Origin of the sequence: Paraburkholderia haematera (genome assembly GCF_905220975.1) — a bacterium.
GTDB lineage: Bacteria > Pseudomonadota > Gammaproteobacteria > Burkholderiales > Burkholderiaceae > Paraburkholderia > Paraburkholderia haematera.
Map to the genome: position 1 here is coordinate 229,679 of NZ_CAJNBK010000008.1, position 41,240 is coordinate 270,918.

The 41,240-nt window shown below is 61.7% G+C and carries 38 protein-coding genes and 1 pseudogene (1 of these 39 cut by a window edge); 14 read left to right on the forward strand and 25 right to left on the reverse strand.

The window, feature by feature from the left end; genetic code table 11:
* Nucleotides 1-791, reverse strand: the 5' portion of a protein-coding gene (locus KHO23_RS17140; protein ID WP_211612402.1) for a DMT family transporter. The gene continues 115 nt to the left of window position 1, outside the view; only the first 791 of its 906 coding nucleotides appear in the window; the start codon lies at nt 789-791; the stop codon falls past the left edge of the window.
* 344 nt (nt 792-1,135) lie between these two features.
* Here KHO23_RS17140 and KHO23_RS17145 point away from each other — a divergent pair, with 344 nt between their 5' ends.
* Nucleotides 1,136-2,173, forward strand: a complete 1,038-nt coding sequence (locus KHO23_RS17145; RefSeq protein ID WP_211612450.1) for a VTT domain-containing protein — start codon at nt 1,136-1,138, stop codon at nt 2,171-2,173.
* 87 nt (nt 2,174-2,260) lie between these two features.
* On the opposite strand, the gene KHO23_RS17150 is transcribed toward KHO23_RS17145, so the two are convergent.
* A complete protein-coding gene (locus KHO23_RS17150; protein ID WP_211612403.1) occupies nt 2,261-3,130 on the reverse strand; it encodes a CHAD domain-containing protein in 870 nt (289 codons plus the stop codon).
* 415 nt (nt 3,131-3,545) lie between these two features.
* On the opposite strand from KHO23_RS17150, the gene KHO23_RS17155 reads away from it, so the two are divergent.
* The gene (locus KHO23_RS17155) at nt 3,546-5,132 is read left to right on the forward strand and encodes an inorganic phosphate transporter (protein ID WP_211612404.1); all 1,587 of its coding nucleotides are present in this window, start codon (nt 3,546-3,548) and stop codon (nt 5,130-5,132) included.
* A gap of 117 nt (nt 5,133-5,249) precedes the next feature.
* Here KHO23_RS17155 and ppk2 read toward each other — a convergent pair whose 3' ends face one another.
* Nucleotides 5,250-6,176 (reverse strand): polyphosphate kinase 2, encoded by a 927-nt coding sequence (ppk2, locus tag KHO23_RS17160; protein WP_211612405.1) that lies wholly within the window; start codon nt 6,174-6,176, stop codon nt 5,250-5,252.
* A gap of 192 nt (nt 6,177-6,368) precedes the next feature.
* Nucleotides 6,369-6,806 (reverse strand): VOC family protein, encoded by a 438-nt coding sequence (locus KHO23_RS17165; protein WP_211612406.1) that lies wholly within the window; start codon nt 6,804-6,806, stop codon nt 6,369-6,371.
* A gap of 133 nt (nt 6,807-6,939) precedes the next feature.
* Between KHO23_RS17165 and KHO23_RS17170 the strand changes: the two genes are divergently transcribed.
* A complete protein-coding gene (locus KHO23_RS17170) occupies nt 6,940-7,986 on the forward strand; it encodes a S1C family serine protease (protein WP_211612407.1) in 1,047 nt (348 codons plus the stop codon).
* A gap of 159 nt (nt 7,987-8,145) precedes the next feature.
* Here the strand turns inward: KHO23_RS17170 and ggt are convergent, their stop codons facing one another.
* From ggt to KHO23_RS17200, 6 genes are all read right to left on the reverse strand, one after another.
* Nucleotides 8,146-9,879, reverse strand: a complete 1,734-nt coding sequence (gene ggt / locus KHO23_RS17175) for a gamma-glutamyltransferase (RefSeq protein ID WP_211612408.1) — start codon at nt 9,877-9,879, stop codon at nt 8,146-8,148.
* 217 nt (nt 9,880-10,096) lie between these two features.
* A complete protein-coding gene (locus KHO23_RS17180) occupies nt 10,097-11,500 on the reverse strand; it encodes an MFS transporter (protein WP_211612451.1) in 1,404 nt (467 codons plus the stop codon).
* A gap of 280 nt (nt 11,501-11,780) precedes the next feature.
* Nucleotides 11,781-12,545, reverse strand: coding sequence for a phosphocholine cytidylyltransferase family protein (locus KHO23_RS17185; protein WP_211612409.1), 765 nt, complete (start codon nt 12,543-12,545; stop codon nt 11,781-11,783).
* 28 nt (nt 12,546-12,573) lie between these two features.
* Nucleotides 12,574-13,593 carry a flippase-like domain-containing protein gene (locus KHO23_RS17190; protein ID WP_211612410.1) on the reverse strand — a complete coding sequence of 340 codons (1,020 nt, stop codon included), beginning with the start codon at nt 13,591-13,593 and terminating at the stop codon, nt 12,574-12,576.
* Nucleotides 13,590-14,420 carry a HalD/BesD family halogenase gene (locus KHO23_RS17195; protein ID WP_211612411.1) on the reverse strand — a complete coding sequence of 277 codons (831 nt, stop codon included), beginning with the start codon at nt 14,418-14,420 and terminating at the stop codon, nt 13,590-13,592. Before KHO23_RS17195 ends, KHO23_RS17190 begins: the two co-directional genes overlap by 4 nt.
* An 8-nt stretch (nt 14,421-14,428) precedes the next feature.
* Nucleotides 14,429-15,112 carry a CDP-alcohol phosphatidyltransferase family protein gene (locus KHO23_RS17200; RefSeq protein ID WP_211612412.1) on the reverse strand — a complete coding sequence of 228 codons (684 nt, stop codon included), beginning with the start codon at nt 15,110-15,112 and terminating at the stop codon, nt 14,429-14,431.
* A 239-nt stretch (nt 15,113-15,351) separates the two neighbouring features.
* On the opposite strand from KHO23_RS17200, the gene KHO23_RS17205 reads away from it, so the two are divergent.
* On the forward strand, nt 15,352-15,789 hold the full coding sequence (locus KHO23_RS17205; protein WP_211612452.1) for a hypothetical protein: 438 nt from the start codon (nt 15,352-15,354) through the stop codon (nt 15,787-15,789).
* 284 nt (nt 15,790-16,073) lie between these two features.
* Here KHO23_RS17205 and KHO23_RS17210 read toward each other — a convergent pair whose 3' ends face one another.
* Nucleotides 16,074-18,029 (reverse strand): PhoX family protein, encoded by a 1,956-nt coding sequence (locus KHO23_RS17210; protein ID WP_211612413.1) that lies wholly within the window; start codon nt 18,027-18,029, stop codon nt 16,074-16,076.
* A 190-nt stretch (nt 18,030-18,219) separates the two neighbouring features.
* The gene (locus tag KHO23_RS17215; RefSeq protein WP_211612414.1) at nt 18,220-18,792 is read right to left on the reverse strand and encodes a hypothetical protein; all 573 of its coding nucleotides are present in this window, start codon (nt 18,790-18,792) and stop codon (nt 18,220-18,222) included.
* Between the two features lie 629 nt (nt 18,793-19,421).
* Here KHO23_RS17215 and KHO23_RS17220 point away from each other — a divergent pair.
* The 3 genes from KHO23_RS17220 (at nt 19,422) to KHO23_RS17230 (ending at nt 21,936) form a co-directional block, all read left to right on the forward strand.
* Nucleotides 19,422-20,573: a porin gene (locus tag KHO23_RS17220; RefSeq protein ID WP_211612415.1), complete on the forward strand. Its 1,152-nt coding sequence runs from the start codon at nt 19,422-19,424 to the stop codon at nt 20,571-20,573.
* 144 nt (nt 20,574-20,717) lie between these two features.
* Nucleotides 20,718-21,233, forward strand: coding sequence for a hypothetical protein (locus KHO23_RS17225; RefSeq protein WP_236066885.1), 516 nt, complete (start codon nt 20,718-20,720; stop codon nt 21,231-21,233).
* A gap of 154 nt (nt 21,234-21,387) precedes the next feature.
* On the forward strand, nt 21,388-21,936 hold the full coding sequence (locus KHO23_RS17230; protein WP_211612417.1) for a metal-dependent hydrolase: 549 nt from the start codon (nt 21,388-21,390) through the stop codon (nt 21,934-21,936).
* Between the two features lie 314 nt (nt 21,937-22,250).
* On the opposite strand, the gene KHO23_RS17235 is transcribed toward KHO23_RS17230, so the two are convergent.
* From KHO23_RS17235 to KHO23_RS17245, 3 genes are all read right to left on the reverse strand, one after another.
* Entirely contained in the window at nt 22,251-23,075 is an 825-nt protein-coding gene (locus KHO23_RS17235) for an AraC family transcriptional regulator (protein ID WP_211612418.1), read from the reverse strand.
* Between the two features lie 84 nt (nt 23,076-23,159).
* The gene (gene epsC, locus KHO23_RS17240; RefSeq protein ID WP_211612419.1) at nt 23,160-24,086 is read right to left on the reverse strand and encodes a serine O-acetyltransferase EpsC; all 927 of its coding nucleotides are present in this window, start codon (nt 24,084-24,086) and stop codon (nt 23,160-23,162) included.
* A 125-nt stretch (nt 24,087-24,211) separates the two neighbouring features.
* The gene (locus tag KHO23_RS17245) at nt 24,212-24,445 is read right to left on the reverse strand and encodes a hypothetical protein (protein ID WP_211612420.1); all 234 of its coding nucleotides are present in this window, start codon (nt 24,443-24,445) and stop codon (nt 24,212-24,214) included.
* A gap of 367 nt (nt 24,446-24,812) precedes the next feature.
* On the opposite strand from KHO23_RS17245, the gene KHO23_RS17250 reads away from it, so the two are divergent.
* The gene (locus tag KHO23_RS17250) at nt 24,813-25,265 is read left to right on the forward strand and encodes a DUF3005 domain-containing protein (RefSeq protein ID WP_211612453.1); all 453 of its coding nucleotides are present in this window, start codon (nt 24,813-24,815) and stop codon (nt 25,263-25,265) included.
* 207 nt (nt 25,266-25,472) lie between these two features.
* A complete protein-coding gene (locus tag KHO23_RS17255) occupies nt 25,473-26,078 on the forward strand; it encodes a short chain dehydrogenase (RefSeq protein ID WP_211612421.1) in 606 nt (201 codons plus the stop codon).
* A gap of 13 nt (nt 26,079-26,091) precedes the next feature.
* On the opposite strand, the gene araD is transcribed toward KHO23_RS17255, so the two are convergent.
* The 7 genes from araD to KHO23_RS17290 form a co-directional block, all read right to left on the reverse strand.
* Nucleotides 26,092-27,831 (reverse strand): L-arabinonate dehydratase, encoded by a 1,740-nt coding sequence (araD, locus tag KHO23_RS17260; RefSeq protein WP_211612422.1) that lies wholly within the window; start codon nt 27,829-27,831, stop codon nt 26,092-26,094.
* Nucleotides 27,832-27,892: 61 nt separating this feature from the next.
* On the reverse strand, nt 27,893-28,822 hold the full coding sequence (locus KHO23_RS17265) for an ABC transporter permease (protein WP_211612423.1): 930 nt from the start codon (nt 28,820-28,822) through the stop codon (nt 27,893-27,895).
* Nucleotides 28,822-29,709 (reverse strand): ABC transporter permease, encoded by an 888-nt coding sequence (locus tag KHO23_RS17270; protein WP_211612424.1) that lies wholly within the window; start codon nt 29,707-29,709, stop codon nt 28,822-28,824. The genes KHO23_RS17265 and KHO23_RS17270 overlap by 1 nt, the downstream gene beginning before the upstream one ends.
* Nucleotides 29,706-30,785, reverse strand: coding sequence for an ABC transporter ATP-binding protein (locus tag KHO23_RS17275; protein ID WP_211612425.1), 1,080 nt, complete (start codon nt 30,783-30,785; stop codon nt 29,706-29,708). Before KHO23_RS17275 ends, KHO23_RS17270 begins: the two co-directional genes overlap by 4 nt.
* A gap of 142 nt (nt 30,786-30,927) precedes the next feature.
* Nucleotides 30,928-32,097, reverse strand: a complete 1,170-nt coding sequence (locus tag KHO23_RS17280) for an extracellular solute-binding protein (RefSeq protein ID WP_211612426.1) — start codon at nt 32,095-32,097, stop codon at nt 30,928-30,930.
* A 294-nt stretch (nt 32,098-32,391) separates the two neighbouring features.
* Nucleotides 32,392-33,342: an SMP-30/gluconolactonase/LRE family protein gene (locus KHO23_RS17285; protein WP_211612427.1), complete on the reverse strand. Its 951-nt coding sequence runs from the start codon at nt 33,340-33,342 to the stop codon at nt 32,392-32,394.
* Between the two features lie 108 nt (nt 33,343-33,450).
* On the reverse strand, nt 33,451-34,392 hold the full coding sequence (locus tag KHO23_RS17290) for a dihydrodipicolinate synthase family protein (protein ID WP_211612428.1): 942 nt from the start codon (nt 34,390-34,392) through the stop codon (nt 33,451-33,453).
* A 547-nt stretch (nt 34,393-34,939) separates the two neighbouring features.
* Here KHO23_RS17290 and KHO23_RS17295 point away from each other — a divergent pair.
* Nucleotides 34,940-35,644 (forward strand): helix-turn-helix transcriptional regulator, encoded by a 705-nt coding sequence (locus KHO23_RS17295; RefSeq protein ID WP_211612429.1) that lies wholly within the window; start codon nt 34,940-34,942, stop codon nt 35,642-35,644.
* Here the strand turns inward: KHO23_RS17295 and KHO23_RS17300 are convergent.
* Nucleotides 35,628-35,945, reverse strand: coding sequence for a helix-turn-helix domain-containing protein (locus KHO23_RS17300; RefSeq protein ID WP_211612430.1), 318 nt, complete (start codon nt 35,943-35,945; stop codon nt 35,628-35,630). The genes KHO23_RS17295 and KHO23_RS17300 overlap by 17 nt on opposite strands.
* Nucleotides 35,946-36,100: 155 nt before the next feature.
* Between KHO23_RS17300 and KHO23_RS17305 the strand changes: the two genes are divergently transcribed.
* Nucleotides 36,101-36,694, forward strand: a complete 594-nt coding sequence (locus KHO23_RS17305) for an acyl-homoserine-lactone synthase (RefSeq protein WP_211612431.1) — start codon at nt 36,101-36,103, stop codon at nt 36,692-36,694.
* Between the two features lie 166 nt (nt 36,695-36,860).
* Here the strand turns inward: KHO23_RS17305 and KHO23_RS17310 are convergent, their stop codons facing one another.
* The gene (locus KHO23_RS17310) at nt 36,861-37,550 is read right to left on the reverse strand and encodes a FadR/GntR family transcriptional regulator (protein ID WP_211612432.1); all 690 of its coding nucleotides are present in this window, start codon (nt 37,548-37,550) and stop codon (nt 36,861-36,863) included.
* A 302-nt stretch (nt 37,551-37,852) separates the two neighbouring features.
* On the opposite strand from KHO23_RS17310, the gene KHO23_RS17315 reads away from it, so the two are divergent.
* The 3 genes from KHO23_RS17315 to KHO23_RS17325 all read left to right on the forward strand — a co-directional run bounded on the left by KHO23_RS17315 (nt 37,853) and on the right by KHO23_RS17325 (nt 40,810).
* Nucleotides 37,853-38,323: a universal stress protein gene (locus tag KHO23_RS17315; protein WP_211612433.1), complete on the forward strand. Its 471-nt coding sequence runs from the start codon at nt 37,853-37,855 to the stop codon at nt 38,321-38,323.
* Nucleotides 38,324-38,707: 384 nt separating this feature from the next.
* On the forward strand, nt 38,708-39,364 hold the full coding sequence (locus KHO23_RS17320; protein ID WP_211612434.1) for a helix-turn-helix domain-containing protein: 657 nt from the start codon (nt 38,708-38,710) through the stop codon (nt 39,362-39,364).
* A gap of 132 nt (nt 39,365-39,496) precedes the next feature.
* Complete coding sequence (locus tag KHO23_RS17325) at nt 39,497-40,810, forward strand: SUMF1/EgtB/PvdO family nonheme iron enzyme (protein WP_211612435.1); 1,314 nt, start codon at nt 39,497-39,499, stop codon at nt 40,808-40,810.
* Nucleotides 40,811-40,820: 10 nt separating this feature from the next.
* Here KHO23_RS17325 and KHO23_RS17330 read toward each other — a convergent pair.
* Nucleotides 40,821-41,129: pseudogene (locus tag KHO23_RS17330) on the reverse strand (substrate-binding domain-containing protein); the annotation flags it as partial.
* Nucleotides 41,130-41,240: the final 111 nt, after the last annotated feature.

Here is a 41,240-nt window from a genome sequence, read left to right on the forward strand (position 1 = left end):
GCGGCCAACGCGACCGCGCTCACCGGCACGAGCGCGGTCATGAGTCCGGCTTCCGCACCGCTGATGCGCGCCGCGCCCGCATACCAGAGAACGAAACCCGCCACGGTCGGCACGAGCGCGTAATACAGCACACCGTTCAGGGCGCTCGCATCGAATGGCACGCTCCAGGGCTTTTCGAAGCACGCCGGCACGATCGCCACCGCGAAACCGATGCCACACATCAACGCCGACAGCGGCAGCGGCGCGACCGGCCTGCGCAACTTGCGATTGAGCAGAATGAAAAGCGACTCGCAGACAATCGCCGCGAACACCAGGGCGTTACCTGCCAGCGAACCGGCCGCACGCGGCGCGGTGAAATCGTCGACATGCACGGTGCACACCAGCACGCCCAGGGTCGCGAGAACAATCGCGCCGATCACCGCGGGCGCGGGGCGCTCACCCAGCGCGAGCATGGCGACCATGGCCGACACTGCCGGCAGCGTGCCGGCAATGACGCCTGCATCGGCAGCAGACGCGAGCTTCATCCCGCTGATGAGCAACACCGTATAACCGACGCTGCCCGCCCCCGCCTGAGCAATCACGAGCATCGTGTCGCGTCGATCGAGACGTGGCCAGCGCACGCCGCGCCAACGCATCACCAGCACAAACAGCGGAAACGCGATGGCAAAACGCAATGCGGTCGCGCTAAATGGCGGCAAGCCGCTTGCGATCGATTTGCTGACGACAACCGTGCTGCCGACTCCGATCATTGCCAGCGCGCAAAACAGGTATCCGACATACCGTGAGTTCATGCTACGGTCCTATGCTTTTGAATGAACAGGCAGATTAGGGGCTGCAGACGCGTGCGGTCTTGAACGAAATTGCAGAGAATGCGTCTGCCAACGGTTCGCGGCATACCGTCGGCTTCACGCGATACCGGCGCGATACCGGCACGAGTCCGGCTTACGGTCAGGCGGGACCGGCCGGTGCTCCAATCAGGTCCATCGAGTATCCTGATCGAAAGGAGCGCCAGGCGGGACGCGAACAAACTAACCAGACGGGCAAGCAGACAGGCGCCAAAGGAACACACTTTGCGTCCCAGCACGGCAAGCCCTCGCCGCAGCACGGCCCAACCGCAATAACAGGAGTTCTGCAATTGGTAGCGTTTCCGTCGTCGGCGGTTTCAACCTGGGGTAGCGCAGTTGTCTTTCTCAACGTCCTGTTGACACGCCTCGGCCTGCCGATCCCCGCGGTCCCCGTGCTGCTCTTTGCGGGTTCCGCGATCGCCGCCGGCACGCTGTCGTTCTGGCCGATCCTGTTCGCTGCGGTGCTCGGCGCGCTCATCGGCGACGGCACATGGTTCGCCGCCGGCCGCATCTACGGACGCAAGCTGATTGCCGCGCTTGGCCGGATCTCCCCGGCGGTCGATTCCAGGGTCGACATGGCTCGCTCGCTATTCGAGCGCTTCGGCGTGCCGCTCGTGTCGATCTCGAAGTTCGTTCCCGGATTGGGACTCATCACCCCGCCGCTAATGGGCACGACAGCCGTGGATAGCCGCATCTACGCCGTGTGGGACCTCGCGGGCGCCCTGGTGTGGGCCACCTTCTGGCTGCTAGGCGGCGCCGCGGCGGAGAGAGAGTTGCATATGCTGCTCGCCTTCGTCAGAGCGCGCGGCGGCACGGTGATCGACATCCTGGCGGCGGCGGCGCTGGTCTATCTGGTGTACGTCCTGCAGCAGCGACGCCGCGAGCGGCGACGTCTCGCGGACGCCGCCTCCGCGACTGCGTCGCCAGCGACACGCCGCGGATGGCGCCGCGTCACGCCTCCCAAGGTCCTGGACGCCCGGCCACCCGCATCGGCTGGCGAAGCGCTGTGCCCTATTCCCGGCGCGCTGGCACTCGACCCGCACTCGCCTGAACAGATCGACGTTGCCCTGCTCACTTACGACATGGTGATTTACTGCATCTGCCCGGACAGCGCGACCGCCGTGGAGATCACGCAACGGATGCGCCTGAACGGCTACACGAGGATTCGCGCGTTGAGGGGTGGACTCGACGCCTGGCAAAAGCGCGGGTTTCCCGTCGAACCGCTCGCGTCGGCCGACGAATTGACTCCCGGCCAACGTGCGCCGGCGTCCTACGGCGCGGCACACGACGCGGTGACCCTGCGCGGGTTCGCCCCCAGGCGCCGCTAAAGCGCGAGGGAAAGCCTCTGAACAATGGGGTTAGGCGGCGTTATGCGCGCCGCCCCGCTCGAACGATCAGCCGCCGCAAAAGCCCAGTCACAGTTTGCGCAGCAATCCCGCTGCCGCGCGCATCCGGCGTTTGCGTTCCTTCCTGAGCCAAAGAAGCACTGCATCGATGTCTCCGGAACCGGCCAGCAATCCCATATTGCCGTGCAGCAGCATCTCGCTGGCGACAATATCGTTCAGCGTACCGAAACGTTTCTGAATCTGCTTTAACCGTTTCAGGACACGTTTGTGGCTGCCGCTTAGAACCGGCTCGAAAAATTCGAGCAGATAGCGCACTTTCTTGCCCGCCTTTCTGACGTCGTGAAGCGCGGTGTAGTTGGGTCGCTTCGCGCGAGACGCGCGTTTTATCCGTTTGTTCAGCGAACGTTCAGAGGCCGCCACGCGCCTATCGACGAACTTTTGCAGCGGCACGCGTTCATCGGCCGTGTTCAATTCCTGACTGGCGCTGGCCAGGGCGTCTTGCAGCAGGTGTTTGACGTCCGCGTTCGAAAGCGTTTCACGGCTTGTCGCCAACGCGCTGCCACGCGCCTCTTCGAGCTTTGGCGCCATCTCATGCGCAACCCGCTCGTCCTGCGCAACCAGTTCGATCAGAATGTCCCAGTCGCGCGTCTTGCCGGCTGCCGTCGCCAGATATTTATACAGTTCCCGTTGGCGCGTGTTCCCGCCTTTATCCAGCAAGGGTTCGAACGCCCACCACAACGAGCGCAACCGCCGCAGCGAGATGCGCAGTTTGTGCAGGGCTTCGGGCGATGTGTCTTCGCTCACCGCATGGGCGTGTTCGATGGCCTCGTCGACGAGCGGCGCCGCGTAGGAGGTGAAGGCCGACTCCGCTGAACACTCCGCGCCGGCCGGCGTGCTATCTGCCGCCTGCTTGTCGATTTTCCGGCTCGCTCGCTTCATCGGACGTCCTTCGAAGGTCCATTCACGTCAGCCTAGCAAAAAAAGGTCCCGGTGGATATCCGCCGGCGCCTCGCCTAAACTGCACGTGGATGGTCGCAAGAAAATGCGCGTTGCCTGGATGCAATCCGCCGCAAATCCTGGCAGCCAACTTGGAGCGCGCGAGTGTCCGCAGGCGAGCTCGGCGGCGCTTGAACAGAAAAATCCATTCCGCTGTACAAGCGCCCTTCGCGCCTAGTTATTTTCGGACAGCTTATCATTTTTGTGCGCCGCGCATGCGCGGCCGATTCTGCAGCACCAATCTTCACGCACTTCCCGCGAACACCCGTCCAGCATAGCCGTCACGCCACTGTCATCATTACGACACACAGGCACAGCAGGATCGGCAGTCCCGCGACAAACTTTTGGGGCTCACGCCATGCCGGAACTTTCGTACCCGCAACCGGGCGCTACAAGTGGAAAGGGGCGCAATATCGGCCTGATCATCTTTCTCGTTGTGATTGCGATCGGCGCTGCTTATTGCGCCATGCATCTTGCAGCCGATCTCCAATCGGTTCGCGAAGCGTCCGTCCTGCCCTATCTCCTGCTCGGTGTTGCGCTCCTGATCGCGCTCGGCTTCGAATTCGTCAACGGCTTTCACGACACGGCCAATGCGGTCGCCACCGTGATCTACACGCATTCGCTCGCGCCGAACATTGCAGTGGTCTGGTCCGGCGGATGGAATTTCCTCGGTGTGCTTACTTCAACGGGTGCGGTCGCTTTCGGCATTCTGCAACTGCTGCCTGTCGAATTGATTCTGCAAGTGGGGAGCAGCGCGGGCTTTGCAATGGTCTTCGCGTTGTTGATCGCCGCGATCATCTGGAATCTGGGCACCTGGTATTTCGGACTGCCGTCGTCGAGTTCGCATACGCTGATCGGCTCGATCATCGGCGTCGGTCTGATGAATCAGCTGATGCACGGCGCGAGCGGCACGAGCGGCGTGGACTGGAATCAGGCGCTCGGCGTGGGCAAGTCGTTACTGTTTTCGCCGCTGGTCGGCTTTCTGGCTTCCGCTTTGCTGCTGTTGATCCTCAAGGCCGTGGTGCGCATTCCCGCGTTGTATGCCGAGCCGAAGGGCAAGAAGCCGCCGCCGTTCTGGATTCGCTGCCTGCTGATTCTGACCTGTACGGGCGTTTCATTCGCGCACGGTTCGAACGACGGGCAGAAAGGCATGGGTCTCATCATGCTGATCCTGATCGGTACGGTGCCGACGGCCTACGCGCTGAACAAGGCCGTCACGCCAGCGGAAACGCAGACCTTCATCGCGGTCGCGCAGCACACGGCGGACACGCTCGGCAAATACACCCAGGGCGTGGCACCGTCCGCCAATCCGCGCGACGACGTCGAAGCGTACGTGCGGACCCGTCAGTTGACACCCGCAACCGTGCCTGCCTTGCAGCAACTCACCGCGCTGATCGGTCAGCAGGTCGGAGCATCGGGATCGATGGCCGCCGTGCCGCAAAACATCGTCGACAACGTGCGCAACAATATGTATGTCGCATCCGAAGCGATCCGTCTGATGGACAAGGCCAAACAGCCGGCCTTCGCGCCGGAAGACGCCAAAGCGATCGACAACTTCAAGGCGCAAACCGATCACGCCACCAAATTCATCCCGACGTGGGTCAAGGTCGCCGTGGCCATCGCCCTGGGTCTGGGTACGATGGTCGGGTGGAAGCGCATCGTCGTGACGGTCGGCGAGAAGATCGGCAAGCAGCATCTGACCTACGGACAGGGCGCCTCGGCTGAACTGGTGGCGATGCTGACGATCGGCGCAGCCGACATGTACGGCTTGCCGGTCTCTACCACGCACGTGTTATCGTCGGGCGTGGCGGGCACCATGGCGGCCAATGGCTCCGGCTTGCAGTGGGGCACCGTGCGCAGTCTCATCCTCGCCTGGGTGCTGACGCTGCCGGTTTCGATCGCGTTGGCCGCAGGCCTGTACTGGGTGTTCCGGATGGTGTTCTGAAACGGCTGAATTCGCTGATGCCGCTGTAGCCGGTCTCAAATCCGGCCGCGGAGAAGATAAAAAAGCGCGGTTTTTGCCGCGCTTTTTTATTTCACCGAGCTGACACCCAACACCCCATCAATACATCTCGGGCACGATCATCGACGAAGGCACCGGCTGGCGGCTGTATTCGTCGTGATAGACCCGTGACGGCAACTCGATGGTCGGGTGTTCGATCTCGTGATACGGCACCTGGTTCAACAGGTGATGGATACAGTTCAGGCGCGCGCGCTTCTTGTCGACGGCCTGCACGACCCACCACGGCGCCTCGGGAATGTGCGAGCGCTGCAGCATGACTTCTTTCGCCTGCGTGTAGGCTTCCCAACGGCGCCGGCTTTCCAGATCCATCGGGCTCAGCTTCCACTGTTTCAGCGGATCGTGAATGCGGTTCTGAAAGCGGATTTCCTGTTCTTCGTCGGTGATCGAAAACCAGTATTTGAGAATCTGCACGCCGCTTCGCGCCAGCATCTTTTCGAATTCCGGCACCGAGCGGAAAAACTCCTCATACTCGTCGTCGCTGCAAAAATTCATCACGCGTTCGACACCCGCGCGGTTGTACCAGCTGCGGTCGAACAGCACCATTTCGCCGCCGGCCGGCAGATGCGACACGTAACGCTGGAAATACCATTGCGTGCGTTCGCGGTTGTTCGGTGCCGGCAACGCCGCCACCCGGCACACGCGCGGATTGAGCCGCTGCGTGATGCGTTTGATCGCGCCGCCCTTTCCGGCCGCATCGCGCCCTTCGAAAATCACCACCAGGCGATGCCCCGTCTGCACGATCCAGTCCTGCAGTTTGACGAGTTCGCCCTGCAAGCGGAACAGCTCGCGGAAGTACACCTTGCGCGCCTCGCGATGCTCGGGCGTAAAGCCTTCCGCACCGTCGATGATGCGATCGTCGACCTCCATTTCGAGCTCCTCGTCGTACGCGTCGATGAGGTCTTCCTCGAAACGGCGTTGCCGTTCTGCCATGACTTCGGCCTCGGGTCTCGGATCCAGCTCTTTCATTGCGACTCTCCTGGCAACGGAAATGGTTAGGCGCGCGGCGCATGCGCGTCGCGAACGGGTTCGATTATCGAAGTGCGAGGTGTCAGCCGTGTTACTTGCGCCGCAGCCGCGCCTTGGGGCGATAGGCGCTCGCCGGCAACCTGCGCGCCTTCTGGATGCCCATGATAGCGAGTTTTGCTTGCCCGCCCGGCGCTAACGCAATGGCTTCGCAAAGCTGAGTTCGTGGCCATCGGGATCGGTAATGTGGAAGTAGCGCTCGCCCCATGGCGCATCGGCCGGTTCGAGCGACGGCTTCAAACCCGCCGCCAGCGCCTTCCGGTAGAGCGCGTCGACGTCCGAAACATAGATGATCACGCGGCCCCACCAGTTGACCGGGGCGCGCGCATCGACGATCAGGTTCAGATACGAAGCGCCGAATGCAAACGACGTGAAAGCTTCATGCGGACCGCCGAATTTAACCGGAAAACCCAGCGCTTCGTAAAACAGCACTGCGCGCGGCATATTGCGGGTAGCGAGCGTGATAGCGCTGAGCGAATCGATGCGCGGCTCGGCGGGGTCCGTCTGCGCGCCTGACGCGCTTGACGCGCTTGACGAGGCAGAGGCTGCGGGTGACGTGGCGGATGAGTTCATGGCGGCTGTCTCCTTGTGGGTATGGTAGCGCCTGATGGGCCGGTATGGCGTGTGTCGGGCACGCCGCCCCACTCGCCCTTGAAAACCCGCGCACCGCCCTGCATGTGGATTCCCGTTTATCCGGAGCATCGCCATGGGAAGCCGTCCACGCTTCATCGATGACCTGTCGCGCGCCGCATCCGACGCCCCCGGGCCCAATCCACTCAACGCTTTATCCGACGACGCCCTGCTCGACGCCTATTCCCGCACCGTAATCGGCGCGCTGGAACGCGTTCAGCAGGCGGTCGCCTTCATTTCCGTCGAACGCCGGCTGCCAGGCGCCCCCGCCGGGCGCGATAGCCGCGGCGCGCGCGGCGGCACCGGTTCGGGCTTTCTGTTCACTCCCGACGGCTATTTGCTCACCAACAGCCACGTCGTGCATGGCGCCACGCACATGACGGTGACGCTCGCCGATGGCGCGAAATTCGACGCCGATCTGGTCGGCGACGATCCTGGCAGCGATCTGGCCGTTCTGCGCATCGGCTCGCCGGAGCCGTTGCCGCACGTCGAACTCGGCGAATCGTCGAAGCTGCGGGTCGGTCAGATTGCGATCGCGGTCGGCAATCCTCTCGGTCTCGCGCAAACCGTGACGACGGGCGTGGTCTCGGCGCTTGGCCGCTCGCTGCGCTCGAATTCGGGCCGCATGATCTACGACGTGATCCAGACGGATGCCGCGCTCAATCCCGGCAATTCGGGCGGTCCGCTGATCAACTCGGGCGGTCAGGTGATCGGCGTGAACACCGCGATCATTCCCGGCGCGCAGGCGATCTGCTTCGCCACCGCGATCGATACGGCCAAGTGGGTCATCATGCAGATCTTCACGCACGGCCGCGTGCGGCGCGCGTACATCGGCGTGGCCGGCACTACGAGGCCGCTGTCGCGCCGCGTTCAGCGCTATTTCGGACTGGACTCCGAAAGCGGCGTGCACGTCATGGAAATCGTCAAAGGCAGTCCGGCCGCGCTCGGCGGTCTGCGCACCGACGACACGATCGTCGCGATCGATGCGCTCGCGGTGCAAGACGTCGATAGCCTGCAACGCACGCTCGACGCGTCGCGTATCGACAAGCCGGTGAACGTGACCGTGTTGCGCGGTGCACAACGGCTCGAATTGGCCTTGACGCCGGTAGAGCAGGCGAGCTGATCGACCGGCTGCACAGCGGCTCAAGGAGGCTTCACACACCATGGATCTCGCGGATAAAAAAGGCCTCGCGCTCAATCGAGCGCGAGGCCTTTTTTCTGCTGGCAGCACATCCGCAAGGATGTGCCGCTCAAAGGCACTTCAGCGATTTACATCAAACGCTCACGGAATCACGCGCGTGACACCACGGCCGCGCGGATCGGCGGCGGCTTCCGGCGTATCGCCGTTGACCTTGATCGCCTGGATGTCGCCGCTGAAATCCTGCCCCTTCAGCGAGTAGCCCTTGGCTTCGATCTGCTTGGCGAGCTCGCCCTCGATCGGCTTGTACGGCTCCCAGAAGATCGTGTTCGGCGGCAACAGCTGGTGATGGAAGCGCATCGCACCCACGGCTTCCGGCAACGGCATGTTGAAGTCGTAGACGTTGTTGATCACCTGGAAGATCGACGTGAAGATGCGCGAGCCGCCCGGCGTGCCGATCACGAGCGACACCTTGCCGTCCTTCGTCAGAATCGTCGGGGTCATCGACGACAACGGGCGCTTCTTCGGATCGATCGAATTCGCGTCGCTGCCCACCACGCCAAACTGGTTCGCGACGCCCGGCTTCGCGGAGAAGTCGTCCATCTCGTCGTTCAGCACGATGCCCGTGCGATCCGCTATCACGCCCGAACCGAAGTAGCCGTTGATGGTGTACGTGTTCGACACGGCATTACCCCACTTGTCGATCACGGAGAAGTGCGTGGTTTCCGCTTTCTCCGGCATCGACGTGCCGAGGCCGGCCTGAATGGTCTTCGTGTCAGAAGGCGCGCTCGGATTGACTTCGGCTGCGCGTTTGGCGATATACGCGTCGTCGGTCAATTGTGCGACCGGCACCTTGTAGAAGTCAGGATCGCCGAGATACTGCGCACGATCGGCGAACACGCGCTTCTCGATTTCAGCGATCAGGTGCACGTACTGCGCGGAATTAAGCTTGACGTCCTTGAAGTCGGGCGCAATGTCCGCCTTCATCTTCAGCAACTGGACGAGACCGATACCACCCGAGCTCGGAGGCGGCGCGGTAATCACGCGATAGCCGTTCCAGTTCGCCTCGATCGGCTGGCGCCACACTGCCTTGTACTGCTGCAGATCGGCCTTCGTAATCAGACCGTGACCGCGCATGGACGCCGCGATCAGATCCGCCGTCTTGCCCGAGTAGAAGTCTTTCGCGCCCTGATCCGAAATGCGCTGCAGCACGGCGGCGAGATCCGGTTGCTTGAAGTTGACGCCCTGCTTCAGATTGCCGAAGTAGGTGTCGAAGTTGGTCTTGCCGGCGAAGTCTTTCGCGGCGTCGTCGCGGCGTTGCTGCAGTTGCTCGCTGACCTCGAAGCCGTCGCGTGCGTAGTGAATGGCCGGTGCGAGCACCTGCTTCCATTTGAGCTTGCCGAAGCGGCGCTGCGCTTGCCACATGCCGTCGACGGTACCCGGCACGCCCACCGCGCGATAGCCGAACAGGCTCATGTCCTTGATGACCTCGCCCTTGTCGTCGAGATACATGTTCTTTGTGGCGGCCAGTGGTGCGCGCTCGCGATAGTCGAGGAAGTACGGCTTGCCGTCGACATACAGCGTCATGAAACCGCCGCCACCGATATTGCCCGCTTCCGGATACGTCACAGCAAGCGTGAAGGCAATCGCGACTGCCGCGTCGACGGCATTGCCGCCTTCCTTGAAGATCTGTTCCGCGGCGTCGGCACTGTACTTGTCAGCGACCGCAATGGCGGAGGCCGTGAGAACGACCGGCTGCGCTTTCGCGGGCGCTTTGGCAAAGGCCGGGGTGGCTTCCAGAAAACCGCTTGAAACAGAGACGAGCGCGACAAACGCAAGTCCGCTACCGGACAATTTGGCGTTGTGAAACAACTTCATTGGATATCCCCCAAGGACTCTTTCATCAGACGATAACGAAAGCTGCCTCGGGCTTATAACATGGCGGTCCAGCATTTGCACACGTATGGTGCATGTTGCGGCACACAAAAACGCCGGGCTAAATAACGATGAATATCCCGTCAGCTGCGCATCTGAACCCGCAGCAAATGTTGTCGACATGCGACGCCACGAGGCGAGATATTTGCGAGCTACGCGCTCACGCGCTTCCTCTGCTGCCGCGTGCGATTTCGTCGCCGGCACCTTGCGGCAAGCGCGCGGTCACCGGAATCGACAGGAACGAGAACAGGCCCACCGCGAGGAACGCCGGCCAGAAGTCGGAGAACACGATGGTCGAATGACCCTGCACGTTATGCGAGATTTGCAGCACGATGCCGGCTATCGTCACGCCGAGCCCCAACGAAATCTGCTGGATGACACTCGCGACACTCGTGGCGCGGCCCACATCGCGGCTCGGAATATCCGCATAGGCCAAGGTATTCAACGAGGTGAATTGCAACGACGGGAAGAAGCCGCCGAACAGCACCACACACCAGATCAGCCAATGCGGCGTGCCAGGAAAGAACAGTCCGTAGACGGCAATCGCGAGGCCCGCGCAGACAGCATTGAACATCAGCACCGTGCGGAAACCGAAGCGGCCGAGAATGCGCGACGCGGCCGCCTTCATGAAGATCGAGCCGAACGCGGACGCGCAGGTGATCGACCCCGACTTGAATGCCGTCATGCCAAGCCCTTCCTGCAATGCAAGGGGCAACAGAAACGGTACCGCGCCAAGGCCGATGCGAAACAGCGAACCGCCCACCACGCTCGCATGAAAACTCGGAATGCGCAACAGCCGCAGATCGAGCACCGGCAACTCGACGCGGTTCGCGTACAGCACGTAGATAACCAGCAACACCACGCCGATCGCGCACATGCTGACCGATACCGTGTTCGACACCAGTTCGCCGCCTACCAGCGAGAGCCCCAGCATGAATAGCGACGCCCCGCTCGCCGACAACACAAAGCCGGTCCAGTCGAGCCGGCCGGGATGCGGTTCGCGCACGTTGGCAATGTGCTTATTCGCGAGCCAGATGCCCAGCAGGCCGATTGGAATGTTGATGAAGAAAATCAGACGCCAATGCAGATACGTGGTGATGAACCCGCCGAGCGGTGGACCCACAACCGGCCCGAGCAACGCAGGCACCGTCAGATAGTTGACGGCGCGTATGAAGTCCGACTTGGGCACCGAGCGAAAAATGATGATGCGCCCCACCGGCACCATCATCGCGCCGCCGATGCCTTGCACGAAGCGCGCAACCACGAAGGTGCCGAGCGAAGTGGACGCCGCGCACATCAGCGAGCCGGCCATGAAGATGCCGATTGCCGTGCGAAACACCGTGCGTGAACCGAAGCGGTCGGCGACCCAGCCGCAAATCGGAATGAACACGCCGAGGCCGATGACGTAGGCCGTCACGGCGAGCTTGAGGGTGATGGGGTCCTGGCCGAGATCGCGCGCCAGAACGGGCAGCGACGTCACGATGACCGTGCCGTCCACGTTTTCCATGAACATCGCACACGCGACGATCAGCGGAACGATGAAAGTGCCTAAAGCGAGAGGCATTGGCATGACGACGGGTTGCAAGTCCGCCGGTGTAAAGCGGCAATTATCGCACCGCAACGACAACAGATGTTGTTGCGTGAAGCCTTTTCGTACTCGTACTCGTACTCGTATTCGCGACACGTTGCCGTCCGGCGCTCAATAGTTGAGCGCGCAACGAGGTTGCATGGACTACGAAAAACAGGCGTGGAAAAGAAGAGACAAAGCGACGCGATGGTGAGCCGGCACGCAGCCGCTCACCATGCAATACAGCAACAACTCAGGCGCCATTCAGGCGCGAGGCTTAGCGCGATGCGCTGACCAGCGGTCGCAACTGCGGCAGAATCTCGGTGCTTGCGCGAGCGACGTCGTTCGGGAAGTCGATCTCGATCCACGGCGAGCCGGTTACGTCGGCCGTGTCGAACACCTGGCTGCGCTCCAGCAGCAGGTCGCGCACCGCTTCTTCGTGCGGCATGTTGGCCCGGCCGCTATCCACGTAGCCCGCGACGATCTGCGTGAAACGTTGTGCGGTTTCCTGGCGGAAGCGGAAGAAGCCCACCGATTCGCCGATGGTGTCGTACGTGAGATTGACGGCGAGCTGCTTGCGTAGCTCCACCGGCACGCCGTCTTTCAGGCACAGTTTGACAGGCTCGTCGCCGGTTTCGAAATCACGGTCGATCAACAGGCGGTTGACCGTCTCGCCTGCCACCAGCGCGCTCAGAATGCGCTCGTCGTAAAGCACGTCGGCGTCCATCAGCAGCACGTCGCCGCCGCGCGTCAGCGCCTCGGCCACCGTGTGCACCGTCAGCACGCTGCCCAGGTCGTAACGCGGGTTCAGCACGGTTTCCACCTCATGCGGCCAGTTGATCCGCTCGAGTTCCGCCTGCACCGATTCCGGCTGAAAACCAAGCGCCAGCACGACGTCTGTCACGCCGGCGGTTTCAAGCATGTGCAGATGCCGTTCGAGCAGGCTCATGCCGTCGAACTGCAACAGGCACTTCGGGAACTGTGCTTGCGGCGGTTGCTGGAGACGCAGGCCGAGGCCCGCTGCGAGGATGATGGCGCGCATGCGCAGTCCTTTTGAAAAAATTCGGAGGTTAATCGACAACCGGCACGCGCGCCGTGGCGCGCCGCCGTTGCCAGCTTCGTTCGCTGAAGTGCAAAACCAGGAGTCCGGGCAAAGCCAGCAGGATTTCGCGTGCGCGCTTGGCGAGCGAGAGCGCCAGCGCCGCATCCGGCGGCAAACCCACGAGCGGCGCGAGCAGCAGATAACCGCCCTCCTGCACGCCGAGCGAGCCCGGGATCATGAACGCCGCGCCGCGAATCGCCTGGCCGAGACTTTCGAGCAGGAGTGCGTCGACCCAGTCGACCGGATGGCCGAGAAAGCGCAACGCGAGCCACACTTCGACCGTGCCGACGATCCAGCCCACCAGACTCAGGGCGAAGCTCGCCGCGACGCGGCCGCGCTCGCGGTACATCGCCTGGACGGCGGCGTCGACGGCTTCGGCGCGCGTCATCAGCGACGACCAGTCGCGCTTGCCGAAGACTTTGGAGACCACGCCCAGCAGACGGCCGAACAGGCCGCGCCGTTGCGCGTAATAGAAGCCCGCAATCAGCGCACCCAGCACGCCGGTAGCAATGAGCGTGGCGGTTCGCAGATCTTGAAGCGCGCCGTGCGCGGCGTAAGCGCCGAACAGCAGCAGCCCGAGCAGCGCGAAAACGATTTGCGCGAGCGCCTGCATCGTGGTGCTGACGGTAATCGCAGCCGCCGCGTCGCGCATGCGCATGCCGCGCTGGGACAGTTGCCGCACCATCACCACGGGGCCACCGATCTGGCCAGCCGGCAACAGGCTATTCACCGATTCGCCGATCCAGCGCGCGAACAAGGCGTCGCGCAGCGTCGCGTCGCGATGCACGCCGTCGCACTGGCGCTGGAACAGCACCGAAATTGCGCCGGCGTCGAGCGCGAGCGGCACGAGGTGAAACGCCGCAACCAGCACAAGCCCCCAGCCTGCCGCGGCCAGCGCCGAGGCGACGGCGCCAAAACCCTGCCACGCGAGCAGGCCGACAAAAAGCGCCGTCCCGATCGACAGCAAAATCAGGGCCGCGCGTGTCATGCGTGGTCCTTGCCGCGCTTCGTCATCTGACGGAAAACCTGGCGAAAGCCAAAGTACGCAATCGCGTCCTTCATGTTCGAGACGAAACGGCGCCACGGCCGCATGTTCGGGTCGGTGACGTATTCGAAAGTCAGCGACACGCGCATTTCGTTTGCGCCGGCCGGGGTGATGCGATGACGAAGCTTGTCGCCATCGAAAAACACCAGGCCGCCCGGCGGAATCTGAACCGAGCCCGGCTGGTCCGGCACGTCCGGATTGCGCGTATGCAATTCATAGTCGAGCCGGCACGACGATTCGTCGATCACGCCGAGCAGCAGCGTGTAGCGGCGGCCGTCATAGTACGAAGTATCGTAGTGCCAGCCGATGTGGTCGCCGGCACGCGTGTAGTAGTACAGCGCATACGCGTGCGGATCGTCCGCGGGCGACACTTGCAGCGTGTCGCCGCTCAGTTGCTCGAGCCAGCCGATCAATTCCTTCGAGCGATACAGCTCGGCGATGAACGGCGCGAGGCGGTCGATCGTATGACGGCTTACGCTGCCGCCCTGCTTGTGGCCCGGCAGATAGTTGCGGTTCACTTCATCGAGAAGCCCGCGCGCACTCTGGGCGAGCTGGGCGGTGACTTCGGGCGCAAGGAAATCGTCCAGATACAGGAACGCGCCCTGATCGGCAAAATCCCTGGAAAGACGCAGCGTGTTGAATGTCCGCGTGCGGCTCGCCACCGCACGATCGGCATTGGGTGCGGGCGTGGGCGGTGTGTGTGGCAAAGCGGCCGGCGAACCTTCAACTGAGATTGGTGCGATCACGTCGTCTTCGGCGTGCATACTCATTCGATTGCTCACATTTGACTGGTTTCAGACGCCTTGGCGGGCGCGGCCGCCGAATGTGCGGCGCGGCGCACGACGCGCCAGTAGTCGACCCCAACGCAGACGGCGAAGAGCGGCGCGCCGATCGACGCGACCACGATGAACGGCATGACGGCGCTCGTCAGCGTGACGATGGGTAGCAGATACAGCACGTCTTCGGTTTCGAAACCGCCGACCGACGCCTGCCTCGTGCCGGCCTTGCCCGCCCTATCCTCGATGCGCATACGCAGGAAGAAAATCAATGCGACCGCAACGCCCGCCACGGCGCCGAGCCATCCGGGTGCAATGTTCAATGAGCCGACATGCTTCGTACCGATACCCATGCCGACGAACAACATGACAGTCACGAGCGCGTCACAAGCCAGATCGTAAAAATGACCGAACCGGCTCGACTTTCCGCCAATGCGCGCGAGTTCGCCATCCGTGTGATCGACGAAGTTCGACAGTACGATCAGAAAGGCACCCGCGTTGGCCCAGGCAAATCCGCCGTGGCCGAGACACAGTGCGCCAGCCAAACCAATCAGCAAGCGCAGCGTGGTCAGATGATTGGGCGTCACCCACGTATTGACGAGCGGCGTGACCAGCCGACGGGCAAGCCTCGCGTCCCATGTTCCGGGGGCCGGAACGTTTAATGGAATTTTTGGAAGGGAATTCATAAGGCGGAAATATATACGGGATCGTGAAAGCTTGCTTCATTCCTTAACGTTTTCTTAAGGATATTCGTTGCGGCCGCGTGCCAGGCGCCGCGCAAGATATGCCAAATCACGTTAAAGTGCGGATCCAGTTGCGCCTGTCAGGACAGATCCCTTCGATGCGCAACGTCTTTCGGGTCGCTCCACCTGGCCGCCACCCGCTGCGATTACACTACATCGAACGCGGGTCGCCATTCACGCCTATGAAATGCCTGTTTTCTTCTGTACTCCTTGCTCTGACCACTGCGGCGCTGCCGCTCACCAGTCACGCCGCAGCAGCCCTCGACGCGCCCCTGATCTGCAATGAGAGCGGTCATCAGTTCATCGCCGACCTCGCCCAGCAACAATTGATCGACCCGAAACCGACGCGGGTCGAGAGCAACTCCATCAATGCGTTTTCGCCAACGCAAGGCGCCGACCTGACCGCATTCGGCTTTCACGTCTTCGCGGTGGTCGGCTACGAAAAAGATGACCCGATGTTTCGCGTCGGCGACGGAGAGCCGGTGGCCCGCTCCGCCTACGGTGTCGTGGTGTTCGGTAGCGAATCGAAGGTCCAGAGCGCGATCACCGCGGCCAGCAGCACGGCGATCGTCCATCGGGTGGCGCCGCTCGTGACAGCGATTTTCTGCAAGCGGAGTTGAGGCGGCCGGCCGGCGCGAAGCCGGGCAGGGAATGGCCGATAGGGAGATAGGGAGCCAGTGCTTTACGCGTTGTAACTGCGGCAGATGGATTTTTCGGGGCCCGCAAGGGCGTCTATCTGCCTCCTGGTCAAACAGGGTCCAGCCGTGCTGGTTACGTCGGGTCATACCGATCAAGCGCACCCGCGAGTTATGAGGCCCCCACGTGGGGCCTCACCTGTTTCTGGCGCAAGGTCCCCGGTTAAGCGCGGTGGAAATTCGCCTCGCCCCTGCCCCTGCCCCTGCCCCTATAGCTTGATCCCCGCAGGGTCCGCCGTCAGATACCCGACCGTCGCGCCGAAGCGGTCCTTATAGTTCGTCCGCACGAGCGGATCGAGCGTCAATTTCACCTTGTCGTGCAACGGACTTTCCCAATCGCCGACATGCTGGAAGTTGCTCATCACGTATGTCCAGCCGTTGATTTCGTCGACCGCGTGCAGGCCCGTCGACTCCGCGCCCGCGGGACACGACAACACACGGGCGAGCGTCTTCGTGTCGACGTTGTAAGCCCACAGAAAATTGTTGACGTGCATGCCGCTGTCTTCGCCGATAAACAGCGTGCGCAGTTTCTCCGAGAATTTCAGGTTATCCGGATTCGCGATGCGCTCCGGGTTCGCCGTGTTGCCGAGCGCGTCGGCGGCCGGCAGATCCTCGCCGACCAGGGCCGCGGGTGCGGCCATGTCCGCCGGCACCCAGTCGCTATTGATCGCGCTGCCGCCGCGGTCGCGCTGGCCGCCCTTCATGCTGAGCGCGTAAACCGCACCGGCGTTGATGGCCTTGTCGACGGCGACATCGGTCGAGGCAGTGTACCCTCGCACCATCGATTTTTCGATGCGTGACATCGCCGAATACAGCACCTTGTCCCTTGCATTGACCGTCGTGCCTTCGAGCTTCGTGAAACCCATGCTGCCGCCCGCCAACGCTGCATAGCGATGCGTTTCGAGGAAGGTCGCGGCCTTGGTCATGCCGGGCTTGACGCGAACCCAGTTGAAGGTGCCGTTGTAGTTGATCTTCATGTAGGTCGGATCGGCGGGGTCTTTGGTTGCGACGTCCATGATGTCGCTCGCGCGCAACTGATTGGCGAGCGCCTCGATTTCGTCACTGGTCGCGTGGCCCAGATTGATCCAGGAGAGCGTCGCCGCGCCGGCGCCGCTTGCCGATACCTGCGTCCACTTCGCGACATACAGCGTGCCCGCCGACAGATCGGCCTCGCGATCGGCGATGAACATGAAGAGGCCGCCGTTGGTTGCATCGTCGCCCATCAGCACGGTGCGCTTGTCCGGCATCACCTGAATCAGTTCGTGCGAGATGCGGCCAAGGCAATAGTGCTTTTTGATCGTGCCGGTGCCGTCAGGATTGACGGTCACTTCCGGCAGGTGACCATAGTGATAGGGATTGGCCGTGGTTTCGTCGCCGAACAGGCTGCGGCTGAAGCCCTTGAACTGGCTATTGGTCGCGATCGTGACGGCGTCCGGCTCGTACTCTTCACTCGACAGATGCGTATTCCACGGCGAGAGGCTCGCGCCGCAGGTGATCCACAAACCATGTGCCTTCGACGTATCGACGTTGTGGTACCCCGCCAGCGTGAGCTTGCCGGTGGCCGGGTCCTGATCGAGCGTGAGCACGGCAATCGGCGAAGGCAACTGGCCATACATCGACGCCAGGCTCTGATCGCGGGTCGTGTACTCGAACTGCACGACAGCAAATACCGCATTGCCCTTGAGTCCCTTCACCGCGGGCTTGTCGAGGCGGATCAGCGAGCTTCCATCCGGACAATCCGAATAGAACTGGCGCTCCTTACCCGCAACGGATTTATCGATGATCAGCTGATTGTTGATGTCGAAGTACCCGCCCGCCAGGATCGTCCCGCCCTTGATGTTCGGCACCGTATCGCCGGTGACGAAGAACGGCTGGTAGGCGAGCTTGAACGTGCGGCTGCTGCCGTCGCTCAGTTGCACCGAGAGGGTCGAGCCGACCGTGGTTTTCGCCATTGCGGCGGGATCCGCCAGCGTCGGCGCGGCCATGCCACTGAATGCCGCCGAGACGAAATTGGCCACCGGCTTGACCGGTGTCGTCAGCTCGTCGCCACCGCCTCCGCACGCGGTCAGCATCGACGCCGTTGCGAGGCCGCCTAACGGCAGCATTGGCGCACCGGCGAGTAGTTTCAGGGCCTTGCGGCGGGAAAGGTCGAACGGCTCTGCCATGTTGTCGTGATCCAGGGTTTGGGTAGCGTGGGTGAATGCACAGCCGGCACGCACCAGACCCAAAACCGCATGGTTTACGCTTGCGCCGCTATGACGCGAGGATTCTATGAAGTCAATATGAAAGTATATTGACAGGCAACAGTAATGTTTCGTTTGACTTTTCGTTAGCCAAGCCCTGGCATCACCCCGGCTAGCCCGGACGGCGGAATTCGTTTTCGACCCACGCCGCGGCGCTCGCCTTGCTCAGCTTGAAGTTCGGCGCGACCTGCACTTGCGCGAGCTGCTCGCCGAATGTGTCGAGCGCGGTCAGCAGCGCGTACGGTTCGTCTTCGTCGGGAACGATGTCGAGGGTGATGTCGAGTTCGTTATTGCCGTCCGCGCTGGCCACGCGCACTTCTTTATGCAACTGGGCGCGCAGTTGCTGCTCATGGCGGCGCAGCACTTCAGACGCGGTTTTCACCAGCGTGTTGAACGCCGAGGTGTCGAGCGGCTTCGGATCCTTCTTGTTGCGCCCCATCGTCCACGGGCCGACGAGCGCCGGTTCGGCTTCGCCGTCCTTGATCATTGCGACAGCCCAGCCTTCGTCATCTTCGTTCTTGATGACGCGCGCGGTCCAGCCGTCGTCGCGCCACAGACGCGCTTCGTGCTGGGTTTCGGGTTGCGCTTCGTCCAGATGCTCGGGCGGGGTGTCGTGGATTTTGGACGCGCCTTCCATCGTGGAGTCAGCAGCGGCGTTGGACGATGGAAGGGGGGTATCGGTCATTACAGGTTTACTCACGTTCGCGGGGCGGAAACACATCTCAAGCCTGCGATTCTACCTGTCCCGCACACGCCGAATGCGGCCCTATGACGAACGGACAAGCCGGGACACGCTCCTTGCACGATTGCAATAGCGCATTTCGTTATTTTCTTAAGCTTATAAATTAACCATAAAAAATACAAAAAAAAACGCGGCCCGAAAGCCGCGTATAAAGAGATGAAAAAGACACCCTTGGTCAAAGGGCAAGTGAATTGTAGAACCGTAATTCGCCAGGATAGATAACACGAACTGGAAGAGTGCATTGCAGAAAACAGAATGAACCTAAATCAACTCAACGAAACGCTCAAACCCTTACTGAATATGACATAGCGGGAACGTCGCGATCGAGCAACACCCACAATTTGACGAACAATTACAGCACCCTCTCACACAATGATTTTTTTCTTTATTTACCCGTACTTACGCAACCCCGAATCCGCTATTACGAATTAGAGAATTCATTGTTGTGCCATATAAGCGTAAAGATATAAATAGCAGGCATACACTTCGCAGCGGATCGTCAGGTAGCCGGCGCAATCGGCGGCAAACACTGGAATGCGATTCTCTACGCACTGTCCCGGAGTTATCTAAACATGAAAAAAACCCTCATCGCAGCAGGTCTCGTGGGCTCATTCGCCATCACCGCTCACGCACAAAGCAGCGTCACGTTGTACGGCACGCTGGACGCCGGCCTCGTCTACTCGAACAACCAGGGCGGCCACAGCAACTGGCAGCAAGGTAGCGGATCGGTCTCGAACACCTACTTCGGCCTGCGCGGCAGCGAAGACCTGGGCGGCGGTCTGCATGCCATCTTCACGTTGGAAAACGGCTTCAACCTGAACAACGGCCAGTTTTCGGAAAGCAACACGATGTTCAATCGCCAGGCGTTCGTCGGTCTGCAGAGCGATCAATACGGCGCGCTGACGCTCGGCCGCCAGTACGATTCCGTGGTCGACTACCTCGCGCCGCTGTCCGAAGCGGGCGCGGGCTACGGCAACAACCTGGCCGCTCACCCGTTCGATAACGACAATCTGGACAACTCGTTCTCGATCAAGAACACCGTGAAGTACACGAGCGCGAACTATGCCGGCCTGAAATTCGGCGGCCTGTACGGCTTCAGCAATTCGGCCGGCCAATTCTCGAACAACCGCGCATGGAGCGTCGGCGCTTCGTACGACAACGGCCCGCTGAGTGTCGCCGCCGCTTACCTGCAACTGAACAACTCGGGTAGTTCGAACCTGAGCGGCGCCGTGTCGCAAGGCGACGGCACCGCGGCAGTCGCAGCGAACCTGCAGCGCACGTTCGGCGCGGGTATCAACTACACGTACGGCCCGGCAACGGCTGGTTTCGTGTACACGCATACGCAACTGGACGGCATTACCGGCGTGGATGTCGGCGGCGCGACACTGCCTGGCGTGGCGGGTACGAACCTGCATCTGGACAACTACGAGTTGAACGGCAAATACGCACTGACGCCGGCACTGAGCCTCTCGGCTTCGTACACGTTCACCAACGGCAAGATGTCGGGTTCGAACGGCTCGGGCGATCCGAAGTGGCACACGGTGTCGCTGCAAGGGGACTACGCGCTGAGCAAGCGTACCGACGTGTATGTGGAAGGCGTGTACCAGCACGCATCGGGCGAGCTTGGCAACTTCGGCGCGAACGTGGCGGCGATCAACACGCTGGCGCCGTCGTCGACTGGCAACCAGGTTGCTGCGGCCGTCGGTCTGCGTCATCGCTTCTAAGTTTGTTTCCAGGTTTTTCTGGTAGCACATGCAGAGCGGTGCATCGATCCGCTCTGCAGCCGAACCCGCGGGTGACACGATCACGCGCGGGTTTTTTCATGGGGCTTCGGCTCTTACATTTCGATGCAATCGTGGTGACGGCGTATGCGCGCGGTGGGTATACTTGAACTGGCTGCCTTCCTTGCCGTAACGTTGTTACGATTGAACGGCGGCTTCGTCGCGAAGCACGACGTAGCGTTCAATCGCGTCGCGTTTCGCTCGCGCCCCAAGTTCCCGTGCACGATCGGGGACGCCGACGATCGAACCATGAAACGACTTCTCCTGCTTGCTCCCGCTGCTGCCGCCACCGCTTTGCTCGCTGCCTGTGGTTCCTCCAGCGGCCCCGCCCGCGACGCGTCCCAGCCGATGATGTACGTGTCGTCGCAGCGCGCCCCTGCTTATATCGCCGATTGCCTCGAAAGCAAGCTGTCACGCGCGCGGATGTCGCACGTAGGCGACGCGACCGAGATCGCCGTCGGCTCCGATTCGAACAACTCGTATTTCGTTACGCTGACACCGTTCAACGCGGGCTCGGTTATCAAGGTGATGCATCCCGCGAATGCACCGGACGACCCGCCTGAACCGGAAATGCGCGTCGATATTGCACGCTGTGCGACCTGAGTTTCCGGCGATACGGTTGCGTTGCTGAAGGCCACACCGGAGGCCACGCCGATGCGCGATTTTTTATGTCGTGTGTCGGCTATTTTTTTACCTGTTCATCTGCGAACATAGCCGCCCTTTATCTTCTATCAGGCGCGCTGCGTCGTGAGGTTCGATGGCATCCAACAAAGCACATCACGCGACTGGGTTTGCAGCCGGTGTTATCGCCGCGGCTGTTGTTGCGCGCGTCGGTGGTGGTTCGTTTCATGGTTCGTTTTTTGGTTCGTTTTTTGGTTCATTCCATATCGGCGTGTTGCTGAGTTTCATCGCCGGGGTGGCAGGGAGTACAGCGCCGGACTGGCTGGAAGTGGCGTGGTGGTCACGCGCGAGAAGACTGTGGATTACGCATCGTACGTTGACGCATTGGGGTGTGGCCTGGGTCGTTTTGCTCGCCGTTTCTTATCACTGGCTCGGGCGGTCGGTTTATGCTGCGCCAGCGTTTGGGTTCGCTTGTGGTGGGTTGATGCATTTGTTGGCCGATTGGCCTAATCCTTTAGGGGTGCCGTGGGTGGCCGGGCGGCATTCTTTGAATCTTTGGAATAGTGGGCACTGTGATTTGATTGTTGTTGGAGCGGCCTGGGTCGCGGCCTGGTTTGTCGGGGAGCATGTCTGGTTGCATGGGGTCCATGCGGGGGCGGTTTTGCGGGTTTTGGGAATGGGGTGAGGGTTGGGGTTTTTTTGCCTGTTCGGCGCTTGTTCTTTTGTATGCCTGTGGGGTTGGCCTTTCCTTGGTTTGTTAGTGGTCTATTAGTGTTGCCCCTGTGCGGGGCGGCACCTACTTTTCTTTGCCTGCCGCAAAGAAAAGTAGGCAAAAGAAAGCGGCTCACACCGCCAGCTCATAAGCGGGTCCCCCGCGCAGCCGCGGTAGTGGTGCATCTGGAATCTGTGTCCTCGCGCATTCGGCGCTAGTGACAAGGCGCTCATTCTTCCGGCGGCGCTGCGCGCGCCGATGCACAGTTCATTCACTCCGGTGCGGGGCTATGCCCGCGTCGCAGACGCGTAGTTGGCAGGTGTGATTCCCAGCAATCGCACGAATGCTCGCGTCATGTGGCTCTGGTCGGCAAACCCCGATGCGGCCGCTGCATCAGCCAACGTCGCGCCACGCGCGATCAGTTGCCTCGCAAGCATCACCCGGCGCTGCATCCTGTAGGCGTGTGGCGGCAATCCCATCTCGTGGGCGAAGCCTCGTAACAACTGGAAGCGACTCATGCCCGTGTCGGCGGCAAGTTCGGCGAGCGTGAGCGGTGATGAAGGATCGTCATCGATGCGGGCCCTCGCTCGTGCAATCGGACTCAAGGAGTGGGTCAACCTCGATGGTGCAGGCGTGGTCGCGTGAGTCCGAATCAGATACCCAAGCAACGCAAGCATCGCCTCCTCCCGCACCAGATCGTCCGGCACGGTTTGCGCTTCCACCGATACGGCAAACAGCCGCTCAAATAACACCTTCAACAACGGATCGCGGACCGCCGGTTGCGTCAGTTCGATCTCTCGCGTAGCCGCACCACTCAGCTCGACAGCGACTTCGGCTAGCATCGACGGCTCGAAATACAACATGCGCCACGCCCGTCCGCGTTCGTCGAGCGGGCTGCCGTCGTGCACCTCCCCCGGATTCACCATGATCGCGTCGCTCGCCCGCGCTTCAACCACGCCGCGTCCACTCGACGATCGATGCCCGCCTGCAACGATTACGCCCACCCCGAATCGATCGTGCGAATGGCGCGGAAATGAATGCGCCGTTTCAGCAACCGTCGCTTCAACGCCAGCAAGCGCGCAACGAGGCATGTGAACACGGCCGCGCGACATGGTTCGCCTCTCAGGAGTTAAAGAGCGTCGCGCGCGCCAATCGACGGCGCCATGCGCGGGATGACGCTTGAGCCGGCCCCCTCATCAACCACCCTCCTCGTCCGTGCGCCCACCCTCGCGGACCTTGCCTTGCGACACGCTGCTGCCCGGCGGCACGCTATGCGTAAGCCACACGTTGCCGCCGATCACCGAGCCACGCCCGATCGTCACGCGGCCGAGAATCGTCGCGCCGGCATAAATCACGACGTCGTCTTCAACGATCGGATGACGCGCATTGCCCTTGATCAGCGTACCGTCAAGGTCCGCAGCAAAGCTTTTCGCGCCAAGCGTCACAGCCTGGTAAACGCGCACACGCTCGCCAATGATCGCGGTCTCGCCAATCACGACGCCCGTGCCATGGTCGATGAAGAAGCTTTGCCCAATCGTCGCGCCCGGGTGAATGTCGATGCCAGTCGCCGAATGCGCGATCTCGTTGATGAAGCGCGCGAGCAAAGGCACGCCGAGGCGATGCAACGCGTGCGCGAGACGATGGTGCGTCATCGCCCATACGCCCGGGTAACACAGCAGAATTTCCGTGATGTGCTGTGCCGCCGGGTCGCCGGTGAACGCGGCCTGAATATCGCTGACCAGCAACGCGCGAATGCCGGGCAATTGCGTGCCAAATTCGCGCGCGACGTTGAACGCGCGCGCCTTCAGATCGGCGTCCGGGGTCTCTCCGAACTCGGGCAGAAAACGCAAGGCGCGCCGTATCTGTTCGGCGAGCAACCGCAACGTGCTCTCGAGCGTGTGGCCGACGTAGTAGTCGACCGTTTCGTCGGTTAGATCGGGGGCGCCATAATGCGTGGGAAACAGCGACGCGCGCAAGCCGGCAACAATCGCGATCACCGCTTCGCGCGACGGCAGTTCGCGAATGCCGAGCGGATGCCGCGTGCGATGCAATTCTTCACGCGACGCACGCAAGTCCGCGACGATCTGTTCGAGGCCCCAGTTGTGGGAAGGCACGTTAGGCATAAAAGGACAGCGCCGTGCGCGAGGCACGGTTCAGAGTGATTGTCCCAAGAGATTACCGCGTTTTGCCGCGGCTCGCGCAGCGTCGCACGGCTGCCGGGCGGGCCAACCCGCGGCACGCGGATGCTTCAGATGGTCACGCTGCTCGCATCGATCCAGCGCACCGCCCAGTCGCGCGCGTGCGCGATGGCGGTAGCTTCGTCAGGGAAATGCAGGTCGGAGGGGAAAAAACGGTTGGCGACCAGTTCGCCGTCGCTCGAGCGGGAAATCACCACATAAGGTTGCCAACTACCATCGCGCGCGCGCGCCGGCTCGCAATTCAGCAAGTAGCCGCGATGTGTGAATGCAGCATCAAAGTGCATGTGTCACCCGCCCTGACGGCCCGTAAGGTGTTTTGAGCAGCGCGCGTTTGTTCGTTGTCAGCCATGTAAAAATAGCCGGACGCATGCCGTCAATCCATGTAAAAACAGCCGGACGCATGCCGTCAATTTAACCGTGCTTCGCTCGTCGGAGTAAGATCATACTCTGTAGAAAATAAGCGTCCATTAAAAAAAACGAAAAGAATCCGGACGCAATCGCCAGGCGAAACGCCCGTCTTCGTCACTGCGCATAACCGCAAGACAACTGCGGCGCCGCGCGCAGGATAAATTCACACGCACAAAGACGTTGCGCGAGGCGGATCGGGTTTTGCTGCACTTCAACCATGTCCTCTTCAACGGAGAATGCATGATGAACAGCGATATCAACAAACCAGCAGACGCGGGAAAACAGCCGCGCACCATCGGCCCGCGCACAGCGGAACTGCACAACGACCGCACCCATGACAGCACGGTCGACACCGATGGCAAGAATCTCGAGGCTGCCCGCATAGCCGGCTACAGCCCGATCTCGCCTGACGAAATCACGACGAGCAACGCGACGCTGATCAACAGCGTGCCCGAGGCGCACGACGGCATGGCCGGCTTCGACAGCCGGATTGGCGGCAATCATCTGCTGCTGGCGCTCGAACCGGGCTACACGGTCATCGACAAAGGCATGGTCGAGCCGGAGGGCATCGATTCAGCGGACGATCCGTTCGACGAACCGCGTTCGATCCGCAGCCGTCGCGAACGCGGACGTATTCATTACGCTGTTAATCATTTGCGGCCCACTCGCATAATCGAATTACATCGGGCGAAATAAGGTTTCGCGTTGCGCGCACTTGTTTGAATGACGCCGCTCGCGCCGATTAATCAGTCGATTCCAAAGCGCACCCCGTTTGAATGACGGGGCGCGTTTCGTCGCGGATTAGAAACCCGGGGTTGCAGGACCTGCAATTCGAACAGGCTATTTCCGCCCGCTGAACGCAGACACAATCGACTGCACATTTAATACCGAACGGAGCAGCAAATGAAAAAGATCGTCGTGATCGGCGCAACCGGCACAGTCGGCCGGGCAGTGAGCGAAGCCTTGAAAGCGCGCCATGAGGTCATCGAAGTGGGCGCGACGCGCGGCCAGTATCGCGTCGACAGCACCGACCCGGCCAGCATCGAGCGCCTCTTTAGCGAGATCGGCAAGGTCGACGGCGTCGTCACCGCCACGGGCAAGCTGCATTTCGGCCCGCTGCCGGAGATGAGCGTCGAGCAATTCTGGGTTGGCCTGCGCGACAAGCTGATGGGTCAGATCAACGTGGTGCTGGGCGCCCAGCGGTACGTGAATGACGGTGGCTCGTTCACGCTGACGAGCGGCATTGTCGGCGACGAACCGATTCGCGAAGGCGCGAATGCAACCACCGTCAATCTGGCCCTGGAAGGTTTCGTGCGTGGCGCCGCGATCGAATTGCCGCGCGGCATCCGCATCAACGTGGTGAGCCCGACGGTGCTGATCGAAGCGCTCGACGCCTTTGCCCCCTACTTCCGCGGCTTCGAGCCAGTGAGCGCCGAACGTGCGGCGCAGGCCTACCTGCGCAGTGTGGAAGGCGCGCAAACGGGCCGGGTGTATCGCGTGGGGTATTGAGCCCTCAGCAGGCTCAGTGAATTTCCGGCTCGGCGGTTGCGTCCGGTCGAGCGCCGCCGCGCTGCAGGAAATCGAAGTCGCAACCTTTATCCGCCTGCAGCACGTGCACCTGATGCAAGGCGCCGTAGCCGCGCGTAAAACGCGGCTCGGGTTTGACCCAGGCGGCCTTGCGACGCGCCAGTTCCTCTTCCGGCACGAGCATGTTGAGCTTGCGCCGCGGCACGTCCAGTTCGATCAGATCGCCACTTTGCACCAGCGCAAGCGGGCCGCCGACAAACGACTCCGGCGCGACATGCAGCACACAGGCGCCGTAACTCGTCCCACTCATCCGCGCATCCGATATGCGCACCATATCGCGCACGCCCTTGTGCAACAACTTCCGCGGGATCGGCAGTTGCCCCCACTCGGGCATTCCCGGCGCGCCCACCGGCCCCGCATGCTGAAGCACGATCACGCAGTTTTCGTCGATGTCGAGCGCTTCGTCGTCGATGCGCGCGGCCATGTCGTTGTAGTCCTTGAACACCACCGCGCGGCCGATATGGACGAGCAATTGCGGCTCCGCCGCGCCGGGTTTGATCACGGCGCCGTCGGGCGCGAGATTGCCGCGTAGCACTGCGAGGCCGGTATCGGGCAGGAGCGGCGCGCTGCGGCGGCGGATCACCTCGTCGTTGAAAATCGTCGCGCCTTCGAGGTTCTCGCCGAGCGTGCGGCCGTTCACGGTTTTCTGCGAACGGTCGATCAGCTCGCCCAGTTCGGCGAGCATGGCCGGCAACCCACCGGCATAGAAAAAGTCTTCCATCAGATACGCGCCGGTCGGACGAACGTTTGCCAGCACCGGCGTGCGGCGCGAGATGTCGTCATAGCGATCGAGCGTCAGTTCGATGCCGGCGCGGCGCGCGAGCGCGATCAGGTGCACGATCGCATTGGTCGAACCGGACAGCGCGAGGCAGGTGGTCACGGCATTGTCGATCGACCCGGCGGTGATCAGATCGGATGGCTTCAGGTCCTCCCAGACCATCTCGACGATGCGCATGCCGGTTTTCGCCGCCATCTGCGCGTGCCGCGAATCCACTGCGGGAATGGAGGCAAAACCAGGCAGCGTAAAGCCAAGCGCTTCGGCCGCGCTCGTCATGGTCGACGCGGTGCCCATCGTCATGCAGTGGCCCGGCGAGCGCGCAATGCCGCCTTCGACGCCTTGCCAGTCCGCTTCCGTGATGGTCTGCGCGCGCAGGTCGGCCCAGTACTTCCAGACGTCCGATCCGGAGCCGAGCGTGACGCCGTTCCAGTTGCCGCGCAGCATCGGTCCCGCGGGCAGAAAAATCGCCGGCAGATCCATCGAAATCGCGCCCATCAGCAAGGCGGGCGTGGTCTTGTCGCAACCGCCCATCAGCACGACGCCGTCGGCGGGATACGAGCGCAGCGTCTCCTCGGCTTCCATCGCGAGGAAGTTGCGATAGAGCATCGTGGTGGGCTTCTGGAACGGCTCAGAGAGCGTCTGCACGGGCAGTTCGACCGGAAAGCCGCCCGCCTGCCAGATACCGCGTTTTACCTCCTCGACACGTTGCTTGAAATGCGTGTGACAGGCATTGATCTCGCTCCACGTGTTGAGGATCGCAATCACCGGCTTGCCGGCGTATTCCTCGCGGTTATAGCCCATTTGCGCGGTGCGCGAGCGATGGCCGAACGAGCGCATATCGTTCACGCCGTACCAGCGGTGGCTGCGCAGTTCTTCGGGTTTCTTTCTCGTCGTCAACGTCTGCTCCACGATGTCTTTGCCGTGCTTGTGTGTTGCTGTGTTTCCGCGATCCGCCGCCTCAGCGCTTCTGCTCCTTGACGCGCGACACGATCTGCGTCGGGCTGACGAATTGCAGCGCGATCAGCACCCAGATCAACGTGATCGCCATGTAGATCATCGCCATCGCATCGATCGATTGCGGTGCGCGCACGCCGGTCGAGAATACAGCGTAGTACAACGCGACCACGAGCGTTTGCGTCGCGGGGCCCGCCGTAAAGAATGTCAGCTCGAACATGCCGATGGTGCGTACCAGCACGAGCAACCCCGCTGCCAGCATGCCGGGCACCAGCAAGGGCAGCAGCACGTAGCGGAAATAGCGGAACGTGTTCGCGCCGAAAATACGCGCCGCCGCTTCGAGATTGGGATCGATCTGTTCGATGAACGGCGTCATCACCAAGATCACGAACGGCAGCGCCGGTACGAGATTCGCAAGAATCACACCGCCTAGCGTGCCGGCGAGGCCGACCTTGTACATGACGGTCGCCATCGGGATGCCGTACGTCACGGGCGGCACCATCAGCGGCAACAGGAAGATCAGCATCGCCATGCGCTTGCCGGAAAACTGCACGCGGGCAAGCGCATACGCCGCGGGCACGCCGAGCACGACCGACAACAGCACCACCGCGCCGACCACTTCGACGGTGACCCACAACACGCTCGCCAACTGGAAATCGCTCCACGCCTGCGCATACCAGTGCAGCGTAAAGCCTTGCGGCAGCAAGGTACCGAACCAGCGGGTCGCCACCGAATTCACCGCGACGGTTGCAATCAGCAACACCACGTTGACGAGGAAAAACACCATCGCGCCCCACACCAGCACGCGCCAGATACGGCCCGGCACACTGGCGCGCTGCTTCACGCGCTTGCTGGGTTGCCGCGCGCCGTCGTTGTTCTCGTTCGATGTGGACGCGGACCACGAAGGCTGCGCGGTGTGGCGATCGCTAGCCATCAGCCCTTGCCTCCCGTCGTCGGGCCGCTGTAGAAGCAACGGCGCGCGCCGAGCAAGCTGGCAACCACCAGCAGTTGCACGAAACCCATCACCATCGCGATCGCGGAAGCAAGCGAATAATCGTAGCTTTCGAACGCGGCTTCGGCCGCGGCGATCGACATCACGCGCGTCGGGCCTGCGGGCGCGCCCAGCAGCACCGCCGATGGAAATACCGAGAACGCCTGCACGAACGACAAACACGCGGCCATGGTTAGACCGGGCACCAGCAACGGCAGATAGATGCGACGAAACTGCTGCCACGGACTCGCGCCAAGCGTGGCGGCAGCGCTTGCGAGCGTCGGATCGATGCCGGTCACGTACGACAGCGTTAGCAGAAACGCGAACGGAAAACCCGACACGATCAGCGAGATCAGCACGCCCCAGAAGTTATGCGTCAAACGCACTTCATCGGCGTAGAGATGCAGACCTTGCAACGCCTGCGGAAACCAGCCGTTCGGGCCGAAGTACGTGAGCATGCCGTCGGCGATCAGCACGGTGCCGAGCGTGACGGGAATCACCAGCAGCGTCGTGACGAGTTTCTGATAGGGCGAACTGCGGCGAAGCGCGAATGCCACGGGAACCGAGACACCGACGTTGATCAGTGTCGCGGGCACAGCGAGCTTGAGCGTGACGAGAATGGTCGGCCACATCGACGTGTCGGTGAAGAACGTCAGATAGTTGGCCCACAGGCCGCCGCCATTCATCGGCCGGAACGACAGCACCAGACCATACGCAAACGGATAGATGAACAACGCGACGATGAAAATCAAAGCTGGCGCAACCAGCCACGCTTTGGCGTCGCGCGGCGCAATGGCTGCACGTGGCGGCGACAGCGTGGGCGTGTTCATGCAGCCTCTGCGTCATAGACGAGCGTGCGTGACGGCGGCACGCACAGGCTGATGTGCTCGCCCTCTTCGAATTCGCCCACGATACGCGCCCACATGTCGCCGAACGCGGTCTTCACCCGCAGCAGGGAATCGTGGCCGCCGTATTCCACGGTGGTCACCAGCGCGTCGAAAGTGTTGTCAGCGCCGGGCGCTGCACGCTCCATATCCTCCGGGCGCAACGCGACGCTCACGCGCTCGCTGTTGAACCCGTCCATTGGCGTACCGATCAGACGCACGCCGTTCACGCTCACTACAACCCCGTCGCCTTGCGTGCCTTGGAGCGTGAATTCGGCCACGTTGCGATAGCCCATGAACCGCGCGACATGCAAATTCTGTGGCCGCGTATAGACCTCTTTCGGCGTGCCGACCTGCTGCACCACCCCCTCTTTCATCACGACGATGCGATCGGCCATGGAAAGCGCTTCGTCCTGATCGTGCGTCACGTAGAGCGTCGCGCGTTCGAGCTGGCTATGGATGCGGCGAATCTCCGCGCGCATTTCAATGCGCAGTTTCGTATCGAGATTCGACAGCGGTTCGTCCATCAGAATCAGCGGCGGTTCGATCACGATCGCCCGCGCAATCGCCACGCGCTGCTGCTGACCGCCTGAAAGCTGCCCGGGCAGCTTGCGCTCGTGCCCGACCAGTTGCACGAGTTGCAACGCTTCACGCGCACGGCGCATGGTTTCGCTCTTGCCGACACCGCGCATCTTCAAGCCGAAGCCGACGTTATCGAGCACGCTCATATGCGGAAACAACGCGTAGTTCTGGAACACCATGCCGAAGCCGCGCTTTTCCGGCGGCAGCACGTCGATGCGTTTATCGTCGAGCCAGATGCCGCCGCCGCTCAACGGCTGCAAACCGGCAATGCAATTGAGCGCCGTCGATTTGCCGCAGCCCGACGGTCCGAGCAACGCGATAAATTCGCCACGCTGGATATTCAGATCGAGACCTTGCAACGCCGCGACCGCCTGGCCCTCCGCATTCATGAAACTGCGGCTCACCGAATCGAGCCGCAACTGCTCAAAATGATGCTTCATGGCGATGTCCTGGTACGCGTGACGCGTGAATCGCGGCGGCCCAATAGAACGAATATGCGCGAAACCTCATGCCGATTTCCTGCGTGCATGACACGTCAATCCCGGCGGACTGAACAAACGAGTGCACGGACGCATTCAGCAACTACTTGGTCTTCTGCGCGCCAACGTCGCTGTCCCACTTCTTGAAAGCCGCGACCATCGCGGCCGCATTCAGCGGCAAGACATGCGGACGCTCGGCCAGCAGCTTCGCGTACTCCGGCCGGCCGTATTTCTTCAGCACATCCTGACTGTGCGCGGGCGCCTGCTCGACGCTCACGCCTTTGATCGCCGGCCCCGGGTAGAAATAACCGTCGTCGTAGGTCATGGCCTGCTGCGCCGGCTCGAGCATAAAGTTCATCAGCTTGTAGAGCACATCGAGCTTTTCCTTCGGCACGCCCTTCGGAATCACCATGTAGTGCGCGTCGTTCACCCACGTCATGTTGTCGAATGCCTGCACGCGGAATTCCGCCGGCACGATGCCGAGCGCGCGCGGATTGATGTCCCAGCCCGTGACCGTCACGGTCATGTCGCGCGTGCCTTCACCGAGTTCCTTCATCACCGCCGACGTGCCGCCAGGATAGTAAGGAATGCAATCGTTCAACTGCTTAAGGAAGGCCCACGTCTTGTCCCAGCCGTGAATCGGATCTTGCGGGTCTTTGTCGCCGAGCACGTACGGCAAACCCATCAGGAAGGTGCGGCCCGGACCGGAGTTCGCCGGCCGCGCGTAGATCAGCTTGTCCGGATGCGCCTTGCACCATTGCAGCAGTTGCTCGGGCGTTTTAGGTGGATCAGTGACTTTGGCGGGGTTGTATTCGAGCAACGGACCAGCGGGCATATACGCGACTTCGAGCCCAAAGCCCTGTGCGAGGTCCTGCATCTTGCGCGGACCGGGCGCGTATTTGTCGAGCACGCCGGGGAAAGCGGCCGCATTGTCCGGCAGCAACTTCATCCAGAGATTCTGCTCGATGCCGGCAGCCAGTGCGTCGGTGCCGGTCAGGACAAGATCGATATCGGAGCGGCCGGCGGCCTGCATCGCCTTGATCTTGCCGGGCAACTGCGGCGCGGGTGCATTGGTGAACGTGAGATTGGCGACGAGATTCGGATACTTCGCCTTGAAGGCCTCGAAACCCTTTTGCGTCAGTTGAAGATCGCCGGCCACGTCGACGATATTGAGCGTTACCGGATCGGCCGCGTGCGCGGCGGATACCCATGCGGCGCTTGCCACGAGACTTACGGACACCAGCCTGAGCGCCAATCTGCCTGAAACAGTCATTGCGTCTCCTCGCTTCTTGGTATGGAAGTCCGCCGGCCAGATGTGCTGCTGGCGGTGTCTCTCTACCTCTGGAACATAGCGAAGCGGAACTGCCGATGTCAAGCAAATACTCGGCACGACGCTTTGCCGATAAATATGCCTATTTTGACGGGGAATCCTTGTGGTTCAACGGGTTGCGCGCTTTATCCAAGGGCAAACCCGGAGCCAGCGCGTGGGTTGGGCAGAACGTTGTCAGGCAACCTGCATTTGCGCCGCGTATTCGGACTATTCGGACGGTATGCAGGCCTCGCGCACTCACCCGCCCAGGACGCCTTGCGTATTCACATACAGCGAATACAACCCGTGGCTTGCCGCCATGAACAACCGGTTGCGATGGCGCCCGCCGAAGCACACGTTCGCGCAACGCTCCGGCAACGCAATATGGCCGATCGGCTCGCCTTGCGGCGTGAAGACGCGCACGCCGTCGAGTTCGTCGGTGCCCATGCCCCAGCCGCACCAGAGATTGCCGTGCGTGTCGACGCGAAAGCCGTCCGGCGTGCCCGGGCCGGCGTCGATCAGCACACGGTTGTTCGACAGCGCGGCGCCGGCACCACTGACGCTCACGCTCACGTCGAACGCGCGAATCTTGCGCGGCACGCCACGCGATTCGACGATGTAGAGCACCGACTCGTCCGGCGAAAACGCGAGGCCGTTCGGACCCAGCACGTCGTCGGCGACCACCGTCACTTCGCCGGATTGGCCGTCGATGCGGTACACGCACGCGGGCAGTTCCGACTCCTGCCGCTCGCCCTCATAAAAGCTGTCGATGCCGAAGGTTGGATCGCTGAACCAGATCGAACCGTCCGACTTCACGATCACGTCGTTCGGCGAATTAAAGCGCTTGCGGCGATAGCGATCGGCAAGCACGGTAATCGAACCGTCATACTCGGTGCGCGTGACGCGCCGTGTCAGATGCTCGCAGGTAACAAGGCGGCCCTGGCGGTCGCGCGTATGGCCGTTCGCATTGTTCGACGACTGGCGAAAGGTGGTCACGGCACCGCTCGTTTCGTCCCAGCGCAGGATGCGGTCGTTGGGAATGTCGCTCCACAGCAGATAACGTCCGTCACCGAACCAGACCGGCCCTTCCGACCAGCGCGCGCCCTGATACAGACACTCGACAGAAGCGGACGCCAGGATCAGCGATGCGAAGCGCGGATCGAGCACGCGAATGGAGGGATCGGGATAGCGTCGGCTGGCGTCGGTCATGCGTAGGCTTTGGGTGATGAACGTTATTGGGGAAAGCGGGCCGATGGGCAGTGCGCCTTGCACGCCACTATACGGCGCAAGCGCCCCGCTTTCGATGCCTGGGCGAAGTCAACGCAACGCGGGCTTCTGCGCGAACTGACGCTCCAACGCAAGCAGGACCTGCGTCGCCTGATCGATCTTCGCATGATGTTCGGGCGGCGTCGAACTGAGTAACGGCAGGATCGGCCCCATGCCGGCAATCTTCGAGAACGTGAGCGCATCGTGCAGCACGCGGATCAGCGAAATTTCGTCGCGCAGGGTTTCGAGCGGCAGGAAAGCTTCATGAAGACGCTGCGCCGTGCCGGTATCGCCAGTTCTGACGGCTTGCAGCAGGGCCATCGCCATGCGCGGCGCAATGCAACCCGAGCCCGTCGTCCATGCGGCAAGTCCGAACTCGCGCAGATGGACAAGCGCGGGCCGCTCGCCCATGCCCGATATCACCCTGGCGGCAGGGACGGATTGCAGAAGGCGGCGCAGATACGGATCCTCAGCAGGATTGTCGCGGACGATCGCGTATTTGATGGCCAGCAGCGTGCCGCACTCGATCAATCGCGCGAGCGTGTCGAGCTCCACGTAGTTTTCGCTCCTGATGTACAGCGTGAGCGGAATGCCCGCTGCGTCGACGATCCGTGTGAGCCCCGCCTCCACGCCCTCGGACGTCGTAAAACCGCTCAGCGGCAGCACCATTGCCGTACGGTAGCGGGTTTGCGCAAGGATGCGTGCCTGATCGAGCATTTTCCCGTAGTCGGGACCGATTGCCGCGATCACGCGCGTACCAGCACCCGCGGCGCCGGCCAGCAGATCCAGCAAGTCCCGATACTCGCTGACGGCCACGTGGTAGAGATTCGCATTGCCGCCGTACAGCAGGGTGCGCACGCCGCCGGCCTCGATGTGACGGATCAAAGCGCGATTTTCAGCGGCATCCAGCGTGTAGTCGGCGCGGCGCGCAAGCGGCGGCACAGCCATGACCGAAGCGGCAAACTCACTAACGAGAATCGGGGATTCGTTCATGACGCCCCATCCGCACCGGGATCAGGCGTTCAAATTAGCATCGGGCTCGCAATGTTGTCAAACAACTTGAACGCAAACGCACCACGCATCCTTGAACCGAAGTCAGGGCTAAGCCGATGAGCCGTTTTCGTATGACAATAGCGCTTGGCGAGCAAGCGCAAGTGAATGACGGCGGGCTAAACGGAGTTTGCCGGTCTGGCAATCAGAGTCTTTTGCCCGGAATTTCGACTAAACATCATTCAGATTGGTTTGACAATAATGTTGCCAATCAAAAGCATCGAAAACACCACTACGAAAAAATTACCCACTTTATCGACCCGTGAATGTTAATCAGGTCAAACAATTCCGATATAAAGAGTCATTCGCTCGCCTGGTTGCAGAACAAGCGCTGGTACCGTTTCTTTAGAAATTGCCCTCGGCTTGCGAAATAATTTTAGTGATAGATTGTGAAGATAAACAGCCGGACGGATTGCCGTACCGCAATTAACCGCAACGGGACGTTTGCGAGTCTGAGAGAACAAAATTGTCGCTACATTTTATCGAGGAAATGGCACCGCTATTGAACGCCGCAGACGAGGCGGAATGGTTCAGTGCGATTGCGGGCCTTGCCGAGACGTGGGGCTTCGACAGGCTTCTTATCGCCATGCTGCCGCGTCCGACTATTCGCCTTGAAGATGCCTATGTGCGGAGCAACTACGCGCCAACTTGGCGGCGTACCTACGACGAGCAGGGGCTCGTCCACATCGACCCGACAGTCACGCATTGCGCGACGCGCGCCACGCCGCTGATCTGGTCGCCGGACATTTTTACAACCGCACCACAGCAGTCAATGTACGAGGAAGCCCGCGCGCATGGCCTGCGCGCCGGTGTGACGTTGCCAATTCATGGGCCGAACCAGGAAGCCGGCATGATGTGCTTCGTCAACGACAGCAATCCGACCGACGCATTCTGGCGTCATGTCAACGTGGCGTTGCCGAATCTGGTGTTATTGCGCGATCTGGTGATCGACACCAGCCAGCGCCATTTGAATACGCATACCCAGACTTTATTGCCCAAGCTCACGCCTCGCGAACGCGAGTGTCTGAAATGGACCGCGCGCGGCAAATCCACCTGGGAAATCTCCCATATCCTGAACTGTTCGGAAGCCGTGGTGAACTTCCACATGAAAAACATCAGGACGAAATTCGGTGTGAATTCGCGGCGCGCGGCGGCCGTGATCGCCGCGCAGCTGGGGCTTATTGACCCGGGTTGAGCAACGCGGCGGCGTCATGGCTGTGCAACACCCGCTCGGCCCGGCCCAGATCGGCGTCCGAAACGGTTTTGGTGAAGTAGAGGCCCAGCAGGATCGACACCGGCGGCGGAATTTCGGCGCCCGATTCGAACCGGCTGCCACGCGACTGCGTCACGCCGAAGCGTGCCCAGAAGCGGCGCTGGCTCTCTTTTTTCTTCTTGCGGTAGGCAATGATCAGAACGCGATCCACCGCCGAGGAAGGCTCTGCCGGGCGGGTTTGGACCAAGGGTTGCGCCTGCCAGTGATTGTCGAGAAGTTCCATTTTTTGCGTCCGGTCGGTTGAGTGCTGAGGCTTATCTCGAATTCTGCGTTATCCGATAAGCATGCACACCTATCCAGGTAGGTAGGTGGCGGAAAGATTCAAAATGCATAAGTTTTCTTGCGTATTGGGTACCCCAACACGTTCAGGAGAACGTCATGCAAACAGCGATCCGGATTGGAATGCGGCAAGAATTCGACAACACGGACATCAATGAGATGTACCGCCTGCGGGCGCGGGTGTTTCACGGGCGGCTCGGATGGGACATCCCGACCATCGCGGGCATGGAGATCGACGGCTACGACGCCCTCGGGCCGTACTACATGCTGATTCAAGGCGACGATCGGCACGTGCGGGGCTGTTGGCGCCTGATGCCGACGGAAGGGCCGAACATGTTGAAAGACACCTTTCCGCAATTGCTGCATGGCGCGGATGCGCCTGTCGGGCGGCATATCTGGGAACTGAGCCGGTTCGCGATCGAAACCAGTGGCGAGGAGCAGTCGTTCGGCTTTGCCGACCTGACCATGCAGGCGATTCACGAGCTCGTCACGTTCGCCGACCAGATGGGTATCACGCGTTACGTCACGGTGACCACCACGCCGATCGAACGTCTGCTGCGTAAGACCGGAATCGACATCAGCCGGCTCGGGTCGCCTCTGCAGATCGGCGTGGAACGGGCCGTGGCACTGGATATCGCCGTCAGTCCGAAGACCCGCACCGCCCTGTTCGGGCCAATGGCTGCCGCCGCCTGACGACTAGATGTGGGATGGTGGCCGGGCGCCGCCGTAGCGCAGTTGCCGATGCCCGGTCACCGTTGCCTGCTTGCCGTTGCCCGGCACCGTCGCCCGGTCGCCCAGCTACGGCCGACTAGCAACGGTTACCCGGCCGTTGCAGCCCGATCGGAAAACTCGCGGACTATCAGGAACCGAACATCCGTTCGAGCGCATTCGCGAGATGCGCGCGCATCGCCTCGCCTGCAGCGGGGCCGTCTTTGCGACGGATCGCCTCGAGTACGGCCAGATGTTCGGCCTGCACGAGCCGCTGCCGCTCCACCGTCTTCACGAGCGACAGATTGCGCGACAGGTTCATGCTGAACAGAATCTGTTCTTCGATGAACGACATGACCGTGATGAAAAACGGGTTCTTCGAAGCGCGCGCCACCGCCAGATGGAACATGAAATCGTCCTGCGCACCGATGCCGCGGGTTTCGATGATGTGTTCCAACTGGTCCCACGCATGCTGGATCGCGACGATGTCGTCGGCGTCGGCCTTGAGCGCGGCCTGTTCGGCCGCGCCCGCCTCCGTCACGATGCGAAATTCGTAGCAGCGGCGGATATCGGACAGCGTTTCGAGCGGCGCGAAACGGCGGACGTCCGGGTCCGGCCGTCGCGCAACCGTGGTGCCCGACCCGTGCCGCGTCATGATGATCCCATCCGCCCGCAAGCGCGCGAGCGCTTCGCGCACGGTCGGGCGTGAGGTGGCAAAGCGCTCGGCCAGCGCATGTTCGGTAGGCAGCCGCGCTCCTTCCTTGTACTCGCCTTCAAGAATGCGATTAAGGATGTCGCCGTAGATCTTGTCGGGCAGGCCCGTCGTTTTGCGCTCGTTCATCAGCGGTGCTGAGGCAGCTTGTCTGAATAGGTCCTGATTGTAAGGCAAACCCGACCCTATCTTGATTTGATGGATGCGCTCCGGCTTGGCAGGAATGCCGCAAACGCCCGTAGCGCGGTGCTGGCCGTGCAAAACGTAGCTATCACAAAATTTGACAAGTGTTTGATTTACATCCCGACTGGATGCACCTTTTTCAGCGATCATTTAAGCTCGCATCGGCAATCGATCATGGTAGCCATCGTCAATGAGCCCGGCCGGGCGAACCGGCCGAGGCATCCGAATCCTTCAGACGCGGAGTCGATATGTACACACGCATTCTTGTAGCGGTCGACGGCAGCAACACCTCGCGGCATGCGTTCGACGCAGCGCTCGCGCTTGCGAAATCCACCGGCGCCGTCATGCAACCGTTCTACGTCGTCGAAAACACGCCGATGTATTTCGAAGCGCCCGGCTATGACCCCTCCATTCTGCGTAACCGCCTCGTCGAAGAAGGCAAGGAGCTCGGCGCGGAATTCGCTCAGGCTATGGCCGCGCAAGGCGTAAAGGGTGAACTTGCAGTGGGCGAAGCCTCCTCGCTCGACGACGTTTCGGTGCTTGTGTTAAAAGCTGCCGCCGATTTCAACGCCGACCTGCTCGTCATGGGCACGCATGGCCGTCGTGGTTTTCAGCGCCTGATTCTCGGCAGCGTCGCCGAGCGCTGCGTGCGGCAGGCAAGCTTGCCCGTGCTGCTGATTCCGTCCGCCGCCGCGGGCAAGGTCAGTGGAGACGCCTGAACGCGTGGTGACGCACATTGCAACCGCGTGTGCTTCCGGCATGGGGCGGCACACGCGGCGCGCCTTATCTCCAAAATACGGACGAAGCACGGTCGCCAGAATGCATAGCAGTCCATAGCCATACGCAGCCGCTCGATGGTGACATCGCTCAAGATGCCTAACTGCGCAAGCGCGTCATTTTGTCGCTAACCGGGGGGCATGGGCGGTGGGACAATCAGTTGTTATCCTGACAAATGGCTGCAGAACATGCTTACTCCTACCGCTGTGACTCGCTCCGCCGGCGTCGCCGATTCCACTGGAATTTCGCCGCCTGCGCGTGGCAGCCGTCGTGCCGCGCCGGCGAGGGCGACCGCGCGCACCGCCGCCCGCTGTTCGAGCTGCTCCATGCGGGCACTCTGCATGCCGCAAGGCCTGTCGCCGGACGAACTCACCAAACTCGAAGCGCTCATTTGCACCGCGCGCTCGGTGCAGCGCGGCGAAGCGCTGTATCGCAGCGGCGACCGTTTCGACAATATTTACGCCGTACGTTCCGGCTCCATGAAAACCGTCATGGCGCATCGTGACGGCCGCGAACAGGTCACCGGGTTGCGCCTCGCCGGCGAAGCGCTCGGCCTCGACGGCATCAGCGAAGACGTGCATGCATGCAGCGCCGTCGCGCTTGAAGACAGCACCGTTTGTATCGTTCCCTACCCCGCCCTCAAGTCCCTGTGCCGCGAAATCAGCTCGATGCAGGAACGCCTGCACAAATTGCTGGGCGAGCAGATCGTCCGCGAAGCTGGGCAGATGATGGTGCTCGGCTCACTGTCGGCGGACGAACGCGTGGCGGCTTTTCTGCTCGACGTGTCGGAGCGCAACGCGCAACGCGGTTATTCATCGGCGGAATTCAACTTGCGCATGACACGCGAAGACATGGGCAGCTACCTCGGCATGACGCTCGAAACCGTCAGCCGCACCCTGTCAAGATTTCAAAAGCGCGGTCTGATCGACACACAAGGCAAACACATCCGGATCGTCGACCTGGAAGGCTTGCAGAACGTGTAGGCTCTGCGCGCAAGACCTGGCCCGCACCGCCACGTCTTCGTCTATCTACTTTTTTAACGCGCATTCGCCTTGGCATGGCTCCTGCGAGCGGGTACAGTCTTTAGTCCGTCCCCCGCAAGGAGACCCGGCGAAATGAATCGCGACCCCGCCCCGCATCACCCGCTCGTGCAGCGTCTGATCGACGCGCGTCAAGTTACCGACGCCCTGTTTTCCATTGTCAAACCCGAGTTTCTGTATGACCGGCCGATCCGTGAGCGCCACCGGATCGTGTTTTACGTCGGCCATCTGGAAGCTTTCGATCGTAATCTTTTCGATCAACGCCTGTGCGATCTGCCGGCGTTCAATCCGCACCTCGACCGGCTCTTCGCTTTCGGTATCGATCCCGTCGACGACGGCTTTCCGACCGATCAACCCAGCGACTGGCCATCGCTCGACGCCGTGCGCGACTACGGGTCGCGCGCCCGCGAGCAGATTGACCGCGAACTCGATGCACTGAGCGACTCAGCCCGTGTCGGCTGCACGGATGCGCAAGCCGGCGCGGCCGAGCAGTTGCTGAACGTCGCGATCGAGCATCGGCTGATGCATGCCGAAACGCTCGCGTACATGCTGCATCAGTTGCCGCTTGCGCAGAAGGTCGCCGTGTTGCGCGAAGCGGTGCTGCCTCGTTCGGAACCGCGTGAGGCGTTGTCCTCGATGGTCAGCGTGCCGGCTGGCGCAACGGTGCTCGGCATGTCGCGCGAGAGTGGCCAATTCGGCTGGGACAACGAGTTCGGCGAAATGCGCGTCGACGTGCCCGCGTTCGAGATAGACCGTTACATGGTGACGAACGGCGCATTTCTTGAGTTTATCGAGGCAGGCGGATATCGCGAACCGAAGTGGTGGACCGACGCGGATTGGGCATGGAAGGAAGCTGAACATATTGAGCATCCCGCCGGCTGGTCCCGGCAAACCGGAGGCGATCACCACAGCGCATGGAAGCTGCGCACGATGTTCGACGAAGCGCCGCTGCCGCTCAACTGGCCGGTGTACGTGAGTCATGCCGAAGCCAGCGCCTACGCGCGCTGGGCGGGCAAGACGTTGCCCAGCGAAGCACAATGGCAACGCGCGGCCCACGGCGCACCCCATGCGATGTCGGGCAATTTCGATTTTCGTCATTGGGACCCACAGCCGGTCGATGCGTATCCTGACAACGTCAGCGCGTTCGGCGTGCAGGGCCAATTCGGCAATGGCTGGGAGTGGACCTCCACGGTGTTCGACGCACTGCCGGGGTTTGAAGCGTTTCCGTTTTATCCCGGCTACTCCGCCGACTTTTTCGACGGGCGGCATTACGTGATCAAGGGCGGTTCGGCGCGCACCGCGAAATGCATGTTGCGACCGGCTTTTCGCAACTGGTTTCAGCCGCATTATCAGTTTGTGTATGCGGGGTTTCGGTGTGTGAAGGGGTGAGCTCAGTGAGTCATTGACTCGCGCCCGTCACCAGTTGCAGCGGCGTTTCAATAACACGCGACAATTCACTCTGCTTTCTCTGTTCGGTGACCGCCTTCAACGCCACGTCGAGGCCGAATACAGCTTGCCGATCGGCGAACTGATTCATCGTCGCGAGCACGCGGCCGTCGGCGAGCAGCGGCTTGATCGCATCGCTGTCGTTATATCCGGTGATGTACACGCCGCCGGTTCTCCCCGCATCGCGAACGGCATCCACCGCGCCCATGGCCATATTGTCGTTACCGCACATCAACGCACGGATTTTCGGATAGTCCCCTAATCTTACTGTGTCATATAAATGCTCGTGCAATCTATTCCCGCACAGGAAGAGTGCCATCGTTGCATGAGCCGTAGTCCAAGCAGGATACGCAACGTGGTAATGGAATCAGGA

Bases quoted from the DNA above. Each gene is read 5' to 3' on its own strand.
- KHO23_RS17305 (WP_211612431.1), top strand. From the start codon at position 36,101: ATGCAAACAGCGATCCGGATTGGAATGCGGCAAGAATTCGACAACACG.
- KHO23_RS17235 (WP_211612418.1), bottom strand. From the start codon at position 23,075: ATGTCGCGCGGCCGTGTTCACATGCCTCGTTGCGCGCTTGCTGGCGTT.
- KHO23_RS17255 (WP_211612421.1), top strand. From the start codon at position 25,473: ATGAAAAAGATCGTCGTGATCGGCGCAACCGGCACAGTCGGCCGGGCA.
- KHO23_RS17165 (WP_211612406.1), bottom strand. From the start codon at position 6,806: ATGAACTCATCCGCCACGTCACCCGCAGCCTCTGCCTCGTCAAGCGCG.
- KHO23_RS17325 (WP_211612435.1), top strand. From the start codon at position 39,497: ATGAATCGCGACCCCGCCCCGCATCACCCGCTCGTGCAGCGTCTGATC.
- KHO23_RS17170 (WP_211612407.1), top strand. From the start codon at position 6,940: ATGGGAAGCCGTCCACGCTTCATCGATGACCTGTCGCGCGCCGCATCC.
- KHO23_RS17205 (WP_211612452.1), top strand. From the start codon at position 15,352: ATGAAATGCCTGTTTTCTTCTGTACTCCTTGCTCTGACCACTGCGGCG.
- KHO23_RS17230 (WP_211612417.1), top strand. From the start codon at position 21,388: ATGGCATCCAACAAAGCACATCACGCGACTGGGTTTGCAGCCGGTGTT.
- KHO23_RS17185 (WP_211612409.1), bottom strand. From the start codon at position 12,545: ATGCGCGCCATCATCCTCGCAGCGGGCCTCGGCCTGCGTCTCCAGCAA.
- KHO23_RS17180 (WP_211612451.1), bottom strand. From the start codon at position 11,500: ATGCCTCTCGCTTTAGGCACTTTCATCGTTCCGCTGATCGTCGCGTGT.
- KHO23_RS17245 (WP_211612420.1), bottom strand. From the start codon at position 24,445: ATGCACTTTGATGCTGCATTCACACATCGCGGCTACTTGCTGAATTGC.
- KHO23_RS17190 (WP_211612410.1), bottom strand. From the start codon at position 13,593: ATGACACGCGCGGCCCTGATTTTGCTGTCGATCGGGACGGCGCTTTTT.
- KHO23_RS17270 (WP_211612424.1), bottom strand. From the start codon at position 29,709: ATGAACACGCCCACGCTGTCGCCGCCACGTGCAGCCATTGCGCCGCGC.
- ppk2 (WP_211612405.1), bottom strand. From the start codon at position 6,176: ATGAAAGAGCTGGATCCGAGACCCGAGGCCGAAGTCATGGCAGAACGG.
- KHO23_RS17220 (WP_211612415.1), top strand. From the start codon at position 19,422: ATGAAAAAAACCCTCATCGCAGCAGGTCTCGTGGGCTCATTCGCCATC.
- KHO23_RS17275 (WP_211612425.1), bottom strand. From the start codon at position 30,785: ATGAAGCATCATTTTGAGCAGTTGCGGCTCGATTCGGTGAGCCGCAGT.
- KHO23_RS17315 (WP_211612433.1), top strand. From the start codon at position 37,853: ATGTACACACGCATTCTTGTAGCGGTCGACGGCAGCAACACCTCGCGG.
- KHO23_RS17225 (WP_236066885.1), top strand. From the start codon at position 20,718: ATGCGCGCGGTGGGTATACTTGAACTGGCTGCCTTCCTTGCCGTAACG.
- KHO23_RS17285 (WP_211612427.1), bottom strand. From the start codon at position 33,342: ATGACCGACGCCAGCCGACGCTATCCCGATCCCTCCATTCGCGTGCTC.
- KHO23_RS17195 (WP_211612411.1), bottom strand. From the start codon at position 14,420: ATGAGTATGCACGCCGAAGACGACGTGATCGCACCAATCTCAGTTGAA.
- ggt (WP_211612408.1), bottom strand. From the start codon at position 9,879: ATGAAGTTGTTTCACAACGCCAAATTGTCCGGTAGCGGACTTGCGTTT.
- KHO23_RS17280 (WP_211612426.1), bottom strand. From the start codon at position 32,097: ATGACTGTTTCAGGCAGATTGGCGCTCAGGCTGGTGTCCGTAAGTCTC.
- KHO23_RS17300 (WP_211612430.1), bottom strand. From the start codon at position 35,945: ATGGAACTTCTCGACAATCACTGGCAGGCGCAACCCTTGGTCCAAACC.
- KHO23_RS17215 (WP_211612414.1), bottom strand. From the start codon at position 18,792: ATGACCGATACCCCCCTTCCATCGTCCAACGCCGCTGCTGACTCCACG.
- KHO23_RS17155 (WP_211612404.1), top strand. From the start codon at position 3,546: ATGCCGGAACTTTCGTACCCGCAACCGGGCGCTACAAGTGGAAAGGGG.
- KHO23_RS17320 (WP_211612434.1), top strand. From the start codon at position 38,708: ATGCGGGCACTCTGCATGCCGCAAGGCCTGTCGCCGGACGAACTCACC.
- epsC (WP_211612419.1), bottom strand. From the start codon at position 24,086: ATGCCTAACGTGCCTTCCCACAACTGGGGCCTCGAACAGATCGTCGCG.
- KHO23_RS17210 (WP_211612413.1), bottom strand. From the start codon at position 18,029: ATGGCAGAGCCGTTCGACCTTTCCCGCCGCAAGGCCCTGAAACTACTC.
- KHO23_RS17265 (WP_211612423.1), bottom strand. From the start codon at position 28,822: ATGGCTAGCGATCGCCACACCGCGCAGCCTTCGTGGTCCGCGTCCACA.
- KHO23_RS17310 (WP_211612432.1), bottom strand. From the start codon at position 37,550: ATGAACGAGCGCAAAACGACGGGCCTGCCCGACAAGATCTACGGCGAC.
- KHO23_RS17290 (WP_211612428.1), bottom strand. From the start codon at position 34,392: ATGAACGAATCCCCGATTCTCGTTAGTGAGTTTGCCGCTTCGGTCATG.
- KHO23_RS17150 (WP_211612403.1), bottom strand. From the start codon at position 3,130: ATGAAGCGAGCGAGCCGGAAAATCGACAAGCAGGCGGCAGATAGCACG.
- KHO23_RS17250 (WP_211612453.1), top strand. From the start codon at position 24,813: ATGAACAGCGATATCAACAAACCAGCAGACGCGGGAAAACAGCCGCGC.
- KHO23_RS17200 (WP_211612412.1), bottom strand. From the start codon at position 15,112: ATGAATTCCCTTCCAAAAATTCCATTAAACGTTCCGGCCCCCGGAACA.
- KHO23_RS17295 (WP_211612429.1), top strand. From the start codon at position 34,940: ATGGCACCGCTATTGAACGCCGCAGACGAGGCGGAATGGTTCAGTGCG.